Raw genomic sequence first — 53843 nt, forward strand, 5'->3', positions numbered from 1 at the left:
ACTCTTCCGCTTGGGCCGAAAGAACGGAAACCGCACCACCTACGCCCTTTTCAAGATCAGTAAATCGACGCAAACGACGCGCCAAAATGAAACAGTACAGTCCTGCCCCAAGCGCGCCTGCTACCAGCAGAATATCGGCAATCAGTTCCACCTTCGCCTCCTAATTCAATACAAATTCTGTCACCAGAACGTCGCGCACACGGCCGTCACCTACGACAATTCCTATACGTCGCAGCAGGTGCCCACGGATGCGCACCAAGGCGAGTGAATCTTCAAGGTCGTTCAACTCGACCGCGCGTAGATAACTGTTCAGAACATCCATGATTCGCGGCTGCATCTTTTCAACCTCGGCGGCGTAGCCCGCGTTCACCTCTAGTTGTGCATGGAACTTGAGATGCCGTGAATCGCCTGCATTGACCGAAACGATCACCGGCGGCAGATCAACAAAGCTCACGTCTGGCAACGCCGTCGCGGGCTTTACATTGCTTTTGCTATCTTCTTCTTTTGCTTCGGCACCGCTACCAATTGGCAGCAAGCCAGAGGCGGTTATGAAATAGCCACCAACACCGCCTGCCACGGCCATAATCATCCAAAGAATCAGGCCCTTTTTTCCTGATTTTTTAGGGGTTTCCACTTCGTTAGCTGTTGCGTCGGCCATGCCGTCCTCATGAATCTGTTCGGCAACTGTCATAACCCCGCAGGGACTAACCGATTGTTAAGGGCAATCGTCCAAACAGGGGTTGAGCCGAGCAGAATGTCGGTGAGTCGGAGGTGAGCGTGCAGCAGATCGGAACTGTCTGGGCAAGTTTGGACAAGCGCAAACAAATTATCGTGGCCGGTGCGGTAGTGCTGGTGTTTCTGGGCGTGCTTGCAATGTCACGGATTGCGACGGCACCGTCGATGACGCTGTTATATTCAGGTCTCGAAAGCGGTGCGGCGGGCGATATCGTGCGATCGCTGGATCAGCGCGGTGTTGCGTATGAAATCCGGGGCGGTTCGATCTATGTACCGGGCTCGCAACGGGATGAGTTACGCATGACGCTGGCCAGTGAAGGACTGCCAGCGAACGGCAACCGCGGATACGAGTTGCTGGACTCACTCAGTGGATTTGGCACGACGTCGCAGATGTTTGACGCTGCTTATTGGCGGGCAAAAGAGGGAGAGCTGGCGCGTACGATCGTCAGCAGCCCTCATGTCAGCCAGGCACGCGTACACATCGCCAACGGTTCCGCCAACCCGTTTCAGCGTAGTGTTGCGCCGACCGCTTCGGTTTATTTGGTGCCATCGGGTGCGCAGATCACAGGGGATCATGCCAAGGCGATCCGGTTTCTGGTGGCATCAGCTGTCAGCGGGCTTGCACCAGACAACGTCACCGTAATCGATTCGAATGGCGCTGTGATCGGAGCGCAGGAATCAATCGTGGCCGCTGATACTGCAGACGATAAAGCACGCCAGTTGCGGGAAAGAGTACTTCGACTTGTCGAAGCACGCGTCGGGGCAGGTAATGCCGTGGTCGAGGTCAGCGTGGATACGGTGACCGAAACCGAATCGATCCGTGAGCGCCGCTTCGATCCTAAAGGTCGCGTAGCGATCAGTACGGATGTTGAAGAACGGTCTGACAGTGCGCGAAATCAGTCTGCAGACGTGACCGTGGCGTCAAATCTGCCGGATGGGGATGGCGCTGGCGGAGACGAATCCAATTCAAATGCCACCCAGACCCGCGAGCGGGTGAATTACGAGGTTTCCGAGACCGAACTTGAGGTTCACCGAGCGCCGGGTGCCATCAAACGTCTGACCGTTGCGGTGCTGGTCAACGGTGCCCGAACGGTTGATGCAGAAGGTGTCGAACGATTTGAACCCATGCCGCAGCCAGAACTTGACGCGTTGGAGGAACTCGTTTCCTCAGCAGTAGGTTATGATGCCGAACGCGGTGACGTCATTACCCTGAAATCGCTTGATCTGCCCGTTGTTGAGCCGCAGGGTGCATTGGTGTCGTCGTCGGTCTGGCAGAGGAATCATCTTGATGCCATGTCGCTGGTTCAGATGTTCGTTTTGGCACTGGTATCCCTTGTTTTGGGTCTGTTTGTCATACGATCCATTTTGACAAAATCTGCTGCACCAGCGCTGCTGCCGGCAGGCAAACCGCCGGCGGCGGACCCGTCAACTTACCTGACGGGAGAGATCGCAAATGGTGATGCGCAAGAGTTCACATCACTTCCTGAGGCCGCTCAGACAAATGTTCCGGTAATAGCCAGCGCCCATGGTGAAGACCCCGTCGACCGATTGCGCGCCATGATCGGTGACAAACAGGAAGAGACGGTTGAGATCCTGCGAAGCTGGCTTGAAGAAGGTGAGGAGAAGGTGTGATGTCTATCGCTCATCTCCTTGAGGATTTCACCGCCCCAGCAGCAGGTGTCGCCGTTCATCTCTTGGATGAAGAGGCATTGGAAGAACAACGCCTTGCGGCCTTTGAGCAAGGCTATGGTGCCGGTTGGGAAGATGCGGTCGAGGCGCAGGAACAGGGTGGGGCGCAGCTCAGCTCTGACTTGTCTGCAGCGCTAGCAGACCTGTCGTTTACCTATCAGGAGGCGTTAACCCGGATGACATTGTCGCTGGAGCCGATGTTTCAGAGCCTGATACAGGTGGTTTTGCCCGAAACCGTCGAACGGGGCTTACCCGCCAGATTGACTGAACAGCTTTGTGAGATGGCCCGGGAACAGATCGGACAGCCGATGCTACTTACCGTTCCGGACGGTGCCGCCGATCAGGTTCAGGCGGTTCTCCCACAAGATCTTACGCCGTTGCCACAAGTCGTCGAGGATCCAACTCTGCAGCCGGGACAGGCCCGTTTGCAAGTGGGCACCGCCTATCGAGAGGTGGATTGTACCGCGTTGCTCGCGTCCATTGCCGCATCTTTCGACGCCTATCTATTTGAAGCAAAAGAGGCTCTGTCAAATGAGTGATCCCCAAGCTCCGAAATCCGAAAAGCCAAATCCGTTCGAAGCGGTTCCGATCGAAGTCACAGTTTCGGTTGGTCGGGCGCGACCTTTGATCCGTGATCTGCTGAACATGGGCGAAAACGCTGTTCTGACGCTGGACAAACGCATTGAAGACCCCGTCGACCTGTATGTCGGGGACCAATTGGTCGCGCGTGGGCTGCTGGAGGAAATGGAAGGAGATCAGGCCGGGCAACTGGCTGTACGGCTGACCGAAATCTCTGACCTGCAGAACGGGATCGGATGATGCGCCACCTGTTCTGGCTGTCGCTATTGCTGGTGATTCCCACCAGCGGCGCGGCGCAGGAATTGTCGCTATCGCTGGGTGAGGGCGGGTCGATCTCGGCCCGGACCATCCAGCTGATCCTACTGATCACGGTGCTCAGTCTGGCACCGGGACTGGCGATCATGATCACCTGTTTTCCGTTTTTGATCACTGTATTGGCGATACTGCGGCAAGGGATTGGGTTGCAGCAATCGCCGCCCAACATGTTGATTGTCAGTCTGGCGCTGTTTCTGACCTATTTCATCATGGAACCGGTTTTTACCGAATCGTGGGAAGTCGGCATCCAGCCATTGGTCGAGGAAACAATAGACGTGGAGCCCGCGCTGGAACGCGCGTTGGTGCCGTTTCGCAGCTTCATGGCGGCGCGTTTGGATGTCGATACGTTCCAGGCGATGGCAGCATTGCGACCAGATGGCGCGGATTTGCAGCCGTCATCCGAGGCACCGCTGTCCGTTCTGATGCCTTCATTCATGCTGTCGGAGATTGCACGGGCATTTCAGATCGGGTTTCTGATATTTTTACCGTTCCTGATCATCGATCTGGTTGTTGCGGCGGTCCTGATGTCGATGGGTATGATGATGGTGCCTCCGGCTACGGTTTCCCTGCCGTTCAAACTGGCATTTTTCGTGATTGCAGATGGTTGGGCTTTGATCGCAAGCGCGCTGGTACGCAGCTATTCGCCCTGATCTATTGCCGGGTGATCTGCAGGCAAGCGCGCAAGCCTTGGTCTCCTGCCTCAAAGCTCAGCGATCCGCCATGTTGCTCGGCAACGGTGCGTGCGATGGTCAGGCCAAGCCCAAAGCCATCTGACGAACCGATGTTTGACCCACGCTGGAACGGGGCCAGCAACGCCTCGATATCATCAACCGACAAATCGGTGCCTTTATCTTCGACAATAATCGTGGCGGATTGAGCATCGGTTTCCAGCTCAACCTCGGCCCGGCGCCCATATTTCAAGGCGTTGTCGATCAGATTTGACAGCGCCCGCCTCAACGAGATTGGTCGACCCATCACCAGAATGCGCCGTGTCTCAGGCAGCGATCCGTGCCCCCGGCGCGACATGAACAATGATGGCGCACCTTCGACAGCCACAGGTTCAATTGCTTTCAAAGATACCGGCAAGTTCATATCCTGATAGTCGGCGACCAGTGACTCGACCAGTGAGGTCAACGAGATCTGCCGCGGTTCTTCAACGCTGAGCTCGGACCTTGTATAGGTTAGTACACTTTCGATCATGCCGGTCATCTGATCCACGTCTGCTTCGAGCTTCTCGCGCAATTCGGCATCGTCGATCAGGGCGGCACGCAGCCGGACACGCGTTGCCGGCGTACCCAGATCGTGGCTAACACCCGACAGCACAATGGCGCGTTTCTCAAGCTGCGCGCGTTCAGCCTCAAGGTGATCATTCACTGCAGCCACGATATCGCGCAGCTCTTCCGGCCCGTCCGCATCATAACTTTGTGGCCCACCGCGACGTTTGCGGTCACCAAGTGCCTGTGCAAAGCGCGTGAAGCTGTCTGAGACATTCCCGACCGAGGTCAGCAACGCGGCCAGCGCGACTATTCCCAGCAATATCGCGGGCAGGCGCAGATCAATCGGCGCAGCTTTGCAGCCCCAGATTTCGGTGCCATCGACCTGCTGCCAAACCCCGCGCCCGAATTGCGCGATCAGGATGGGTTCGCTGCAATAGGTCGCAAGCAGGCGCGTCAGATTGCCCATCTTCTCGGGCCCGGTCTGATCGTTGCCCGACACGATATCCGAGACCGGATAGACCAGACGATCGGACAATACCGCTAGCGTCAGTTCGCGTCCACTCAGAGGGGCTGAACTGTCGGTCAGGATCGACAGATTGGTGACAAAGCGGCGATCCGAAAAGCCCGGCATTTGTTGGAATTCTCCCCTATCGGCAAGTGCGGCGGCCTTGGCCGGCAAGGGATTGATCAGCAAGCCGGGTGGCGGTGCCATCCCCGTCCGCAAATCCTCGTATACGGTGAATCCCGCAACAAATGCCTGAGTTTGGAAACGGTTCCAGGCCTGTGCAGAGGTGAACCACAATACGGTTGCCAACATCCCTGCAGCGAAGGCTGACAGCGTCCAGACCCAACCAAAACTGCGCAGGCGCAATGTCATGCGTCCTCATCTACCGAAATGTCGGCGGTAAATATGTACCCAACCCCACGCTCAGTGCGTAGCATCTGAGGCTCTTTCGGATTAGCCTCGATTTTAGAGCGTAGTCGCCCAACCAACATATCGATGGCGCGGCCTTGCGCCTCGGGCTTGTCAGCCTCGCCGGTGACATCAAGCGCGGTGGCGATCTCATCCCGGGTTAGCGGGATGTGCGGATTTGCTAGCAAGACTTTCAGCAGGGCGGTCTCGCGCTGTGAAAGCGAGACTAAATAGCCGTCGGGCGAATGTACCTCGTCCCGTTTGCCGTCAAAGACCCAGCCGTCAAAGTGAAATGTACGGGTACGGCGGCGATAAGCCAGCGAAGGGGTGCGTTGCGCGCGCTGCATCACAGCACGGACGCGGGCCAGCAGAAGCTGCGGGTTGAACGGCTTGGCAATGTAGTCATCCGCGCCAACTTCATATCCCGCCATTCGTTGGTGATCTGCCGACAGGGCCGAGACCAGAATGATCGGCACATCCTGTTCGGCCCTCAAGCGGGCACAGATCTCAACGCCGTTTTCATCGCCCAGCATCACGTCCAACAAGATCAGGTCGATCCGACCCGAGGTCAGGTGCGTGCGTATTTCACTTTCCGAACTGGCGGGCAGCGCTATATACCCGTTCTGCTGAAAGAACTGGGTCATCATCGAACGCATCTCAGAATCGTCGTCCACCACCAAGAGCCGGGGAATACCCACGCTAATCCTCCTCTCAAACTTCCTCCGCCGCCGCCAATTGTAACGAATGGAAACGGATTCAAGCCCAAAGTAACACGCGGTAACAAAAGCGGTGAAAATTTCCGCCTTGTCAGGATATTGCTCTGCATTCTGCGTTGCCATGCGACATTCTGTTAGCGCTATATCGGGCATCGCCGCCCATTGGGTGGCACCGAATTCTCAGGGAGGAGAACAAATATGAAGCGTTTTGCATTTGTCACTGTGTCGACCTTTGCCATTGCGGCCGGGTCGTCGGTAGTGGCCGAACCGCAGGCAGAAGTTCTGCACTGGTGGACATCCGGCGGTGAAGCGAAATCGGTCGCGGTTCTGCAGGAGGAGTTTGCCTCGAACGGTGGCACATGGACCGATATGCCGGTCGCAGGTGGCGGCGGTGATGCGGCCATGACTGCGCTTCGCGCACGTGTTCTGGCCGGTAACGCGCCGACAGCTGTTCAGCTGAAAGGCCCCGCCATTCAGGAATGGTATGAAGAAGGTGTTCTGGCAGACATCTCGGCCGTGGCCGAGGCAGAAGGCTGGGCTGATGTCCTGCCTGCGTCGATCGCGGGCCACATGAAGTGTGAAGGGACCTGGTGCGCGGCTCCGGTGAACGTTCACCGTGTTGACTGGATCTGGGCCAACGCGGACGTTCTGGCTGCAAACGGTATCGAAATGCCCAGCACTTGGGATGAATTCAATGCCGCTGCCGAAAAACTGCAAGCCGCCGGTGTGATCCCGCTGGCTCATGGCGGTCAGGCATGGCAGGACGCCACCGTATTCGAAGCAGTTGTGCTGGGTGTCGGTGGACCTGAATTCTACCAGAAAGCACTGGTCGACTTGGACCCCGAAGCGTTGACCTCGGACACCATGGTGCAGGCGTTTGATCAGATGCGTACCCTGCGCGGATACGTGGACGAGAACTTCTCGGGCCGCGACTGGAACCTCGCAACCGCGATGGTGATGAACGGCGAAGCCGCGTTCCAGATCATGGGTGACTGGGCCAAGGGTGAATTCCTGGCGGCTGGCAAAAAGCCCGGCGAAGATTTCCTGTGCGCCTCGACCCCCGGCGACGGGTATCTGTACAACGTCGACAGCTTTGCCATGTTTGACGTGGAAGGCGACGACAAGAAAGCCGGTCAGGACCTGCTCGCCAAGCTGATCGTTGCACCGAACTTCCAGAAAGTGTTCAACCTGAACAAAGGCTCGATCCCTGCGCGGACCGATGTTGGTCTGGAAGACTTTGACATCTGTGCCAATCTGTCGGCCGAAGACATGGGCTCGACATCTGCCGCAGGTTCGCTGCTGCCGTCTTACGCCCATGGCATGGCGCTGCGCGGGTCGCAGTCCGGTGCGATCACCGATGTTGTGACCGCACATTTCAACTCGGATATGTCCTCGGCTGACGCGGTTCAGCAACTGGCGGACGCGGTAGCAAACAGCTACTGATCCAATACGCTCTGCCCCCTATACTGAGGGGCAGAGCATTTTTCCCCGGAGGCTAAAATGTCCGAATGGCTGGAAAACCACCTGCCCAAGGTGGTGCTGGCACCGTCGTTCATCGCCGTATTGATCTTTGTCTACGGATTTATCGGATGGACCGCATGGGTGTCGCTGACCCGATCGAAACTACTGCCGAAATACGAGATCAAGGGCTTCATCCAGTATGAACGCCTCTTTGACTCGCCCCGTTGGGATACGGCGATCAACAACCTGTATATCTTTGGCGCGCTGTTCATCGTCATCGCGATGGTACTGGGCCTGTTGCTGGCCATCCTGCTGGATCAGAAAATCCGCGTCGAAGGAGCCATCCGCACGATCTACCTCTACCCGATGGCGCTGTCGATGATTGTGACCGGTACCGCGTGGAAGTGGATTCTGAACCCGGGCCTGGGCATCGAATCCATGGTGCAGGGTTGGGGCTTTCCGAATTTCGAATTCGATTGGTTGGTGAACCCCGACTACGCCATCTACACCATCGTGATTGCCGCGATCTGGCAGAGCTCGGGCTTCGTCATGGCGCTGTTTCTGGCCGGTCTGCGTTCGGTCGATGGCGAGATCATCAAGGCCGCTCAGGTCGATGGTATCCCTACATGGCGCATCTACACCGCGATCATCATTCCTTCGATGGCCCCGATCTTCCTGTCTGCTTTCATCGTTCTGGCGCACCTCGCGATCAAGAGCTTTGACCTTGTCATTGCCCTGACAGGCGGCGGTCCGGGCTATGCAACCGATCTGCCAGCCACCTACATGTACGCCATGGCGTTTTCACGCGGTGACATCGGTCAGGCGGCCTCGTCCGCAATGATCATGATGCTGGTCGTCTTTGCCATCGTGGTTCCCTATCTTTACTCAGAGCTGAGGGCGAAAAATGACTGATCTGTCGCTGCCCCAAACCCAAACCCGCACCCAAAGCGCCACTAGAAAGATTGCCCTGCGTTGGTTGCTTTACGTCCTGCTGTGCCTGTTCGCGCTGTATTACCTGATGCCGCTGTTCGTGATGTTGACCACATCGTTGAAAAGCCTTGAGGAAATCCGTACTGGCAGCCTGATTTCGCTGCCGCGAGAAGTCAGCTTCGACGCCTGGAAAATCGCATGGTCCGGCGCTTGTACCGGTATCCAGTGTGAAGGTCTGCGGCCTTACTTCTGGAACTCGGTCCTGATTGCGGTGCCTGCGGTGGCGATCTCGACCCTGCTGGGCGCGCTGAATGGCTATGTCGTGGCGCAGTGGCGGTTCAAAGGCGCCAACATCATTTTCTCGCTGATGCTGTTCGGTTGCTTCATCCCGTTTCAGGTTGTCCTTCTGCCGATGGCACGTCTGCTGGGTATGATGGGGATTGCGGGTACCATTCCGGGCCTGATCTTTGTCCATGTGATCTACGGGCTGGGCTTCACCACGCTGTTCTTCCGCAACTACTATGTCACCATTCCGGCTGAGCTGACCAAGGCGGCGCGTGTCGATGGGGCCGGGTTCTTGCGGATATTCTGGTCGATCTTCCTGCCGCTGTCGCTGCCCATCATCGTGGTGACTGTGATCTGGCAGTTCACGCAGATCTGGAACGACTTCCTGTTCGGCGTGTCGTTCAGCCAGGCGGGGACGCAACCCGTGACCGTGGCGCTCAACAACATCGTAAACTCCACCACCGGCGTCAAAGAATACAACGTCGACATGGCTGCCGCGATCATCGCGGGCCTGCCGACGCTGCTCGTTTATGTCGTTGCCGGTAAGTATTTCATCCGCGGTCTGACCGCTGGCTCAGTGAAGGGATAAGACCCATGGCTCCCATCCTTGATATCAACAAACTCTACAAGAATTACGGCCCTGTCGAAATTCTGAAAGACATCAACATCTCGATTGAACCTGGTGATTTCCTGGTGCTTGTCGGCCCCTCGGGCTGCGGTAAATCCACCCTGCTGAACTGCATTGCTGGGCTTGAGGAAATCACTGGCGGGACGCTCTCCATCGGCGGTAATGACATGACCCATGTCAGCCCCAAAGACCGTGACATCGCGATGGTGTTCCAGTCCTATGCTCTGTACCCGACCATGTCGGTGGCCAAGAACATCACTTTCGGCATGAAAGTGCGTGGGGTCGATCAGGCGACGCAGGATGCCAAGCTGAAAGAGGTCGCGTCGCTGCTGCAGATCGAACCGCTGCTCAACCGCCGCCCAAGCCAATTGTCGGGCGGTCAGCGTCAACGGGTCGCAATGGGCCGGGCGCTGGTGCGTGATCCTAAGCTGTTCCTGTTTGACGAACCCCTGTCGAACCTTGATGCCAAGCTGCGGGTCGAGATGCGGACCGAGATCAAGAAGCTACACCAGACGCTGGACGCTTCGATCGTTTACGTGACCCACGACCAAATCGAAGCGATGACGCTGGCGACCAAGATCGTCGTGCTTAAAGGCGGGATCGTGCAGCAGATCGGAACACCGGCCGAGATCTACAACAACCCAGCCAACCTTTTCGTTGCGGATTTCATGGGCTCTCCGGCGATGAACCTGATCCCAGCACAGGCATCGAACAATGGTTCGGGGACGCAGATTTCGATCACGCGAGAAACCGGCGATACGCTGGTCTTAACCGATGCGCGCGCGCCGGAACTGCCGCAGGATGTCATCCTCGGTCTACGCCCGGAAGACATTGCCGAGGCCGGTTTCCGCGCCGGGGCAGGCGTGCAAGAGGCGGCCTGCATGGTCGATATGGTCGAACCTGCCGGGGCCGACACCTATGTGGTCTCGGAACTGGGGGGCAAGCAGGTCACAGCTCGCCTGCATGCCGAAACCAGCGCGCAGGCGGGCCAGATGTTGAATCTGGCTTTCGACATGAGCAAGGTGTCGTATTTCGCCAAGGAAACGGGCGAACGACTGAATTGATTCCGTGGATTCAGGCAACGGATCGCCACTGTGCCGCCGGTGTTAATCGGCGGCACGCTCGTTTTCGGATATCAGGATCAGCCGGTGTTTTTCAGGTCCTTGATCAGGCGATTCAGATCACCGCCACGCGCATCCAGCATCGCGCCGATTTCAGTGCGTTCGGTCAGCAGCAGGTTCACGCCTTCGATGAACATGTTGTAGAACTTGCCGCGACCCGATTTGTCCGACACCAGGAAGGTCACCTCGAACGGAGATGAGCCGCGTAGTTTGACCGAGGTTCTGACCTCGTATCCGGTTTTGATCTTACGCGCATTGCGTACGGTGACCTCACCGCCGATGAACTCGCGGAACCGGCGACCGTATTTTCGCGAGATATAGCCCTCAAACGCCTTGGTGAACTGGCGCAGTTGTGCGGAGGAGGCTGTGCGTGCATCTGCCCCCAACGCATAGCGGGCCATGATCGGCACATCACCGTATTGAACGAAAATCTTCTGAAAATCGCGCAACATGGCGTTCTCGGATTTACCCGAGTCGATGATACGCGTGATATCGGCCACCACGCTGTTGACCAGTTGCTTGGCCTGCGCTTCGGTCAGCGCAAACGCGGGCAGAGGCAATGCGGCAACTGTCATCCCGGTAAGGACAGCGGCTACAAATCGGCGTCTGTTCAACAGGTTATTCGGCATAGGGGTCCTCATACGGGTCAAGATAGGGGTCTCTGACAGGGTCGGTCCCGGTGTTGGCGTAGGGATCGTCATACAGACCCAGATAGGCGTCTTCATCATCCCTTGCCAGTTCAAAGCGGCGATTTTGCAAATAGATCGTACGTGCCTGCGCGTAACTATCGGCACTGTCATAAAGAATTGAATCGACCGTATCCGAGAACCGTCCACGATCCCCCATGCGCCGCACAACCTCGGCATAGACACCAATGTTGTCGACCGGACGCACCGGAGAGAAGTTAATTGGGTTCGAGAAAAGATTGAATACGACGCCGACTGCATCTCGCGCGGTCGACGGGCCATAGAAAGGAAGTTCAACGTAGGCGCCCTCGCTGACACCCCAAACATGCAAGGTTTCTCCGAAATCGGTGTCGACGGGCGGCAGGTTCAATTCATCCGCCGGAGCGGACAGGCCAAATCCACCCACGGTCGAGTTGATCAGAAAGCGCAGCAACGCGTTGCCTGATTGTTTCAGATTGCCTTGCAACAGATAATCCAGAGCCTGCCCTGGCATGGTCAGGTTTTCAGCAAAGTGATTGAAGCTGGTGACCATCGGATCGGGCACGATCTTCACATAGCCTTTTGAGGCTGGACGGAACAGGAACCGGTCAACGCCCAGATTGAACTTGTGAATGCCACGGTTGGCACCTTCGTAAGGGTCGAAAATCTCACCTCGCGCGGCAGCGTCCTGTGGCTGCGTTGCGCATGCCGACAGAACCGTCATGATGGCGAATATGAATAGGTGCTTCAGGCGAATATAGCTTGGCACTGTCTTCTTTACTCCAAAAATACCCGGTGGTGTGCCGGGCCTTCAATCAATACGGCCATTGCGCTCATGGTGCGCAATTCGTCTCACATAGAGGTTTCGCGCGGAATATGAAACAACGACTCGCGTTTACCTCAGTAGGTGGGAGGTCGTAAAGTGACACGAATTCAACACTTCCTGAACAGGAGAACACCCGCGCAGTTCGCAGGCCTTAAGAAAATTACCGCTTTCCCGCTTTCCGAAACCTGCGTTCCCGGTTAGCGTCCGCGCGGAATCACTGTGAGATGAGGATCAACCACATGAGTATTGCAGCAAAACTGGACAGCTTGGGTGTCAATTTACCGGACGCGCCCGCGCCCGCAGCAAACTACGTTCCGTTCGTGCGCATCCGCAACATCGTCTATGTGTCGGGCCAAATCTCCAAGGCGGACGATCTGATCACAGGCAAGCTGGGCGATGACATGGATATTGAGGCAGGTGCGGCTGCGGCCAAGGTCTGCGCCATCAATCTGCTGGCTCAGGTAAAAGCGGCGTGCGACGGCGATATCGACAAACTGGTGCGGGTGATCAAACTGACTGGTTTCGTGAACTCGACTGCTGATTTCACCGCGCAACCGCAGGTGATCAATGGCGCGTCCGATTTTCTGGTTGAGGCGCTGGGTGAGGCTGGTCGTCACTCGCGCTCAGCCGTCAGCGCGGCGTCGCTGCCGCTAGGCGTCGCGGTCGAAATCGAAGGCATCTTCGAGGTTCAATGACACCTTCGCTGCCCCTTGAGTTTCTGAAGCGCCCGATTGCACATCGGGCGCTGCATGACGTTGCAGACCAGCGGCCCGAGAACAGCCGGTCCGCCATTCGTGCTGCGATCGACGCGGGATATGGCATTGAAATTGATCTGCAGCGCACGCGCGATAACCGTGCGATGGTGTTTCATGACTATGACATGACTCGCCTGACCGGACGCGCGGGACCTATTCAGCAAATCACTGCGGCGCAGGCTCAGGCGCAGCCTCTGCTGCATTCCGACGGTGAGAGTATCCCGTCATTCGAAGAGGTGTTGAACATGGTTGCCGGTCGGGTGCCTCTTCTGATTGAGCTTAAGGATCAGGATGGGGCAATGGGACCTGATATCGGTGCGTTGGAAGCGGATGTAGTAAGTGCGCTGAAAGGCTATGTCGGACTGGTCGCACTAATGTCATTCAACCCACACGCGGTTGCCGAACTCGCGCGCCTTGCGCCACACCTACCGCGCGGTCTCGTTACCGGCTCTTACGACCCAAAGGCCGAGCTTTTGCAGCAATCCATTTGCGACCATCTGCGCAATATCCCGGATTTTGACCGTGTTGGGGCCAGTTTCATCAGCCATGAAGCTTCTGATCTTGACCGACCCCGGGTCGCCGAGCTGAAGGAGCAAGGTGTGCCGATCCTGTGCTGGACGGTGCGCTCGCCTGAACAAGAGGCCGAGGCGCGCAGGGTTGCCGATAATGTGACCTTCGAAGGCTATCTGGCCGAATATCCCGCTTGATCCTGCCGCGCGCGATCACAGATAAAGGTGCAGCGCGGAGGGGACATGGATCAGGCACAGATAGAGGTTCGGGTTCTGACATCGCTATCGCAGATAACAGCGGGCGATTGGGACAGTTGCGCCTGTCCTGAGGTTGCTGATGGCGGGCGACCGCATGATCCGTTCACCACACACCGATTTTTGCTGGCTTTGGAAAAAAGCGGTTCAGTCGGACGCGGCACAGGCTGGCAGCCGCAATATCTGACGGCTTATCTAGATGGAATGCTGATCGGTGCGGCACCGATGTATGCCAAGTCGCATTCGCAGGGTGAGTACATCTTCGATCACAGCTGGGCCCATGCTTATGAAAGTGCAGGCGGGCGATACTATCCGAAACTGCAGATTGCTGCGCCATTTACACCCGCAACAGGCCGACGTTTTCTGGTACGGCCCGGCTATGATGCGGTGGGCATGTCAGCGCTGGTGCAAGGCGCGGTGCAGCTAGCCGCCGAAAATCGCATCTCCTCACTGCACGCCACCTTCTGCACCGAGGCCGAGGCGCTGGCTGGTGAACAGATGGGCCTGATGGTCCGGCATTCGCAGCAGTTTCACTGGCTCAATGATGGATACACCGATTTCGATGGGTTTCTGGCAGCGCTATCTTCGCGCAAACGCAAAAATATCCGGAAAGAACGCGAGCAGGCCTGTGACTTCGGCGGGCAGATTCGTACGATCACAGGCGATGATCTGCGGCCGGAGCACTGGGATGCCTTCTGGCGATTCTACCAGGATACCGGCGCGCGCAAATGGGGATCACCCTACCTGACGCGGCAATTCTTTGATATCGCTCAGGAAACGATGACAGATGACATCGCTCTGGTGCTGGCCGAGCGCAACGGATACCCGGTAGCCGGGGCCTTGAATTTCATCGGCCGGGAAACGCTCTATGGCCGCTATTGGGGCTGCGTGGAACACCATCCCTGCCTGCATTTCGAACTGTGCTATTATAGGGCGATCGACTTTGCCATTGCCGAAGGGCTGGCCCGGGTTGAGGCAGGTGCCCAGGGCGAGCACAAGCTGGCGCGCGGTTATATGCCGACCCGCACGCATAGCTTGCACTGGGTCGGTGATCCGGGTTTTGCTGATGCAGTTCAGAAATATCTGGACGCCGAAGCCCACGCAGTGGGAGAAGAGATCGAGATTCTGACGGATTATGGCCCGTTCAGGAAATCGAACCCGGAGGAACAGCAATGACCGAACTTCTGTCAACCGAGACCCGCGGCCCGCTGCTGGACCCGCTGTTCAGAAATGGCTGGACTATGGTTGAGGACCGCGATGCGATCACAAAGACCTTCATCTTCGATAATTTTGTCGCCGCTTTCGGCTGGATGACGCAGGTGGCGATCTGGGCCGAGAAATGGAACCACCACCCCGAATGGTCAAATGTCTACCGCACAGTCGAGGTGGTGCTGTCCACCCATGATGTTGGCGGCCTGTCCGCACAAGACGCCAAGCTGGCGCGCAAGATGGATAGCCTTCTATCGGTCGCCAGCTGACCCTGCACCACCTGCCAGCAACGCAGCGGTTCCTAGTTGTTTGAAATCATCTGGAGAAATGGTTCCTCCGCTGATATCGATTTTGGCCGGGATTCTGATCGTGCGGCTGCCGACCGAGCGGACGCTGCGGGTCGACGGGTTGATGTCGAGGCACCGTGTCTCATAACAGGTCAAACCGGCGGTATTGATCTGAATGCGGGTCTGTCCGTCTGGGCCGGTAACAACAGGTGATTGCGGTACATCACAAGCCGCGAGCACCAGAAGCGCGCCGAGGCTGATCCATCTCGTCATCTTACGCCTCCTGATTGATTGAGCACTAGTTTAATTGCCCATTGCCATCCAGATCAGCCGAGGTGAAATCGCTGTCCATCTGGGCGTCGTACTCTGGCCGTGAGATAGTGTTATCTCCATCGCGGTCAACATTCTGAAACTGCTTGATGTCTAGGAACGGTTTAGCTTCATCCAGGCCAAGTGTGCCGTTCTTGTCTTCGTCCATCGCTTGAAATGCATAGTCCGAGAAGGCGTTGAATTCGTCCTGGGACAGAAACCCATCATTGTTCTTGTCGATATTGTTCAGCTCGGCCTCATGCAATTCCGCGACAGTCTCGGCGTTGGCAACGCTGGCCATTATGAGGGCGGCTGCGATAATCAATACTCGGTTCATATCCAGTCTCCTCAACATGCGTAGCGTTCGCCAGACAGCCCACCCGCAGCAGCGCCCGCCGCGGTCAGAATGGTCTTGCCGGAACCGCCGCCAAATTGATTACCGATCACCCCACCGATTAGTGCACCGCCTATGGTTCCGCTCAGGCAGGCAATCTCGTGCTGTCGCGCCGCTTGCTGCTGGGGGGTGGGTGCGGGGCCGCACGCTGCTAAGGCGCCGGCGCCACCAAGAATCAAAGTGATTAATTTCAGTCGCATCAATGAACTCCCGGGTTGTATGGCCGAGTATTGGCACATCGGGTCGTTGCATCAAGTTAAATGCGTTTTATGTGGCCCCGGTTATGCCGGGGCCAACCGGGATCAGAAGGTTTCAAGCAGACCTTCGCCAGCCGAAATCTCGCAAACGCCCGGATTCTCTTCGATGTTCAAGGCGATTACCTTGCCGTCATCGACCAACATGGCATAGCGCTTGGACCGTGCCAGCAAACCAACCGGTGGCGCGTCGAAATCCATGCCTACCGCCTTGGTGAATTCCGATGCGGCGTCGGCCAGCATGGTCAATCCTGCGGCAGTTGCTCCGGTGCTTTCACCCCAGGCGCCCATCACGAAGGGATCGTTGACCGAAATACAGATGATCTCATCAACTCCTTTTGCGTCGAATTGGCCTTTTGTCCGCATGAAGCTTGGGACATGCGCGGTCGTGCAGGTCCCGGTAAATGCGCCGGGCACAGCAAAGATCACCACCTTGCGCCCTTTGGTTTTTTCTGAAATCCGCACCTCTCCAGGGCCATCGGCTCCCATCTGAATCAGCGTCGCGTCGGGCAGCATGTCACCTGTTGAAATCATTTATTAAGCTCCTGTCATTTGGATTTGCAGAGTCGGGCTTTGTCGCAATATAGGTTGTCGAAAGAAAGAGACCATCGGAATTCTGCAGGGGAGCACAACATGAGCCATATCGTCGTGATCGGGGCAGGGCAGGCTGGTGCTTCACTCGTGGCGCGGTTGCGCAAGGACGGCTTTGAAGGCGACATCACCCTGATTGGTGCCGAGCCGCACCTGCCCTACCAGCGCCCGCCATTATCCAAAGGCTACCTGTTGGGCGAGATGGAGTTGGAACGCCTGTTCCTGCGGCCCGATAGCTTCTATGCGGAAAACAATATCACCCTCCGACTGGGGCAGCGCGTGACCGGAATTGACCCAAAGGCCAAAACGGTAACCATAGGTGATGACGTGATCGCCTATGATGAGTTGGCTCTGACCACAGGCTCTGATCCGCGTCGTCTGCCCGCAGCCATTGGTGGCGATCTTGAAGGCGTCCATGTGGTGCGCGATCTTGCGCATATCGACGAGATGGAGCCTCGGGTAACCGATGGTGCACGTGCTCTGATCGTCGGTGGCGGCTATATCGGGCTCGAGGCCGCCGCGGTTTGTGCCAAGCGTGGGGTCAAAGTCACGCTGATCGAGATGGCAGACCGCATTCTGCAGCGTGTCGCCGCGAAAGAGACCAGCGACTATTTCCGTACGCTTCATACGGAATACGGAGCCGACATTTGCGAAGGCGTTGGGCTGGATCGTTTGGTTGGTGAAGATGGCAAGGTGACGGGTGCTATTCTGTCCGATGGCACCGAATTAAAGGTGGATTTCGTCGTGGTGGGGGTCGGCATCGCACCCTCAACGCAACTGGCTGAAATGGCGGGATTGGAGCTGGACAACGGCATCAAAACCGATGCCCATGGCCGCACGTCGGACCCGTCAATCTGGGCGGCGGGTGATTGTGCCTCGTTCCCGCATGGTGAGGGCCGCATTCGTCTGGAAAGCGTACCCAACGCCATCGATCAGGCCGAGATCGTGGCCCAGAACATGCTGGGTGCTGCCAAGGATTATACCGCGACGCCGTGGTTCTGGTCGGATCAGTACGACGTCAAGCTGCAGATTGCGGGCCTAAATACAGGCTATGATCGCGTCGTGACCCGCAAGGGTGAAGGCGCGACGGTGTCCTTCTGGTACTATAAAGGCGATCAGCTGATTGCGGTCGACGCGATGAACGACCCGCGCGCTTATATGGTAGGCAAACGCCTGATCGATGCGGGTAAAACAGCTGATCCGAGGGTGGTGGCTGACCCAGAAGCGGACTTGAAACCGCTGCTCAAAGCGTGAGGATTATCGCCGGTAACTTCCGGGGCCGGGCATTGGCCTCGGTCGGTAAAGGCGATGCGGGGGCCCATCTGCGCCCCACTACCGATCGGGTGCGGGAAAGCCTTTTCAACGTCCTGAACCATCAGATCGACATTGATGGTCTGCACGTGTTGGACCTGTTTGCAGGTACTGGTGCGTTGGGGCTTGAAGCGCTGTCGCGCGGAGCGGCCCATGTTACGTTTGTCGATGATGGGCGAATTGCGCAGGGTCTGATACGCAAGAATATCGATCTGACCGGAAGTCGGGACCAGACCACTCTGATCAGACGTGACGCAACGCGGTTGGTGGAAAACGCAGGCGACGCATGCGATCTGGTCTTTCTTGATCCGCCTTATGGCAAAGACCTGGGTCAAAAGGCGCTGGCGGCGGCCACCAAAGGTGGCTGGCTGGCCCAGGACGCCCTGATCGTGTGGGAGGAAAACGCCCCCATGATTGCTCCAAATGGGTTCGCTCTGCATGACGCGCGGAAATATGGCGACACGTGCATTTCGCTGATGTGGCGAACTGGGGGCTGATATGCATGATCTGGTCATTTTCGATTGCGACGGGGTTCTGGTTGATAGCGAGGTTCTGTCCAATCAGGTCATGATCGACAATCTGGCCCAATATGGTCTGCACCTGACCCTTGCAGAGTGCATGTCTCTTTTCGTCGGTGGTACGATGACTGGTGTCCGAGACAAGGCGCGCGATCTCGGTGCGGATCTGCCTGACGACTGGACCGATCAAATCTACTCGGAAATCTATGAGAGGCTGCGAGCGGGCACTCCTTTGGTTGAAGGCATCCCAGAATTGCTGACGCAATTGGATGCAGCCACCATTCCTTATTGTGTCGCCTCAAATGGCAGGCCAGAGAAAATGCAGATTACTCTGGGTCAGAACGGTCTGTGGGAGCGGTTCAGCACGGTCATGTTTTCGGCCCATGTGCTGGGCTCAGGTAAACCTGACCCCACCCTGTTCCTGACAGCGGCGCAGCAATTTGGCGCCAAATCGCCGGTCGTGATCGAAGACAGTGAGAACGGCGTCACCGCCGCCATCCGTGCCAATATGCGCTGCCTCGCCTATGCAGCCCACGACGACGGCGCGCGGCTGGCTGCGCTGGGGGCCGAGGTCTTCACGGATATGTCACATGTGCCGGGGCTTTTGGGACTCTGACCGAGAAATATGCTAAGGTCGGCCCATGGACCGCGCCATCACACCTCCGTTTTGGGGCTTTTTGACAGACAGCGACGCCACCACCGGGCCGCCGACCAAACCGATGCGCGCGCCGGTGTTTATCAACGACGCGGTGATCCCCTGGCGCGATGAGACGTTGTTGCTGAAACTTTTACGCGATCAGGCGACTGATCAGGACGAATAAGTCGGGTGATATTTGCCACCCGGTGACAGGGTGAAAATCTCAACCCCATCGGCCGTCACACCCACCGAATGCTCAAACTGCGCCGACAGAGATTTGTCGCGAGTCACGGCAGTCCAGTCATCGGCAAGTGTTTTGGTTTCGGGGCGGCCCAGATTGACCATCGGTTCGATGGTGAAGAACATGCCTTCTTCCAACACGGCGCCAGTTCCGGGGCGGCCGTAGTGCAGAACGTTTGGTGGTGCGTGGAAAACACGGCCCAGCCCATGTCCGCAGAAATCGCGGACAACGCTCATCCGGTGCGCCTCGACATAGGCCTGAATGGCATGGCCTATATCCCCGAAGGTATTACCCGGCTTGACCATATCGATGCCCTTGAACAGCGCATCATGGGTCACCTGAATCAGCCGCTCGGCTTTACGCGGAAGCTTACCAGCCACGTACATACGCGAGGTGTCACCAAACCAGCCATCGACGATCACAGTGACGTCGATATTCAGGATATCGCCATCCTTCAGCTTCTTCTCGCCGGGTATGCCGTGACAGACTACATGGTTCACGCTAATACAACTTGCGTGCTGATAACCTTTATAGCCAATGGTCGCTGATTCTGCGCCCGCGTCCTCGACCATCTGCGTGATCAGCCCGTCAATCGCACCCGTGGTCTGACCGACAAAAACATGATCAGCAATATCGTCCAATATCTGCGCAGCCAGCACCCCTGCCGCATGCATTCCGGCAAAGTCACTTTGTTCGTAGATACGGATGCCATCCTTGGTCAGACGGCCACGATGTTCTTTCATCGGTGCGAGACTCCAAATATTTCACGCAGCACTTCTTTTACGCTGCTTGTGCAGAAAGTACCAGAGGGTGTGCGGTCGTGGATGTTTTTCAGTTAATTTGATTTAATACAGAGACTGATAAGGGCTCTTGGTGATCAAGGTAGACGAAAGTGAGTTGGAAATACGCCGACACTGCTTCCGGGGCCAACAAGAATAATCTTCCTTCCGGTTCGCAAACGTCTGCGAATACTGTTCGGGACATCACAAACGACGTTAACGGCACGCGCCGTGTCTTTCAGAGCGATTGGCCTAGGGCACCTCCGATAATCTCCCATATTGGGATCACTAACAACAAATGTTATTTCTACCGTGCGAAAAGAGGGAAGAGAAATAACCATAGGGATCGTCGCCGCCACTACAAGAAACCCCGCAAACGCACCTGCCAAAGGCATGAACAATATAGACAATGTTGTTTTTATTGGCTCTGAGAATAGGATGCCTTCCGATAAGCTAAGATGAACCGCCCAAAGTGCTGTTGCTCCTGAAATTGCTCCCACTATGCATGCAGGCCAAAATGCCAAGGAAAGCCAAACTGGAGAGGGGATAAACCCTACACCAAAAAATCTTGCCAATACAGGTACGCCACCCAAAATCATTAGAGTCAGTGAGATTGTTCGAATACGTTTTTTTAAGCGGGTGTTCTCAGTCTTCGATGGGGCAGTCATTCAGTTGTCCTTTGAGAAACCTAGGCAAATTCGATAGAAATAGTCGGATTCATCTGAGTTTTCTCTCAACAATTGATTGACGAGTTACCAAAATACCCATTGGCGAAATCTGCGTCCCGTAAACCAACTTCTCCACCCCCTGTGCCCGCGCTGCTTCAAACGCCGCCGCATAGGTCGGATCAATATCCGCCGCCAGCGCAAACCGGTCGCAATCGGTCCGCTGCACCAGATACAGCATCACCGCCCGATGCCCTTGTGCCGCCATAGCCGCCAGTTCGCCCAGATGTTTAGTGCCGCGTGCGGTGACACTGTCGGGGAATTCAGCCAGCCCGGGTTGGCGTGAGAGGGTGACGCTTTTGACCTCGACATAAGCATCTGGCAGGCCGGGCTGGGTCAGCAGGAAATCGATGCGGCTGTTTTCACCGTATTTGACCTCAGGGCGGACGGTTTCATAGGCCGCCAGTTCGGGGATTTCGCGTGCCTCAAGCGCCGCCCGAAGCGCCTTGTTTGGGACGGATGTGTCGACTCCTGTGAAATGCCCGTTCTCATGATCAACAAGCCGCCAGCCGTATTTCAGCTTTTTCTTCGGATCATCATTCGGCTCCAGCCAGATTTTCTCACCCGGCTCCGCCAGCCCCATCATCGAGCCGGGATTGGCGCAATGGGCTGTTACTTCGCGCCCGTCTTCCAACCTGCAATCTGCCAGAAAGCGCTTGTAACGTCGGATCAGGCGGGCGGGGACAAGGGGGGTTTCAAATCGCATGGCCTAGGGCCTATACCTGCCCTAACGGTCGATCAAGAGGGAGGGCGCGCCATGGCCAATCCAACCGCTGCAATGTTGGTGATCGGGGATGAGATCCTCTCGGGCCGCACCCGCGATGCCAATATGCATTATCTGGCTGGAGAGCTGGCCAAACACGGCATCGATCTGAAAGAGGTGCGCATTGTCAGTGATGATGCGCCCGCGATTGAGGCGGCAGTCAGGGCGCTGTCCCAGGCCCATGACCACGTGTTTACTAGTGGCGGCATCGGCCCGACCCATGACGATATCACCGCCGATTGCATCGCTCGAGCTTTTGGCGCGCATATCGATGTTCGCCACGACGCGCGGGCGCTGCTTGAAGCGCATTACGAGAAGTCTGGGCTGGAGCTGAACGACGCTCGCCTGCGTATGGCGCGTATCCCGGACGGGGCGGAATTGATCGACAACCCGGTCTCGACCGCGCCCGGCTTTACGATTGCAAACGTCCATGTCATGGCCGGAGTACCGTTGGTTTTTCAGGCGATGGTGGCGAGTGTTTTACCTTTGCTTACCGGAGGCAACCCGCTGTTGTCGCAGACTCTGCGTGTGGACAGAGGTGAGGGCGATATAGCGTCGACCTTGGCCGCGCTCGCGAAAGATTTCGGCGACCTCTCGATCGGATGTTATCCGTTTCAGACAAATGGCGTGTTCGGGGCGAATGTGGTTGTGCGCGGCACCGATGGCGGGCGCATTGATGCCGCCATGACCCGCCTCGCGAAAGAGATCGAGCTTTGAGCACCGATTGGGCTGCAGTTGTAGACGGCACATGGCCTGCTGCGGGCTATCAATCGCATGGCCCTTTTCGGCTGCGACAAGGGCAGGGCGGAGGGTCACGCGTATCCGCCGCCAGTCGGATTGGGGACGTAACCAACGCCGATATCGACGCGGCTGAAGGCGCCATGCAGGCGATGGGCCAGAAACGCATCTTCTGCCTGCGTCCGGGGGATGAAGTGCTGGATGCGCAGCTTGCCGAACGCGGATATGACATTCTTGATCCGGTCAATATCTATTCCTGCCCGGCGCAGCAATTGACCGATATCCCGATCCCGCGCGTGACTGTTTTCAACATCTGGGAACCGCTGGCCATCATGCGCGAGATCTGGGCGCAGGGCGGTATCGGCCCCGAGCGGATTGCCATCATGTACCGGGCACCGGGCCCAAAGACCGGCCTTTTGTTGCGCCACAGCGATCAACCCGCAGGAACGGGTTTTGTGGCGATCCACGACGGTATCGCGATGGTGCATGCGTTGGAAATCCTGCCGGATCATCGCCGCAAGGGGTTGGGCAACTGGGCAATGCGAGCCGCGGCTTTTTGGGCGCTGGACAATGGCGCCGAGACGCTTAGCGTGATTTGTACCAAGGCGAATGCAGGGGCCAATGGCCTCTACCACTCGCTTGGGATGAAGATCGACGGAGAATACCACTATCGCCAGCGCGTCTAAGGAGAGCGAATTGACCAAACAGGACATGCCCACTGCCCTGGATCTGCCAATGGTGGACCCTCTACCGCCAGAGACGCAGAAATACTTCGATATCTGTGTCGAGAAACTGGGAATGGTGCCGAATGTCCTGCGCGCCTATGCCTTCGATATCGACAAGCTGAACGCCTTCACTTCGATGTATAATGATCTGATGCTGGCCGACAGCGGGCTGTCCAAACTGGAGCGCGAGATGATCGCGGTCGTGGTGTCTTCGATCAACAAATGCTTCTATTGCCTCGTGGCCCATGGCGCGGCAGTGCGGCAGCTTTCGGGTGACCCGCAACTGGGCGAGATGTTGGTGATGAACTACCGCGTCACCAAACTGGATGCGCGCCAACGTGCGATGCTGGATTTCGCCGCCAAGATGACCACTGCCAGTACCACAATCGAAGAGCCCGACCGCCAGTTATTGCGCGATGCTGGATTCTCGGATCGCGATATCTGGGACATCGCCAATGTCACCGGTTTCTTCAACATGACCAACCGCGTGGCCAGTGCCACTGCGATGGTCCCGAACCCTGAGTATCACGCCCAGTTCCGATGATCCGAACCCTGTTCATCTGTATTGCTTTGCTGGCCGCGCCTGCCTTGGCGCAGGAGTTGAACTTTCCTGCGGGCGCCCGGCAGATATCTGACCGCACCAGCGCGCTTGACAGTTACGACCTGCCAACCGGCGTGTTTGCCGACGGCGCAATTCCGTCCCGCAATGTCGAGGGGCGTGTTGAGCGGCTGACATGGCGGCTTCAGGCGGGGTCCAACACAACGCTGCAAATCCTTGCACCTCTGCGGGATCAGCTTCAGGCGCAGGGTTTCGAGATCGCGTTTGAATGTGAGGCACGCAATTGTGGCGGGTTCGATTTCCGCTTTGGCACCGAGGTAGTGCCGACACCCGACATGTATGTGGCGATCCACGATTACCGCTTTCTGTCCGCGACCCGCGGCGACGAGGTGCTGAGCCTGCTGGTCAGCCGTAACCCGCCAGATGGCTATGTGCAGACGATCCGGGTGACTCCGCTGGGCACGCAACCCGCGCCGCCATTGGTGATCGAAGATACCGTTGAAGGCTCGGCCGGGTTGCTCAGCGATCTCAGCGGCACCGGTCACGTCATTCTCGATGATCTGCACTTTCGCACCGGCGAAGTCGCGCTGGGCGAAGGGCCATTTACCTCGCTAGCGCTGCTTGCGGGCTATCTGGCCGACAATCCATCGACCCGCTTGGCGCTGGTCGGACACACGGATGATACCGGCGCCCTGTCGGCCAATATTGCGGTCAGTACCAAACGGGCCGAAGCTGTGCGCGCGCGTCTGATCGAAGCACACGGCGTTGCTGCCGACCGGATCGAAGCGCAGGGCGTAGGCTATCTTGCGCCCATCACCTCGAACGCCGCGCCCGAGGGCCGGGATATCAATCGCCGGGTCGAGGCGGTGTTGCTGGTCAACTGACGGGCGCAGGCATCGCACCCGCCCTGTGCACCTCTTGCCCTGATGCCACACCCTGATGCACACTTGCAGATAAACGGGACCTCTGTCTTGCTGTCGGACCTGTTGGCAGGCAGTCCCATCCGCCACCAAGCTTAGGGAGGAGTGCGTCATGGCATCCAGGACCGACGATTCCACACCGCCGGATAACATGGCCCCACAACAAGCCATGCCCGAGGTCAACAGGCTGACAGCGGCAGATATCACCGCGTCGCTCAAGGCCGGGTTTTCCGACTTCCTTGCGCGCCCGGTCATGAGCGGATTTTTCGGCCTGTTCTATGCGGTTTTCGGCATCCTGTTCGTCTGGTGCCTGGTTTGGCTTGGCAAGATCTGGATGATCATTCCTGCGGCGGTAGGCTTTCCGCTGGTCGCGCCCTTCGCAGCCGCGGGGCTCTATGAGATGTCCCGTCGCTTGCAAAAAGGGGAAAACTTCGGGTGGTCCGAAATCCTCACCGTCATGGCCAATCAACGCAAACGCGAGCTGGGCTGGATGGCCTTCGTCACCCTGTTTATATTCTGGGTCTGGACCTATCAAATCCGCCTTTGGCTGGCGATCACTCTGCAAAAAGCGTCATTTTCCGATTTTGAGGGGTTCTTGAACATCGTGCTTTTCACGCCGCAGGGCTGGACCTTCCTTGCGATTGGCACCTGCGTCGGGGCGTTTCTGTCGGCTGTGCTGTTCTCGGTAACCGTTATCGCCATGCCGATGCTGCTGGATCGTGAAACCAATTTCGTCTCTGCCATGCTTACCTCGGTTCGCGCCGTCTCCGAGAATCCGGTGGTGATGCTCGGCTGGGCTGCGATCATTTCGGTCACCATGCTGATATCACTGGCACCCGCGTTTTTGGGACTTGTCTTTACACTGCCGATCCTGGGTCACACCACATGGCACCTGTATCAGCGGGCTGTATCACCTGCTGAGGTTTGACCGGCAGATTCAGATCGAACGAGCGACAAAAAAGACCCGCACTGATCAGCGCGGGTCATTTAGGTTCCACAGGGAGAATTCTACCAATCCATCGGACCTTTTTCAGCGAAGGATGCGACCAGAAAATCGATGAAAGCACGCACCTTGGGCTGGGTGAACCGGCCCGGCGGATAAACTGCGTAAACGCCTTGCACCTCGTCCGGAAGCGAAGGCATCGCATCCACCACCTCGCCCGATTTCAGCGCGTCGGCATAGAGATAGCTGGGCAGATGTGCGATCCCAAGGCCCGAGATTGCGGCGTTTAACAGCGACTGTCCGTCATTTACGCTTAACCAACCAGCGGTGCGCACCTGACGTTTCTCGCCCGACGGCGCGGTCAATTTCCAAACGCTGCCCGAGGACTGACTCGAATAGTGCAGTAGCTTGTGTTCATTCAGGTCGTCGATCTTTTGCGGGCGCCCAAACTGCTCGATATAGCTGGGCGCTACGACCATGCGTTTTACGGTTTCGGTCAGTTTGCGGGCGCGCAAGGTGCTGTCTTCCAGTTCCCCAATGCGCACGGCCACGTCAAAGCCTTCCGAGATCAGTTCGACGTAACGGTTGTTCAGCACCATGTTCACGGTGATATCGGGATAGGCAGACAGGAATTCCGAAAGCACAGGTGACAGGTGATTGACACCGAAATCCGTCGCCACACTGATCCGCAGAAGACCAGAAGGGTCGGATTGCATCGAGGTTACAAGCGCATCTGCCTCGCCCGCGTCGTTGAGCACGCGCCGGGCGCGATCATAATAGGCCAGTCCAATCTCGGTCGGTGAAACCCGGCGTGTGGTGCGGTTTAGCAGTCGCGCACCCAGCCGCGCCTCAAGGCTCGACACGTGTTTGGACACGGCTGATTTGGAGATACCCATTTTTTTGGCCGCGTCGGTGAAACCACCCTGGTCCACCACGTTGGAAAAGGCCTCCATTTCGGTCAGTCGATCCATTCTCGTTCCCCAGGTCTTCTGTTCGTTGTCTCTTTATTGCGATCAATCTGGGCGAGAACTGGGCAGACATGAGATAATATCAGGGTTTTGATAGGGATCGTTTGCGACTGGGAAACGCCGAAGTTGCCGTGCTGTAATTCCAAACACCCAACACAAATAACCGATATCTGGACTTTTTCTCTATCGTGCTATGATGAGAATGGCATTTTTGTGACCATGGAGGAGATCATGAAAGCCCTATTTGCTGCTGCCGCCCTGTGCCTGTCCGCAACTCTCGCGTCGGCCGGGGGAGAAACGCCGTCAAACCCTGATGCCAGGGTTTATTTCGCAAATCTGACTGACGGAGACACCGTACAATCACCCGTCACGATCGTGTTTGGCCTAAGTGGGATGGGTGTTGCTCCTGCCGGAACCGAAAAGGAGAACACGGGCCACCATCACCTTCTGGTTGATCGTCCTCCGTTGGGGCAGGGTGAAGACGGCGCGGATGAACTGGCCTATGGGCTGCCCGCAGATGACAACCACATCCACTTTGGCGGCGGCCAGACCGAGGTCACGCTGGAATTGAGCCCGGGGGAACACGCTTTGCAGCTTGTGTTGGGTGATGCGGGTCATGTACCCCACGCGACGCCAATCGTTTCAGAGGTGATTACAATCACTGTAGAGTAGTGGTTAAGCGCTGAATTGTCCGTCGAACTCAGTTTCTCCTGTTCGGGTAAAGCGGATGATGCGGCTGTCAGGTATACGCACAAGCCAGCCGATCTCTTCCATGCGGGTCAGCATGGCGCGGCCGAGTTTGCCGGCCAAATGCGTTTCCCGTTCGCTCCAGTCTAGACAGGGGCGGCAAAGCGGTGCGCGGCTGCGGCTGAGTCCTTCCAGATCGATGCCAAAGCCGGTGCAGAATTGAGTGCCCTCTTCGGTCAGGTGAACCGCGTCTTCCGTTGTCTCAAGATACCCTTGTTTCTGCATGGCGGAGAACATCTGCACCCCACGGCTGCCCGCAAGATGGTTGTAGCAAACCCGTGCTGACCGCATTTCCGCATCTTTTGGTCCGGTCTGCGTCCGCAGATGGCCGCGTCCTGCAGCCAGCCCCATAAGGTTTTCCAGCACATGCGCCACATCTTCTCCGGACAGTCCGTAATATTTGTGCCGTCCCTGTCCACGCACACGGACCAGGCTGCCTGCAAGCAGCTTTTTCAGGTGTGAGCTTGCGGTTTGGGGGCTGATCCCGGCCTCACGCGCCAGTTCGCCAGCCGTCAGCGCTTTGCCCGACATCAGTGCTGTTAGCATATTGGCACGCGCAGGATCGCCAATCAGCGCCGCGATCTGTGCAATATCCGGTCCGTCTCGCATGCTTCGACCATAGTCGAAACATAAGCCGCATCCAAGAGGTTATTCTTTGCCAATCATCAACTGGAGGCATCTATGCTCACTTGTATAATCCAATACCAGATTGATCCGACGAAAAAAGAGCAGTTTCAGACCTATGCGCGCAATTGGGGACAGGCGATTCCGCGATGCGGGGCTGATCTGATCGGATATTTCGCACCGTACGAGGGGTCATCGACACTGGCTTATGGGATTTACAACATTCCTAACCTTGCTGAATACGAAGCCTACCGCGCGCGTTTGTCAGCCGATCCACTGGGGCAAGAGAATTATGCCTTTGCGCAAAAAGAACGCTTCATCACGCGCGAGGATCGGACCTGGCTCAGATGCGTCTCAACCCCGCATGGGGATGGCGCATGATTGCCGTAATTTTCGATGTCGAACCCGCCGATGCCGAAACCCAGACCTATCTGGACATCGCTGCCGACCTGCGCCCGCTGCTGGACCAGATCGAAGGCTTTATCTCGGTCGAGCGGTTTGAAAGCCTGTCAACACCGGGCAAATACTTGTCGCTGTCGTTCTGGCGGGATGAACAGGCCGTTGCCATCTGGCGCCAAACTGTCCGGCACCGGGCTGCACAAGGTCAAGGTCGCACCGGGTTGTTCAAGGATTATCGTCTGCGTGTGGCGTCCGTGATCCGAGATTACAGTTTGAATGATCGCGAACAAGCACCGCGTTCAAGCGGCAGTGGGTAGAAGGAAAATACCACGCGCCAGATCAGAGTTCAGCCTGTCATCTGCATACAAGCGCTCAAGAGCGTTCTTTGACATCAGCTCAGGATAGTCAGCGATAAAAGCCTCAAAACTATGGTTCGGACCTTGGGCCATACGTTCGGCAATCAGACTCATGAACGCGTACGTGATTGTCAGGTTGAATTTCCCTGGTGCACCGGCATTTGTCGCCAACGTGCGAATACCTTTGGCATAGATCGCAGCCGCGTCGATGAAATCGTATTTCCTCAGCAGGTCAAAGGCCACTTGCACATGCTGGGCATGCCCGAATTTCGTATTGTCGATCGTATGAGCTTCGAACGCCACGGTGATGTCAGATACTTGGATTGTTTTGGTCATTCCTTGGCCTCCGCGAATTTATGGCTGTGCTCCGCGGTCCAGTCCAGATCGTAGACCTCTTTCAACTGACGGATCTTTTTCAGTGTCTGAGGCGTGAAAGGCGGCTTGTTCTCAAAACTGTGCAAGGCGATGCCCTCGATCAAGTCACCAACGGACATGTCCAGAGATTCCGCCAACCCTTTAAGGACTTTCAGCAGGCGTTTTTCGATTCGTATTCCGGTCTGGATGCGTTCGGGTTTTTCAATCATGGCGTACATATGTACCAAGGTACCATACAAGTCAATATGGCCAAAAAAAAAGACCACCTCCAACGAAGCGGCCTGTTGGGGTCTGATTTGACAACCCTGCAGGTTGAAAATGCTCGCGCAACCGCTGGTCAGAGCTCTGCCGCCAGCCGCGTCCCCTGATTGATCGCGCGCTTTGCGTCCAGCTCGGCGGCCACATCTGCGCCGCCGATCACATGAGGTGTTATCCCGCGTTCAATTAGCTCATCTGCCAGTGAACGGTCCGAGACCTGACCCGCGCACAGTACGATCGTATCCGCCGGGATCACAGTCGGGTCTTCGTGGGCTTCGCCAAAGCTCACATGCAGGCCGTCATCATCGATGCGCTCGTAATTCACGCCGCCTACGAAATTAACGTCTTTCATCTTTAGGGTCGCACGATGAATCCAACCCGTTGTCTTGCCGAGCCCCTTGCCGTGACGCTGTGCTTTGCGTTGCAGCAACGTGACCTGCCGCGCGGGCGCCTCAGGCTGCGGACCTTCGGGTGCCAGTCCCGAGCGATGTTCGGCCGGGTCAGTGACGCCCCATTCCTTCATCCAAAGAGGCAGGTCCGTGGTCGGGCTGTGGCCGTCTTCCAGCAAGAATTCGGAGACGTCGAACCCGATGCCGCCAGCCCCGATCACAGCAACCGATTTGCCGATCTCGGCCTTGTCGCGCAGCACGTCGATATAGCTGAGCACATTGTCTTGCTCTTGTCCGGGGATCTGCGGATCGCGCGGGGTGACACCGGTGGCGATGACCACTTCATCGTAACTGGTGAGATCATCCGCGCTGACCTCGCGGTTCAGTTCGACCGTCACACCCAGATCGTCCATCATGGTGCGGTACCAGTCGACCAGTCCCCAGAACTCCTCCTTCCCCGGCACCTGTTTGGCCATGTTCAACTGCCCACCGATCTCAGCGGCGCGATCAAACAAGGTTACCTCATGGCCGCGCTGTGCGGCGGTCATCGCGGTGGAAAGGCCTGCCGGTCCCGCGCCCACAATGGCGACCGTTTTGCGCGTCTCAGCCTCGCCGATCACTAGTTCGGTTTCATGACAGGCACGCGGATTGACCAGGCACGAGGTCAGCTTGCCGCTGAAGGTATGATCCAGGCAAGCTTGATTGCAGGCGATGCACGGGGCGATTTTCGCTGCCTCACCGGCGATTGCTTTGTTCACGAAATCCGCATCGGCCAACATCGGACGGGCCATAGACACCATGTCAGCGCAGCCGGTCGCTAAAACCTCTTCGGCCACTTCAGGCGTATTGATCCGGTTCGAGGTGATCACCGGGATGCCAACTTTGCCCATCAGTTTCTTTGTGACCCAAGCAAAGGCCGCACGGGGTACGCTGGTGGCAATCGTTGGAATCCGCGCCTCGTGCCAGCCGATCCCAGTGTTGATGATTGTGGCCCCGGCCTGCTCAATCCGCTGCGCAAGTTCAACGACTTCGTCATGGGTCGACCCATTGGGCACCAGATCAATCATCGACAGGCGATAGATGATGATGAAATCGGTCCCCACGGCTTCGCGCGTGCGGCGTACCACTTCGATGGGCAGACGCATCCGATTTTCATAGGACCCACCCCAGCGGTCGGTGCGCTTGTTGGTGTGGGTCACGAGGAACTGGTTCAGGAAATACCCCTCGGACCCCATGATCTCGACCCCGTCATAGCCCGCCTTCTGGGCCAGAACAGCGGCGTTGACGATATCGCTGATCTGCTTTTCGATGCCCTCTTCGTCCAGTTCATGCGGCGGAAACGGAGAAATCGGAGATTTCACCGGGCTGGGGGCGACACATTTCGGCCCATAGGCGTACCGCCCCGCATGCAGAATCTGCATTGCGATCTTGCCACCCGCCTCATGCACGTGTTTGGTCACGATGGAATGGTTTGCCACTTCTGTCTCATTGGTCATCATCGAGGCCCCGGGCAGGACCGAGCCCTCGAGGTTCGGGCCAATTCCACCCGTCACCATCAAGGCCACACCGCCACGCGCGCGATCCGCGTAAAACTCGGCGACACGGTTCCAGTCGCCAGTCTCTTCCAGCCCGGTATGCATCGAGCCCATCAGCACGCGGTTCTTCAGCGTGGTGAAGCCCAGATCCAGCGGGGCCAGCATGTTTGGGTACGCAGTCATGGCAAACTCTCCCTCCCGACTTTGTCCGTCAGATTGACCTTCGCGTCACCGTTGTCACGCGAAACCTAACGTCATTCCCTTTGCGTTTTGCGCAGTGCTTGCTACAGACGCTTAAAAGCATGTTCATGAGGCCGCATATGACCCCCGACCAGATAGCAAAACTTCCTTATCGCCCCTGTGTCGGGCTGATGCTAATGAATGTCGAGGGATCGATTTTTGTCGGTCAGCGTAACGACCGCCACAAAGACGCCTGGCAGATGCCTCAGGGCGGTGTGGACAAGGGCGAAGACCCGCTCGATGCCGCCCTGCGCGAGCTTTGGGAAGAAACCGGCGTGACCGCAGATCTGGTCGAAATCATCGCCGAGACCGACGGCTGGCTGCCCTATGACTTGCCGCATGACATTGTGCCCAAAATCTGGAAGGGCCGGTATCGCGGGCAGGAGCAGAAATGGTACCTGATGCGGTTTCTGGGGCGGGATGATCAGATCAACATCGCAACTGAGCACCCGGAATTCACCCACTGGAAGTGGCAGACACCGTCACGGCTTGTTGATGAAATCGTACCCTTCAAACGAGACGTGTATGCGCGTGTGGTCGAGGTCTTTCGAGGACATTTGCCTGAGATTTGACCACAGTTCACTTCATTGAGTGCGTGTCGGTTTGCAGACAGTCAATCTCTGACGACGGAGCGGCAGCGGAAGGTCTGAATATTGGCCGCTATACGGACAATGTGGACCTTCGCTCTGTAGCAAGTAACGTCCGAAAGTCGTAGCGAGGACGACGAGTTCTTCGATTAACCACTATGTGGCAAGTAATCTAACCAACGCTTCAGGTGGTTTTTCTGCGTGTCGCGCCTCATGGATCATTTCGACTTCGGAAAAGATGATCTCCACGGTGACATCATTAAACGATATCGTCCAAAAGCGCGGCGAGAGAGCTTTCCATCTTGTTGTTCGGTCGCTGTCGTAAATCTCCGTAAAATCCCATGCTTTCGTAGGATACTTTGCGTCACGCAAACCCTCTACATTGACCGGATTCTTTTCGAAATGAATCACACTCGAGAACTTTAGGACAGCAATTCCGCCTCCCGCTACGGGAGCTATATCGTAGCTAAGCAGCAGATCAGAGCCATCGAAAAACATTGCTGGGTTCTCAATGGTGCCAATAGCCGGAAAGTCCTCCTTTGGGGTTTTGCTTTCCACAGTTTCCTCTTGAAAGTGGGCCTCAATCTACAAAGCCGACCTTGGTACAGCATGCAGCATTGGTCAACATGGGCTCAAACCAGCCCGGCCTCACGCAACAGCTCGACCATATTCGCCTCCGGCCTTGGCCCGATATGGCTGATCACCTCGCGCGCGCAGACATTGCCGATCTTCGCACATGTCTCGTAATCACGGCCTGTGGCCATACCGTACAGGAACCCGGCAGCAAACTGATCGCCTGCGCCGGTCGCGTCCACCGGGATAACCTTTTCGACCGGTACGTCGATTCGCGCGTCGCCGTTCAATACGGTTACCCCGTCGCCAGACCGGGTGCAGACGACCAGAGGGCAAATCTCGGCTGTCTTGGCCAACGCCTCTTCCAGATCGTCGGTTTCGAACAGCGATTTGATCTCGGCCTCGTTGCCGATCACAAAATCCAGTTCGTTCTCGATCAGCAGCAGGAAATCGACGCGGTGCCGTTCCACGCAGAACGGATCAGAAATGGCGATGCCTGCCTTACCGCCGCCTTTGTGGCAGTTGCGCGCAGCTTCCAAAAACGCCGCCTTGCCCTTTTCCTTGTCGAACAAATAGCCTTCGAGGAACATGATCTGGCTGTTGCCTGCGACATCTTCCGAGACATCCTCAGAAGACAGTTCAGAGGAGATACCCAGATAAGTATTCATCGACCGCTCACCATCCGGCGAGACAAAGATCATTGAGCGCGAGGTTGGCAGCTCTCCACCCGGCACCGGCGGGTTCACGAAATCAACCCCATCTTCGTTCATCGCATCCGCATAGAACCGGCCCAGTGCGTCATCATGTACGCGTCCGATGAAAGCGGAATCCAGGCCCAATGCACCCGCCCCGGCGATGGTATTTGCAACCGAACCGCCCGGTGTCTGCACCCGACCTTCCATCGAGGCGTACAGCACTTCGCCGCGTTCCTGCTCGATCAGCTGCATGATGCCCTTTTCGATACCCATCAGCTCAAGGAAACTGTCATCGGCCTGGGAAATCACGTCCACAACGGCGTTTCCGATGCCCGTCAGTTGGTAGGTCTTCATAGAGTCTTGTCCTCAAATTCGCAGAGATCGCGGATGATACAGGTCGGGCACTGCGGTTTGCGTGCCTTGCAGTGATAGCGGCCATGCAGAATCAACCAATGATGTGCATGCAACTGGAAATCGGTCGGGATGTTATCTTCGATAGCGCGCTCAACCGCGTCCACATTCTTGCCCGGGCAAATACCGGTGCGGTTGCCAACGCGGAAGATGTGCGTGTCTACTGCCTGCGCCGGATACCGCCACCACATGTTCAGTACGACATTAGCGGTCTTGCGCCCCACACCCGGCAGCGATTGCAGCGCGGCGCGGGAGTTCGGCACCTCGCCTCCATAGTCCTCGACCAGAATGCGGCTCAGCTTGATCACATTCTTGGCTTTCTGACGGAACAGACCGATGGTCTTGATATGTTCGATCAGACCCTCCTCGCCCAGATCCAGCATCTTTTGCGGGGTATCGGCGATCTTGAACAACTCACGCGTGGCCTTGTTGACGCCCGCATCGGTCGCCTGCGCCGACAGCGCGACGGCCACGACCAGCGTATAGACGTTCACATGCTCCAACTCGCCCTTGGGTTCAGGGTCGGCGTCGTGAAAACGCGTAAAGATCTCGCGGATCTTGTGGTATCCAAGTTGCTTGGCCATCCGAGCCTTAATGCCCTGCCAGACAAGCGGTCGCAATTGAAAAGGTGCGTTTTGGTTTTGCTCAAGTGCGGGTCTTGGTCGATTTGTCCCTGTGCCTTACGTCTGCGGTCGGAAATCTACGCCCGCCGTTGCAAGTTGATTCCTGATCCCGTGCCATCGGCTCGGGTCAGCCACCAGAACGGCTGCCGGATCGATCTGAACCCGGTATCCTCGATTGAGCGCGCCCTGCGCGGTCTTGTTCACGCAATGACACCCGTCCAACCCTGTCAGAACCAGCGTTCCGATCTGTTTTTCTTCCAGGAACTGCTCAAAAACCGACGAAGAAAAGGCGTCACCCACAGACTTTACAAACTCGGCATCCGGATTCAGCGCGAGACGCGGATCCAATCCGATCCCGTCTGATTCTGCATTGCCACGCCCCTGATTGAACCAACCATTCAGCATGTTCGCCAGCCTCCCTTCGAATTCATGCCGAATGACGATCACAGGCCTACGAGACTGATGGGCGCTATCCGTCATCGACCGGATCGCCGATAAGGCGCCCTCGATCTGCGCGTCATCCCATGCGGACATCGAGGTAAAATCTGTTTGCATATCGATCACCAGCAGTGCCGTTTCAGGCCGCGATGCAAGGTTTATTTTGGGCCCGGTGGTCGGAGTTCCAATCTTTCGGATTTCCAGGAGTATATATAAAACGGCGATCACTATCCCGGTCGCTATGATCCAAAGGACGGACATGTCAGGTATCCTTGGCGAGGTCTGCAAAGTACCGGGTCAGGGCAAGTTGAACCTTGTGGTAAGCGGCAAGCTCTGACGCAGAAAAATCCTGTGCAAAGCGTGACAGCTTTGTCATCTCATCCGCTCTGATTGCCGTGATCGTCGCATCGCCCGAAGGGCTCAGTCGGTAGCAATGGGTGCCTGCACGTCTGGAATTGGGTTGGCTTTCGATCAGCTGTTCGCTCATCAGCTCTTTTAAGATGCGCGAGACATATTGCCGTTTCAGCTGCAGCTTGGCGCACAGCACCGGGGCGGTCGCGCCTGGAAATAGCGATAGACCTTCCAGAAGGGCACGTTGTCCGACGGTCACGCCTTTGCGCTGGCTGCCCTGCTCAACGGCTGCCGTGATGTTCCGAAGCAATGGCCGGGCGGCCTGCACTGCCTGATAAAGCTGATCCAACCTGTGTTCCATACCTGAATAGTAGGGGCACACAGATTGATTCGTCAACTCAGTTGACAAGATAAAGCGCAGGTTCCGGGTCGCAAGATCGCCGGGGGCAAGTTACTGTTCCTGTAACTGATGAGGTGACCGATGAACATCCAGACAGCAGAAAGCGGATATCATTACAACGTCATGCGGCGCGCGATCGAATTGATCGATCAGGGTGGAGAGAAACTCAGCCTTGATGAGCTGGCCCGCCAAATGGATATGAGCCCAGCCCATTTCCAGCGCCTGTTCTCGCGCTGGACTGGGGTGTCACCTAAGCGATATCAGCAATACCTGACTTTGGGCCATGCCAAGGCACTGCTACGCGAACGTTTTACCACGCTGGAGACCGCGCATAACGTCGGATTATCCGGTAGCGGGCGGTTACACGATCTGTTCCTGAAATGGGAATCCATGAGCCCCGGCGAATACGCGCGTAAAGGCGCGGGTCTGACGATCTATTGGGGTTGGTTTGAAAGCCCGTTTGGCCCAGCTCTGGTCATGGGGACCGACAAGGGGATCTGCGGCATCGCCTTTGGCGCTGAAACAGGTGAAGAAGAGGCGATGGAAGACATGCTGTCGCGCTGGCCTCAGGCCGAGTTCGTCGAAGACCCGATGCGCCTGCGCCCATGGGTTCTCAGTGCCTTTGGCGCCGAAAGTGACCGCTTACAGCCGACCCCGCTCTATCTGATTGGCTCGCCGCTGCAGATCAAAGTGTGGGAGGCGTTGATGCACATCCCATCTGGACAGGTCACTACCTATTCAGAAATCGCGCAGCGGGTTGGCTCGCCACAAGCGGTGCGTGCGGTGGGCACGGCGGTGGGCCGGAACCCGGTCAGCTGGCTGATCCCGTGCCACCGTGCCTTACGCAAATCGGGCGGTTTGGGTGGTTACCACTGGGGGCTGCCGGTCAAACGCGCCATGCTGGCCTTTGAGGCTGCGCAGGCGGACGCCTGATTGACAGGTCGACCCGAGGCTGCCAAAAGGCGCGGCAGGTTCGGGTCCCCTGCCGTTCGCAGCCTTTGGCTTTGGTGAAACCCGGTTGAATCACATCTGTTGCCCTTTCCAGGCGCGCGGATGGCAATGCGAGCCCCGTCCAGATTTCGCGCCCGTTCAAGGAAACGAGGCACATCATGACACAAACTCAAAACATCGCTCCGGTTGCGGAGCTGAAAGAGCAGGCAAAACGCCTGCGCAAACGCCTGCAAGATACAGGTGTTACGCTATCGCATAGTGAGGCGTTGGAATCGCTGGCACATCAGCATGGTGTGCGCGATTGGAACACCCTGCACGCCTTGGCCGGTAACCGAATGCAACTACGCATTGGTGACCGGGTTGAGGGCCGATATTTGGGTCAGCCCTTTACTGCGGAAATCCGTGGCCTGACAATCTTGGGTGATGGATCACATCGGCGGGTGACCCTGCAGTTCGACGCGCCTGTAGATGTGGTACAGTTCGATAGTTTTTCGGCTTATCGGCAGCGTGTCACCGGCGAGATTGGCTGGGATGGTCGATCCACCCGGCACACGTCGAATGGAGAGCCTCAACTGACCATTCGACCGGTTTGATAGCGAGCTCCTGCCCGGCGATTGCAGGGCAGGAGCATTCCTATTCTATCCGCAGCACCCGCTCCCGGTGGATTTTGCAGGCGCGCTGGGTGCTTCATTCAGGTTTGCGCCTCGCCCAAGCCATGTGCGTTCGGCCAAATAAAAATCCGAGAACTTCTGATCGAAATCCGCGGGTACGGATTTCGCCGGAATTCCCGTTTGCAGCACAGCCTGCTGCCATGCCTTCACTTTGGGATAACCCGCAAGCATGTCATAACCGCTTTGTTTTTCGACAATAGCCGCGCGGTGCAGCAGCGGCAGCCATGCGATATCAACATTGCCGAGTTCTTCGCCGGCAAAAAATGAGCCCTCGCCCAGTTGTTTCTCTACCCTGGCAAACGACGCATCCAGTTTGCGGATGCGATCATCCAGCGTCGCCTTGTCGGCGCTCTGCATCGTACTGCATTGGACCAGATAGTGTTTCGTCGCCTGATAGCTCCAAGCGCGATTAACTGCGCGTTGCTCGGGCGAAATGTTTGTCTGCAATGGCGCTGTGACATCGTCGATATATTCTACGATCGCGTCGGATTCGAACAGCACGGTACCGTTCTCGGTTACCAGGACAGGCACTTGGCCCGTCGGTGAAATTTCCAAAAACCAGTCTGGTTTGTCGCTTAGGCTGATGTATTCAACGTCATAGGCTACGTTTTTTGCTTCCAGCATAGCGGTGACACGCTGCACGAACGGGCAGATTTTGAAGCTAATAATTTTGATCATCGTTTTATCCTTTTGATACGTTCACCTGTAAGACGGCGCCCGCATCAAAAAGACGAAGATTGGCTCAACATTTTTTGCAGTTATCAGATTTTAAATGATATTCCGCGATATTTCCGCGTATATCGATGGTCCAGTTACAGCAATCGTCAAATGCTTTACGCAGGTCGTCGCGACCCTTTTGAACTCTGGATTTCAATGTCGAATAAGATAGTCCGTGAGCCTTGGCATATTCTTTTTGGGACATGCCATTGATGTCGATGTCCATAAGCAACTTTGCCGTCTCGGCGGGTAAGCCGCGGATAAATGGCTCGACGCAATTTTCCAGTTCCTGACGGATGCCTGGATCGTCACTGGAATACCAAAGATCTTCAGGATCAACGGTCTTTGCCCGCGCGCTTTTTCTGTAGAAATCGATGATTGTGCGGTCAGCAGTCTGGAACAGCCAGGCTTGCAATTTGGAAGGGTCGCTGAGTGCCGGCAGCCCTGTGAAAACCTTGATCGATATTTCCTGCAAAAGATCGTCTACATCCGCCGGGTTTGCCACCTTGGAATGCAGGAACGCCTTGATACGTGCGCGGTAGTTTGGCCAGACTTCTTCTATTTGCATAACAGGCAGGTATGGTCACCCAGAAGGCTTTTTTCAAGTTTGCCCAGTTCCGAGACGTTGGGATGCGTTTCCAAATGAAAGCGGAGCGCGCCTGCGAAGCGCACTCCCCCAAAGTCAAATGCGATGGATGCTTACTCCGCAGCCCAGCCGCCTACGGCCTTCACTTCCAGGAAGTCTTCCAACCCCCAAACGCCGCCTTCACGTCCGTTCCCGGATTGCTTCATACCCCCAAACGGTGACCCTGCACTGCGAGACTGGCCATTCATCTCAACCATGCCGGATCGCAACACGCGGGCCATTCGATTGGCGCGGTCGCCATCTTGGGTCTGCACATAATTGGTTAGCCCATAAGGCGTGTCATTGGCGATCTCGATGGCCTCATCCTCGGTATCAAACGGGATCATGGTCAGGACGGGGCCAAAGATTTCTTCGCGGGCGATAGTCATCTGATTGTTTGCATCAGCAAATACTGTTGGGCGTACATAATAGCCCTTGTTCAATCCCTCGGGCCGACCGGTGCCACCAGCGACCAGGCGCGCCCCTTCGTCGATACCCTGCTGGATCAGGTCCTGAATCTTGGTCCACTGAACCTCATTCACCACCGGTCCGATATGGCGACCTTCTTCAGCAGCGCTGCCCACGGTAATCTTGTTGGCCACCTCGGCGGCGGTCTCAACCGCCTGGTCATAGATCGGACGCTGCACCAGCATCCGGCTGGGCGCGTTGCAGCTTTGGCCGGTGTTGTTCATCATGTGCAGCACGCCGCGTTTGACGGCTTTCTCATCGGCATCCGCAAAGACCACATTTGCGCCTTTGCCACCCAGTTCCAGATGTACCTTTTTCAAGGTATCGGCAGCGTTTTTGGAAATCGCAGTACCTGCGCGGGTCGAGCCGGTGAAGCTGACCATATCCACATCCGGATGCCCCGATAGCTGCGAGCCGACGCCGACTCCATCGCCGTTCACCAGATTGAAGACGCCTGCTGGGAAACCAGCTTCATCCATCATCTCGGCAAAAATCATCGCGTTCAGCGGGCTCTGTTCCGAGGGTTTTATCACCATCGTGCAGCCCGCAATCGCGGCGGCGCCCACCTTGAGCGTGACCTGATTCATCGGCCAATTCCAGGGCGTGATCAGGGCAGCGACACCTACCGCCTCATAGATGATCCGGTCATTCGGCGCGTGATCACCCAGCGGACGTTCGAACTGAAACGCCTTGGCGGCACGGATAAAGTTTTTCAGGTGATAGATGCCCGCACCGGATTGCTGGGTACGCGCCATGTCAATTGGCGCACCCATTTCCATGGACATCGCCTGCGCCAGATCCTCCGAACGCGTAGCATAGATGTCGATCAGCTTTTCCACCAAGCCGATGCGCTCTTCGACGGGTGTGGCCATCCAGCCGGGCAGGGCGGCTTTGGCCGCAGCGACCGCCGCATTCGTGTCGGTCTCAGATCCCAGCGAGATCACCGCGCAGGGCTCTTCGGTCGAGGGGTCGATGACTTTGAAATCATTCGGTTCTGATGGGGCAACCCATTTGCCGTCGATATAGAACTCGCGCTTTTCGATCATGGCTCATCCTCCGGAGCAAAAATAAATCGACCGTCCGGTCGGTTTTCATGTGCACTCTGTCACCTGACTTGGTGCAAGGCAAGTGAGAATCATAATTTGATCAAATTATGTATCTACCGAATTTCCTGACAGGGCAACATGAATGGTTTAACCTTTGCGGTAAGTGATTAGATTGGCTGCAACCGACTCACGATTTTCACAGTAGAGGAGTTTTCCAATGGGTTTGCGTATCAATGACACCGTCCCGAATTTCACAGCAGAAACCGATCAAGGCACCGTCCAATTCCATGACTGGATCGGCGACAGCTGGGCAATCCTGTTCTCGCATCCTAAGGATTTCACCCCTGTCTGCACGACCGAGTTCTCGGCCGTTGCGCAGCTGAACGATGAATGGGCGGCGCGGAACACCAAGGTGATGGGCGTGTCGGTCGATGGTGTCGAAGACCACAAGAAGTGGAAGAAAGACATTGAAGCATATGGCAACGCCAACCCCGGCTTCCCGATCATTGCTGATGATGGGCTGGCCGTATCCAAAGCCTTCGACATGCTGCCGGCAGAGGCGTATCTGCCAGACGGTCGCACTCCTGCCGACAGTGCCACCGTACGTTCGGTCTTTATCATTGGTCCGGACAAACAATTGAAGCTGTCGATGACCTACCCAATGACCGTGGGCCGGAACTTTGCGGAAATCCTGCGTGCACTGGACGGGCTGCAAATGAGCGCCAAGGGCGTGGCAACTCCCGCCAACTGGGTGCCGGGTGAGGATGTGATCATCCCGCCTGCGGTATCGAATGATGAGGCGAAAGAAAAGTTCGGCGAGTTCGAGACGATCTTCCCTTATCTGCGCAAGACCAAAGCGCCGTCCTAAACGGATAGACGGGCAGGGGGCAAAAGCCCCCTGCTTTTTTCAATGCACAAAAGCTGGTGTGGTCCCGGAAGGGGCGCACAAACCCGAGCGCAAAATCTGCACTTCGAATGATCTCAGCACCGGCAACACGGTATCACCATAGCCGCGTGCACCCGACTGCAGTTCGGGAAACAGACCGAACAGCTCTTCCTTCACCGCAACACTCATCACGTCGAGTGTATGGTCGCCGGGGTAAAATGATTCCGACCACAACCCTTCAACATTCACCAACTCATGCTGGTCGAACAGGATGTGAATATACTCGACACCTCCTCCCGGCGGCAGCTGTTTGATGGTCTTGCCGTTGACCAGAGATTTAGCAGTCGCCAGCATCATCGAGTGATTATGATGAAGTTCCATTGCCGGTGACGAAACGACCACCCGATGCTGCGGCGACAGCAGCAGATCTCGCGACGGCGTTTGCGGTCCAAGACTGCCTGCATTGATCCGGATCGGGCAATACTTTGGGGTTTGCTTCAAATTCGTCTCACTCAGCCGTCGTCTACCCACCCAGCGCACGGCCCGGCTGGTGCCATCCGCGACGATCACCTGATCCCCGACTTTGATCTCTTCAATCAAACGGCGACCGGACGGAGTTAGGATGTAGGACCCCGATGTGAAGCAGACAAAGCTAGGCAGGCTGTCATAGGCCACCGGCGGCGCGGGGTTCTGCGCCAGCGTGTTGCCTGTCAGAACATCGCCGACTTCAACATCGCCAGAGGTCACGACGATGTATTGCGTCCCTGAAAAATTAATCAGAGTATAGGTAACTGGCGCCCCGCTTACAGTGGCCGTGTAACCTTCGAAAATCTGGAGGTTGCCCGAGTTGTCCAGGTTAGGAAGCGTACTGGTGTTAAACTGCTGGCCGCCGTTTCCATCCGGATCCTCAAGAAGGCCGTCATCATCGGTGATTTCGACCTGATACCCTTCGGTGATGGTCACGCTTGGATTGCCAAACGGGTCGCCGCTGATTTCATAGATGGTGATCGAGGCCAAAGCGGAGCGATTTCCCGGATATCGTATATTCCTTAACTTTGAGCTAACTCAACTTATAAGTGTTAAGAATTGGTTTACCGAACCAGCACCTGAGTGCGGCTAAGGACGGTGTGAGCGGAACCCGAGGCCCCGTGGGAGTCCCCTTTCTAATGAAGCGCGCATAGGGTCTCACAGCTTTATTGACCGGCCAAATCAGGATCAGAATCCAAGGCAGATTGACTAAGTATCATGTGCACCCCACACTTGCCGCTTTTGAACACTTGGGGGTTTTGACATGGGCAATTTTGAAGAATCTCTGGATCCGGAAGACTGGACCCTATCGCGCAATCTTGCACATCAGATGGTTGACGATGCGATCGGGCATTTGTCCCAGGTCCGTGATCGGCATGTCTGGCAGGAAATGCCGGATACGGTTCGAAACTTCTTCAAATCCCCTGCACCCATGACGCCGCAGCCGCTTGATGCCGTCTATGCCGACCTGCGCGAAAACCTGTTCCCGTATTCCATGGGCAACATCCATCCACGGTTCTGGGGATGGTATATGGGTTCGTCCAATTTCACCGGTGCACTGGGCGATTTTATTGCTGCGGTTGACGGTTCGAACCTTGGTGGCGGCAACACGGCTGCGGCGATGATCGACAATCAGGTGGTTGACTGGTTCAAGGAATTGATGGGCTTTCCCGAGGACGCTAGTGGAACTCTGACCAGCGGTGGCTCGATGGCCAATATGGTGGCTCTGAATGTGGCGCGAAACGCACTTGCCGGCGTTGACGTTCGCGCCGAAGGCATATTGGGCATGCCGCAACCCCTCAGGTTTTACTCTTCAGACCAAGTACATAGCTGCCATCAGAAAGCACTCGAGACGATGGGCCATGGCGCAAAGTCGCTGACAGAGGTTGCAAGCGATGACCACAATCGAATGCGCATCCCTGCGTTGGAAAACGCCATCGCAGCAGACCGGGCCAATGGCATCAAACCGGCCTGCGTGATCGCGACTGCAGGGACGACGAATACCGGTGCAATGGATGATCTCACTGCAGTCGCGGAAATCTGTCGTCGCGAAGGGATGTGGTTCCATGTTGACGGCTGTATTGGTGCTTTCCTGCGTCTGGCGCCCGCCAACAAACATTTGGTTGATGGAATAGAGTTGGCCGACTCCATCGCCTTGGACCCGCATAAATGGCTGCACACCCCTTTCGAAGCTGGCTGCGTTCTGGTCCGGGACGCGAAGCGCCATTTCGATACGTTTGAGATGCACGGCGACTATCTGCAAATTCAGGAACGCGGGCTGATCGCTGGCAAGTTTTTGGCCGACTATAGTTTTGAACTTAGCCGGGGGTTTAAAGCACTCAAGATCTGGATGTCACTGAAAGAGAACGGGGTCGAAAAGTTTGGCCGTCTGATCGATCAGAACATCGAACAGGCGCGATATCTGCAGCAATTGGTGAGTGCCGAACAGCGGCTTGAACTCGTCGCGCCCGTGGATCTGAACATCGTGTGCTTTCGCTATACCAATGGGATCGCGGATGAAGATCGGCTAAGGGAAATCAACACAGAAATCATGTTGCGGGTTCAGGAATCCGGCATCGCGGTTCCCTCTGATACCACCCTGGACGGGAAGCATTGCTTGCGCGTGGCGATCAACAATCACCGCACGCAGCGGCAAGATCTGGAGCTATTTATCGACACTGTTCTGCAAATCGGAGCGGATTTGGAATGAGAGTTCCGCGCCAACACATAGGTTCGAAGCGGGCAGTACTTGCTTCTGTTTATGCGGGGATCATAAAGACAAAAAGACCCCGGCCTGAACCGGGGTCTCTCGCATCCAGACAGTAAAGGCAGATTACTCTGCGCTTTCCTCTTTCTTTTCTTTCTTCTCGGGCACGATCTCTTCGCCGGTTTCCTGATCGACGACTTTCATCGACAAGCGCACCTTGCCGCGATCGTCAAAGCCCAGCAGCTTGACCTTTACTTCCTGACCTTCCTTCAGAACGTCTGAGGGATGGTTCAGGCGGCGGTTTTCGATCTGGGACACGTGTACCAGACCGTCGCGCTTGCCAAAGAAGTTCACGAAGGCACCGAAGTCGACGATCTTGACCACTTTACCGGTGTAGATTTGACCCTCTTCCGGCTCGGCAACGATCGAGTGGATCATCTCATAGGCCTTCTTGATCGATTCACCGTCGGGTGAGGCAATCTTGATGACGCCATCGTCATTGATGTCGACCTTGGCACCCGAAACCTCGACGATCTCGCGGATGACCTTACCGCCCGAACCGATCACTTCACGGATCTTGTCGGTCGGGATGTTCATGGTCTCAATACGCGGGGCGTGGACCGAGAATTCGTTGGTCTCGGACAGGGCTTTGCCCATCTCACCCAGAATGTGCATCCGGCCGTCCTTGGCTTGCGCCAGGGCTTTTTCCATGATCTCGGGCGTGATGCCTGCGACCTTGATGTCCATCTGCAGCGAGGTGATGCCGTTTTCGGTACCGGCGACTTTGAAGTCCATGTCGCCCAGGTGGTCTTCGTCACCCAAGATGTCAGACAAGATGGCGTATTCGCCGTCATCTTCCAGGATCAGACCCATGGCCACACCGGCAACCGGTGCTTTCAGCGGAACACCCGCATCCATCATCGACAGCGAACCGCCGCAGACCGACGCCATCGAGGACGAGCCGTTGGATTCGGTGATCTCCGACACGATGCGGATCGTGTAGGGGAAGTCGGTCGCCGCAGGCAGAACCGCCTGCAGGGCGCGCCATGCCAGCTTGCCGTGGCCGATCTCACGACGGCCCGGGCCACCCACGCGGCCAACTTCACCAACCGAATAGGGCGGGAAGTTGTAGTGCAGCAGGAAGTTCGATTTGAAGTTGCCATGCAGTGCATCGATGAACTGTTCATCGTCACCAGTGCCCAGCGTGGTCACGGCCAGCGCCTGTGTTTCACCACGGGTGAACAGGGCGGAACCATGGGTCCGGGGCAGCATCGAGGTTTCTGCAACAATCGAACGGATATCGGTGGTCGAACGACCGTCGATCCGCTTGCCGCCTTTGACGACGTCGCCGCGCAGAATGCCAGCTTCCAGCTTTTTCATCGCGGAACCGAGATTGCCGTCTTCCAGCTGCTCTTCGGTCAGCGCTTCCTTGATCGCTTCACGGGCAGCGGCAACAGCGGCGGTGCGCTCTTGCTTGTCGGTGATCGCGAAGGCGGCGCGCATCTGCTCTTCACCGGCGGCCTTAACGGCAGCATAAAGCTCCGAGTAATCCGGCGCCTGGAAATCGAACGGCTCTTTTGCGGCTTCTTCGGCCAGCGAGATGATCAGGTCGATCACCGGCTGGATCTGCTCATGCGCAAAGTTCACCGCGCCCAGCATTTCCGCTTCGGACAGCTCATAGGCTTCCGATTCAACCATCATCACGGCGTCTTTGGTGCCGGCAACAACCAGATCCAGACGCTGTTCGGGGTTCAGGCGCAGGTCCTGCATGTCGTCGACGGTCGGGTTCAGAACGTATTCACCGTCCTCGAAACCAACACGGGCACCGGCGATCGGGCCCATGAACGGCGCGCCGGAAATGGTCAGTGCGGCGGATGCGGCGATCATCGCAACGATGTCGGGATCATTGACCAGATCGTGGCTCAGCACGGTGCACATCACCAGCACTTCGTTCTTGAAGCCGTCAACGAACAGCGGGCGGATCGGACGGTCGATCAGGCGCGCGGTCAGCGTCTCTTTCTCGGTCGGGCGCGCCTCGCGCTTGAAAAAGCCACCCGGAACCTTACCGGCGGCATAGTATTTCTCTTGGTAGTGTACGGTCAGCGGGAAAAAGTCCTGACCAGGTTTTTGAGCCCGAGCAAAGGTCACGTTCGCCATGACGCTGGTTTCGCCCAGCGTGGCAATTACGCTGCCGTCCGCCTGACGGGCAACTTTGCCGGTTTCCAGTGTGAGCGTCTCTTCGCCCCACTGCATAGATTTCTTCGTTACATCAAACATATGCGTATCCTAGAACGGAGCACTCCCGCCCCTGCGGGTCTCCGGTTTGCATGGCGGCCCCATTGCCGCCGACCCCACTTTATCTTCCATTCGAGTGCCGGGGTCAGGGCACAACGTCTCAGATGACTGGCCCATACATCAGTTTGCAAGCTTTGGAAAGTCGGGAGTTTTTAAGGGGCAGGGGATTGCCTAACCCCTGCCCAAGCCGGGCAGGGGCCGATATATCAAAGGATCGCGTGCGCCAGGATCATCACCACGCCGCAGCCAAACGCATATCCAGTATCGACCGCGATGGCGAAGCCGCTTTTCTGCGCCCATGCCCCGACCGAAGCCGTCTGCGCTACGACTGCAAGGATGGCGAGTACCGCAACCCCAAGGCTGTTGGTCGTCTCAGTTATGGCAATCACTGAGGCCAGCAGGATCAAAAACACGATCTGGGCTGCCATTTGCGGCAGAGGTGGAGAAGCGGGTGGGGTGGGATCGATCCGCGTGCCTTCGGCCCAGCGTTTCTGAAATCCGATGGGGCCGTAGACCAGCCACCCCAACAGAAAGGCGGCGATTACGCCCGCGCCCAGGGCAAGCCAGTTGATCACAGCGCACCCTCCAGCGATTCAAGGATTCGGGTCCAGCCGCCTTCATGATTGTCGCGGCTTTCCTGTGACGGAAAGCGGATGTGGTGCAGGCGCAGTTTGGTGCCCTTTTCAGTGGGTGTGAAATCCAGCGTCACGGTGGAATCGTCCTGGCTGTAGGGAGAGTTCCAAGTGAATTGCAGCCGGTTGGGCCGGTCGATGACCTTATATTCGCCCTCATGCGGGAGGTCTCCGGCCTCGGGTGCGCGCATGATGATCTTGAACCGGCCACCGACCTGGGCGTCGGATTGTGCCTCGGGCACGGTCATGTTGGGGCCAGGCAGCATGAATTTAGCCAGCATTTCCGGGTTCAGCCACGCGTCAAACACCTTTTCAGGCGGGTGCGGGATGGCGCGCGTTATTTCAAGGGACAGTTCCGTCATCTTCTGGGTCCTCCAAAGCAGTTTCCAAGGCGTCCAGCCGAAGCGCCCAAATTGAACGCAGCCCGGCAAACCATTCATCCACGGCTGACAAGGGATCCATCTGAACCTCGATCAGATGTTCGCGCCATTCTGTCCGACGCTGCACCAACCCGGCATTTTCCAGCACCTTGATGTGCTTGGATACCGAATTGAGGCTCATCTCGAAGCGTCGCGCGATATCCGTCACCCGCAAGGGACCCTGCTGCGCAAGCATTGTCAGAATCGCTCGGCGTGTCGGGTCGGACGCGGCCTTCAATATTGCGCCCAGGTCATAGCGACTCTCTCGTTCAACCATTTGGATGAATTACACCCCTTTCATGTTTCAGTCAACCATTTGGGTGAATAATGCATCACCCAGGGTTTTGACCAGCCAGTTCCTCAAGCTGTTTCCACAGGGCTTCGGTGGCAGGCTGACCCGGTCCTGCCTTTCGTGCAGCGCATATGTTCCAGGTAATCGGCGGCGTGGTCTCGATCAGCTTGACCGATCCGTCCGCGACCAGTTCGGCGAAGGTTTCAGGCATCCCGCCGACAACAAACTCGGGGCCCGTCAGCAGCGACGTCAGAAAGGCATAATCATCACTTTCCACCTGAGGCAACGCTCTGACTTTTTCAACCGCATCGTCGCTGCCGCCCAATGCCCGCGTGATCGCCGCACGCCAATGCTTATGCAGATGCGGCGAGGCGAAAGGATACGAGAATAGCGCATTCAAGGTTACAGGGGCGGTTTCATGCAATGGATGTGAAACATGGGCAGCAAACACCACCGCACGCTTTTCGAACATCATCAGCTCGATATTATCGGTCTCTGACGTATGGGTCAGATCGCCCAGATAGATGTCGATTTCACCATTCTCGAGCATCTCGATCGGTGCCTGCCGCGCGCTGACATCCACCCTGAAACGGAATGCGGGGGATTGCTGCAAGGCGGCCTGAATCGCGGGCCGCACCAGCGTACGCGGCGTCAAAGGGCCACAGCCGATCCGCACGGTTTGACCGGTATCCAGACGGATACGCTCCACTTGATCAGCGCAGCGATTCAAATCCGCCTGCAGAGTTTTTGCCACCGGCAGGAATGTTTGCCCCTCACGCGTCAGTCCGCTGTTGCCGCGTTTGCGGTGAAACAGCGGAAAGCCGACTTGTTCCTCGGCCATCGAAACATAGCGCGACAGCGACGCGTTCGAGACGCCCAGACGTTTGGCCGCTTCCTGAAAGTTGCCCGTCTCGGCAAGGTGCAGAAAGGCGGAAAGAGTCTTTTCAGTTAACACGAAGGCCCTCAAGTTTCAGTTACTGAACATTAAGTTTCAGATCCTGCAAAAAAGTAAACCCGCGTTTGCGGAGCGAATGGTCCACCCGCTAGGACATACCGCATATCGGCCCACTCGGCCAATCCGATTGAACGCAGGAGTCGAACCGAATGTTTCGAATAAAATCAGTAACTACCAGCCTCGCTGCGGCTTTGTGGGCGGTTGCCACGACGGCCGTTGCACAGTCCGACAAGCCCAATATTCTGGTGATCATGGCTGACGATGTCGGATGGGCCAGCCTTGGCAGCTATCATCAAGGTGTCAAAAGCATCCAGACTCCGAATCTGGATCAGCTTGCCGCCGAGGGCGCCCGGTTGACCGACTATTATGCGCAACCCAGCTGCACCGCAGGGCGTTCCGCCTTTATCACCGGTCAGTTCCCGGTACGTACCGGCATGCACACGGTGGGCCTTCCGGGCGATCCGGTCGGGCTTAGCGACGAAGACCCGACGTTGGCAAATATCCTCAAATCCATGGGCTATACCACGGGGCAGTTCGGTAAGAACCATCTGGGCGATCTGAACAAGTTCCTGCCAACGGCCAAGGGTTTTGATGAATATTGGGGCTGGCTCTACCACCTCAACGCTATGGAATACACGACCGACCCCGACTGGCCGGATGATCCGGAATTTGCCGCTCAGTTCGGTCCGCGCAACATTATCCACTCGTTTGCCACGGATACCGTTGACGAAACCGTCGACCCCCGCTGGGGGCCGGTGGGCAAACAGCGCATCATTGATGACGGTCCAGCCCCGCCCGAACGTCAGAAAACACTGGATGATGAGGTCACGGCCCACACCATCGATTTCATCAACCGCGCAGTTGACGGCGAAACCCCGTTCTTTGTCTGGATGGCGCCTGCGCGGGCGCATGTCTGGACCCATCTCAGCCCGGAATACGAGGCGATGCTGGGCGACGGGCGCGGCCTGCAGGATGTGGTCATGAAAGAGCTTGACGATAATGTCGGCAAGGTGACCGCGCATCTGGAAGAGCTTGGTATCGCCGACAACACCATCGTTATCTTCACCTCGGACAATGGCCCGGAAACGATGACATGGCCCGATGGTGGCACCACGCCATTCCACGGCGAAAAAGGCACCACTTGGGAGGGCGGTTTCCGCGTTCCCGCGATCATCCGTTGGCCCGGCAAAGTTGCCGAAGGCCAGGTGCTGAACGGTATCTTCGATGGTATGGATTGGATGCCCACTCTGGTCGCGGCAGCAGGCGGATCGCAGAACCTTCCTGCCGATCTGCTTGAAGGGTTCGAAGGCTATCAGGTGCATCTGGACGGGTACAATCAGCTTTCATATCTGACCGGCGACACACCCAGTAACCGCAAAGAGATTGTCTATTACGAAGGCACCGATCTGCAGGCGATCCGCTATAACGACTGGAAGGCGCATTTCACCATTCAGGAAAAGGGCTGGGCCGGGCCCAAAGAGGAACTGAACGCGCCATTGCTGTTCAACCTGCGCCGCGATCCTTATGAGAAAGCGGCCGAGGAATCCGGCATGTATACGCGCTGGATGGGCAACAAGATGTGGGCCTTTGGTCCCGCCGCTCGTCTTGTTCAGGCGCATCTGGCGACCTTTGCGGATTTCCCGCCACGTGGTGCGACCGTGGGCAATGAGACCCACGTTCAGGAACAGGTCAGCAGCGAAGGTGGCATGTCGCAATAGCAGCCCGAGTTCACCTGACCCCCATTAAACGCCCGCCGAGTTGCGGGCGTTTTCAATAGTGCGCAGTGCTTCGATATTTGGCACTGGAAACCCGATGACAGAGGCCGGATGTGATGACATTGGCGCGCTATTGTATTGGGTCTTCGTGCGCGCGCGGTTTCGCCGGATTCAGCTGTTCCTCTCTGAGAATTCCTCGGAGAACAGCGGCGGTTTCGACCCTCGATATTGGTTTTCGCGTTCCGTCTGGGCTGGAAGGCACCACCGATGATTTAACAACATCAGCCGTTCGAATTGTTTTAATCGAAAACATTCTGTCCAGACCAGCTTTCAATGGCATCGTTCACCTCCCAACAACTTAATCCGCCCAGATGCTTGTCGCTGCGGGTCAGATCTGAGCCTCGAGGGAGAAGCTCAAAGATCATATGCCGTGAGTGGTAACCCGCAGCGACACGGCGCATGTATGAAAAATTTGACTTTGAGAAAGGGGGAAGGATTCCACGTTTCGCATCATTTTTGATCAAGTGGTAAAAATATAGCTGTATTACTTACGCTTACGTCAACCTTCGGAGCTATCGCCATTCGGTCGCGACGCCACGTCACAATTAGACCCTTGATTGATTATGGGTCTTCTCGTCTTCCGGAGCACGAACTTCTTCCTGGATTTGATGCAAATCGGCTGAGAATCGCTCGCATTCCGGGTGATCAAGGTAACAAAAGGGCGCGCCTGTCAAAGGCGCGCCCAGTAAATATAGGGAGGACTATGAAAACCTGACGCCCGAAACAAAAGAAGCGCCTACTCACTAACAATGTCAGCATGGCGCATTCTTTTGGTCTGGTCAGTGAAGTGGTTCACATGGAGCAAAAAAAATTTGTTCAAAGTGTAACTGCACATTTTAATGCCACTCTTGAACGTGGGTTGGCCTATAGTTCTCGGCCATGCTTCATGCACGATGCCATAGCTGATTCAGTGTTACACAATACAAATACGCCCGCCTATTGGCGAGCGTACTAGATGTACAAAAAGGGGTAGTCAGTGCCCGCAACGCACGAACAAAGCGTGATTAGCGGCGGATGCCCAGCTTTTTGATCAGGTCCTGATAGCGCGCTTCTTCTTTGCCCTTCAGGTAGTCCAGCAGCTTGCGGCGCTGGGCGACCATTTTCAGCAGACCGCGACGACCGTGGTTGTCTTTCTTGTGGGTCTTGAAGTGCTCGGTCAGGGTGGTGATGCGCGAGGTCAGGATGGCAACCTGGACTTCTGGCGAACCGGTGTCGCCGTCCTTGGTTGCGAATTCTTTCATGACGCGTGCTTTTTCAGCGGCAGTAATCGACATCGGGGTCTCCTTTAAAGGTTAGAGTTGATGGCGCAGGCCGGGATGTCGTCCAGCACAGGCCCATGGAGAAAACCGCACCGATTCCAATGCGGATGGGCGCGTATAGGCGCTTTTGTTGCGAATGGCAAAGGGATTCTGCGGGTTCAACCAGTGAAAGCGTACTGTGCCAATTGGGCTTCGGTCACAAACAGAATATCATCTGCGGCTAGACCATCTGCACCAAAAATCTGCGCAACGTTCTCGCCGTTGACCCTAACATGGGTAAGTTCATTGTTTTCGCTGTCTGGCTCGATGGTCAGCTCAGGGTCTTCTGGGCCGTCCCAGGTTACTAGCAGCTTGTCGTGACCAATCTGGAAATCCATGATTGTTGCGGCTTCCTGATCAGGTTCCGGCTGCACGATTATTTCGTCGTCGCCGTCTCCACTGGTGACGATATCTCCGTCTTTGGCCAGTATGATATCATCGCCAGCGCCGCCGTTCAGAAAGTCAGGGGAAGTCTCCTCCGGACCATCATTTCCGTTCAGAATGTCATCGCCGTCTCCGCCGAACAGGGCATCTTGTCCTGGACCGCCTGTCAGATAGTCATCGCCGTCGCCACCTTGCAATTGATCGTCGCCGTCATCGCCCCTCAAGATATCATCGTCCTGACCGCCGAAAAGCCGGTCATCGCCGTCGCCACCTTCCAACTCATCCATTCCGAAATGACCATACAGGTCGTCATTGCCTGACATTCCGGCCAAATTGTCGTCGCCATACCCGCCATGGAGCACATCGTTCCCGACGTTTCCGATCAGCGTGTCCTCTCCAGAACCACCGTAGATGATGTCATTTCCGTCCCCCCCGTCGATGAGGTCGCCGCCTTCGTACCCATTAATCTGATCATTACCCTCTTGTCCGGTCAGAACATTTGCATCCTCATCGCCCGCGATGACCAGATTTCCCTCATGCTCAGAGATGATTTCACTTGTGTTGGCATCTTCGGATGAATCGGGCTCTTCAACATCTTCATCCAGTTCGAGGAGGCTGCCTTCGGTTAATTCATGCTCAACCATGTCATCAATTTGCTCACCATCCTCCTCGGTTGTTTCGTCGGGTACGAGAACGTCGCTTATCGCATAGGCGGCCCCTCCCAATGCAGCCATCCCGAATAAACCGATCAGAAACATGATTACCCTCCGCAAGCACACTTGCCCCGAGTGTAAAACATCTCATGCAATCAAGAGGTTGGTCAAAGCCAAGTTGCAGGCGTGGTTAACCCTTCGTCACCACAACTGAGGCTGTTGCGCGTAAGCGATGTAGAGCGGGTGCTTTGGATGGCCGTCTTTGGTGAGCCCCAGATGATACATCGGTTGACCAGTGGCGCGCAGCAGTGCTTCGACAGATCGACCGCGATCAAGATGCGCGCCATGTGTGCCCCATCCAGCAATAACCTGATCGGCCCAACCAACACCTTCCAGAATGGCTTGGTCGTTCTGCGGTCCAACAGGATCCGCGGCTGCGCGCATTTTGCGCGGGTCGGTATCGCGCCACGCAAAAATGTTGGTAACCTGAAATGCGCCGAAGCCCAATGTTCGCGCCCGCCGTTCACAGCGTTCCACCGTGGGATCGTTCTGTACCTCGGTTGCGGTCGATGGGTTAAGCATCACAAACAGCGCCTTGCGCCCCGCCGGATCCCAGATGCGGGTCAGGCTATAGCGATACTTTTCGCAGTTGGAGTAGATGGCGGTCGAGGGCGCGTCGCCCTTGGTATGAGAACGGGTGATCATGCCCTTCGCCTAACACGTGGTTCAAACGACGAACACCCGGCTGGGATGCAATTCACCGGATTTGTATATCCCGACGGCCACAGCCTTGCCATCCAGCGAAGCCCAGGCCTCGTCGCCGTATTCGACGTCGGATGCCAGCACCATTCCCGGATTGCCATTGCGCAGTCGGGTTGCCCCTTCCGGGGTGCATTTCAACTCGGGCAGATCAGACAGGCCGGTTTCCAACGGGTGCAGGTATTCATCCAATGCTGTGCTTTTGGCCATCTCGTCGATCTGTTCGATGGACAGGCCGTCTTCGGCCTCGAACGGACCCGACCAGATGCGACGGAGTTCTTTGACGTGGCCGTAGCAGCCCAGCGCTTCGCCCAGATCGCGCGCGATCGAACGGACATACCCGCCTTTGCCGCAGGTCATTTCCAACACCACATGATCGGTGTCGGGTCGGTCGACAAGGATCAACTCTTCAACCCACAGGGGGCGTGCGGACAGTTCCACATCTTCGCCATCGCGGGCCAGTTTGTACGCGCGCTGACCGTCGATCTTCACAGCTGAAAACTTGGGCGGCACCTGCATGATGTCCCCGAGGAACGGTGAGAGCGCCTGTTTGATATCTTCATCCGTCGGACGCGCAGAGCTTTCCGAGATAACTTCGCCTTCGGCATCGTCGGTATTGGTGGCCTGTCCTAATCGCACAGTGAATGTGTAGGCTTTCAGCGCATCGGTGATGTAGGGAACAGTCTTGGTCGCCTCGCCCAAAGCTACCGCCAGAACGCCAGTTGCTTCGGGGTCCAGCGTGCCTGCATGGCCTGCTTTCTTGGCGTCCATCGCCCAACGCACCTTGTTGACCACAGCGGTCGAAGTCATGC

General features: G+C 56.7%; 66 protein-coding genes (2 of these 66 cut by a window edge). 30 read left to right on the forward strand and 36 right to left on the reverse strand.

Annotation, left to right across the window (positions count from 1 at the left end):
* Positions 1-151, reverse strand: partial view of a hypothetical protein gene (locus ACR0DU_RS06590; RefSeq protein ID WP_170780274.1) — the beginning only. 311 nt of this gene lie to the left of the window's left edge; only the first 151 of its 462 coding nucleotides appear in the window; its start codon is at positions 149-151; its stop codon lies beyond the left edge, outside the window.
* Between the two features lie 9 nt (positions 152-160).
* Complete coding sequence (locus ACR0DU_RS06595) at positions 161-658, reverse strand: flagellar basal body-associated FliL family protein (protein ID WP_480873173.1); 498 nt, start codon at positions 656-658, stop codon at positions 161-163.
* A 119-nt stretch (positions 659-777) separates the two neighbouring features.
* On the opposite strand from ACR0DU_RS06595, the gene fliF reads away from it, so the two are divergent.
* From fliF to fliP, 4 genes are read left to right on the forward strand one after another with little or no spacing between them, the layout of a single operon-like run.
* On the forward strand, positions 778-2367 hold the full coding sequence (fliF, locus tag ACR0DU_RS06600; RefSeq protein WP_480873175.1) for a flagellar basal-body MS-ring/collar protein FliF: 1590 nt from the start codon (positions 778-780) through the stop codon (positions 2365-2367).
* Positions 2367-2963, forward strand: coding sequence for a FliH/SctL family protein (locus ACR0DU_RS06605; protein WP_010438502.1), 597 nt, complete (start codon positions 2367-2369; stop codon positions 2961-2963). The genes fliF and ACR0DU_RS06605 overlap by 1 nt, the downstream gene beginning before the upstream one ends.
* Positions 2956-3243, forward strand: coding sequence for a FliM/FliN family flagellar motor switch protein (locus ACR0DU_RS06610; RefSeq protein ID WP_010438505.1), 288 nt, complete (start codon positions 2956-2958; stop codon positions 3241-3243). Before ACR0DU_RS06605 ends, ACR0DU_RS06610 begins: the two co-directional genes overlap by 8 nt.
* On the forward strand, positions 3240-3968 hold the full coding sequence (gene fliP / locus ACR0DU_RS06615) for a flagellar type III secretion system pore protein FliP (protein WP_010438508.1): 729 nt from the start codon (positions 3240-3242) through the stop codon (positions 3966-3968). The genes ACR0DU_RS06610 and fliP overlap by 4 nt, the downstream gene beginning before the upstream one ends.
* A gap of 1 nt (position 3969) precedes the next feature.
* On the opposite strand, the gene ACR0DU_RS06620 is transcribed toward fliP, so the two are convergent.
* Both ACR0DU_RS06620 and ACR0DU_RS06625 read right to left on the reverse strand, forming a co-directional pair.
* The gene (locus ACR0DU_RS06620; protein ID WP_010438509.1) at positions 3970-5412 is read right to left on the reverse strand and encodes a sensor histidine kinase; all 1443 of its coding nucleotides are present in this window, start codon (positions 5410-5412) and stop codon (positions 3970-3972) included.
* Complete coding sequence (locus ACR0DU_RS06625) at positions 5409-6146, reverse strand: response regulator transcription factor (protein ID WP_010438510.1); 738 nt, start codon at positions 6144-6146, stop codon at positions 5409-5411. Before ACR0DU_RS06625 ends, ACR0DU_RS06620 begins: the two co-directional genes overlap by 4 nt.
* A gap of 216 nt (positions 6147-6362) precedes the next feature.
* Between ACR0DU_RS06625 and ACR0DU_RS06630 the strand changes: the two genes are divergently transcribed.
* The 4 genes from ACR0DU_RS06630 to ACR0DU_RS06645 are packed head-to-tail and all read left to right on the forward strand — an operon-like array spanning position 6363 to position 10532.
* Entirely contained in the window at positions 6363-7607 is a 1245-nt protein-coding gene (locus ACR0DU_RS06630; RefSeq protein WP_010438511.1) for an ABC transporter substrate-binding protein, read from the forward strand.
* 57 nt (positions 7608-7664) lie between these two features.
* Entirely contained in the window at positions 7665-8537 is an 873-nt protein-coding gene (locus ACR0DU_RS06635) for a carbohydrate ABC transporter permease (protein WP_039543053.1), read from the forward strand.
* A complete protein-coding gene (locus ACR0DU_RS06640) occupies positions 8530-9429 on the forward strand; it encodes a carbohydrate ABC transporter permease (RefSeq protein WP_480873177.1) in 900 nt (299 codons plus the stop codon). Before ACR0DU_RS06635 ends, ACR0DU_RS06640 begins: the two co-directional genes overlap by 8 nt.
* Positions 9430-9434: 5 nt before the next feature.
* On the forward strand, positions 9435-10532 hold the full coding sequence (locus ACR0DU_RS06645; protein WP_010438520.1) for an ABC transporter ATP-binding protein: 1098 nt from the start codon (positions 9435-9437) through the stop codon (positions 10530-10532).
* A gap of 77 nt (positions 10533-10609) precedes the next feature.
* Here the strand turns inward: ACR0DU_RS06645 and ACR0DU_RS06650 are convergent, their stop codons facing one another.
* Positions 10610-11218 (reverse strand): MlaC/ttg2D family ABC transporter substrate-binding protein, encoded by a 609-nt coding sequence (locus ACR0DU_RS06650; protein ID WP_480873179.1) that lies wholly within the window; start codon positions 11216-11218, stop codon positions 10610-10612.
* Positions 11208-12023 carry an MlaA family lipoprotein gene (locus ACR0DU_RS06655; protein WP_010438526.1) on the reverse strand — a complete coding sequence of 272 codons (816 nt, stop codon included), beginning with the start codon at positions 12021-12023 and terminating at the stop codon, positions 11208-11210. Before ACR0DU_RS06655 ends, ACR0DU_RS06650 begins: the two co-directional genes overlap by 11 nt.
* A 296-nt stretch (positions 12024-12319) precedes the next feature.
* Between ACR0DU_RS06655 and ACR0DU_RS06660 the strand changes: the two genes are divergently transcribed.
* The 4 genes from ACR0DU_RS06660 to ACR0DU_RS06675 are packed head-to-tail and all read left to right on the forward strand — an operon-like array spanning position 12320 to position 15077.
* Positions 12320-12775, forward strand: a complete 456-nt coding sequence (locus ACR0DU_RS06660; protein WP_480873180.1) for a RidA family protein — start codon at positions 12320-12322, stop codon at positions 12773-12775.
* The gene (locus ACR0DU_RS06665; RefSeq protein ID WP_480873182.1) at positions 12772-13542 is read left to right on the forward strand and encodes a glycerophosphodiester phosphodiesterase family protein; all 771 of its coding nucleotides are present in this window, start codon (positions 12772-12774) and stop codon (positions 13540-13542) included. The genes ACR0DU_RS06660 and ACR0DU_RS06665 overlap by 4 nt, the downstream gene beginning before the upstream one ends.
* A 45-nt stretch (positions 13543-13587) precedes the next feature.
* Entirely contained in the window at positions 13588-14775 is a 1188-nt protein-coding gene (locus ACR0DU_RS06670; protein WP_480455880.1) for a GNAT family N-acetyltransferase, read from the forward strand.
* Positions 14772-15077 (forward strand): 4a-hydroxytetrahydrobiopterin dehydratase, encoded by a 306-nt coding sequence (locus ACR0DU_RS06675; protein ID WP_170471617.1) that lies wholly within the window; start codon positions 14772-14774, stop codon positions 15075-15077. Before ACR0DU_RS06670 ends, ACR0DU_RS06675 begins: the two co-directional genes overlap by 4 nt.
* On the opposite strand, the gene ACR0DU_RS06680 is transcribed toward ACR0DU_RS06675, so the two are convergent.
* The 4 genes from ACR0DU_RS06680 to ACR0DU_RS06695 all read right to left on the reverse strand — a co-directional run bounded on the left by ACR0DU_RS06680 (position 15060) and on the right by ACR0DU_RS06695 (position 16586).
* Positions 15060-15368: a hypothetical protein gene (locus ACR0DU_RS06680; RefSeq protein WP_480873183.1), complete on the reverse strand. Its 309-nt coding sequence runs from the start codon at positions 15366-15368 to the stop codon at positions 15060-15062. The genes ACR0DU_RS06675 and ACR0DU_RS06680 overlap by 18 nt on opposite strands.
* A gap of 25 nt (positions 15369-15393) precedes the next feature.
* Positions 15394-15741, reverse strand: coding sequence for an EF-hand domain-containing protein (locus ACR0DU_RS06685; protein WP_480873185.1), 348 nt, complete (start codon positions 15739-15741; stop codon positions 15394-15396).
* A gap of 11 nt (positions 15742-15752) precedes the next feature.
* Positions 15753-15998 carry a glycine zipper 2TM domain-containing protein gene (locus ACR0DU_RS06690; protein ID WP_010438542.1) on the reverse strand — a complete coding sequence of 82 codons (246 nt, stop codon included), beginning with the start codon at positions 15996-15998 and terminating at the stop codon, positions 15753-15755.
* A gap of 102 nt (positions 15999-16100) precedes the next feature.
* On the reverse strand, positions 16101-16586 hold the full coding sequence (locus tag ACR0DU_RS06695) for a peroxiredoxin (RefSeq protein WP_010438545.1): 486 nt from the start codon (positions 16584-16586) through the stop codon (positions 16101-16103).
* A gap of 99 nt (positions 16587-16685) precedes the next feature.
* On the opposite strand from ACR0DU_RS06695, the gene ACR0DU_RS06700 reads away from it, so the two are divergent.
* Genes ACR0DU_RS06700 through ACR0DU_RS06715 form a run of 4 tightly spaced genes read left to right on the forward strand, consistent with a single transcriptional unit; the run spans position 16686 to position 19293 of the window.
* On the forward strand, positions 16686-17897 hold the full coding sequence (locus ACR0DU_RS06700) for an FAD-dependent oxidoreductase (RefSeq protein WP_170780286.1): 1212 nt from the start codon (positions 16686-16688) through the stop codon (positions 17895-17897).
* Positions 17894-18451: a 16S rRNA (guanine(966)-N(2))-methyltransferase RsmD gene (gene rsmD / locus ACR0DU_RS06705; RefSeq protein ID WP_480873187.1), complete on the forward strand. Its 558-nt coding sequence runs from the start codon at positions 17894-17896 to the stop codon at positions 18449-18451. Before ACR0DU_RS06700 ends, rsmD begins: the two co-directional genes overlap by 4 nt.
* Before the next feature lies 1 nt (position 18452).
* On the forward strand, positions 18453-19088 hold the full coding sequence (locus tag ACR0DU_RS06710) for an HAD family hydrolase (RefSeq protein WP_480873189.1): 636 nt from the start codon (positions 18453-18455) through the stop codon (positions 19086-19088).
* A gap of 25 nt (positions 19089-19113) precedes the next feature.
* On the forward strand, positions 19114-19293 hold the full coding sequence (locus tag ACR0DU_RS06715; protein WP_010438555.1) for a hypothetical protein: 180 nt from the start codon (positions 19114-19116) through the stop codon (positions 19291-19293).
* Here ACR0DU_RS06715 and map read toward each other — a convergent pair.
* The 3 genes from map to sfsA form a co-directional block, all read right to left on the reverse strand.
* The gene (gene map, locus ACR0DU_RS06720) at positions 19281-20093 is read right to left on the reverse strand and encodes a type I methionyl aminopeptidase (protein WP_170780289.1); all 813 of its coding nucleotides are present in this window, start codon (positions 20091-20093) and stop codon (positions 19281-19283) included. The genes ACR0DU_RS06715 and map overlap by 13 nt on opposite strands.
* A 134-nt stretch (positions 20094-20227) precedes the next feature.
* Positions 20228-20797, reverse strand: coding sequence for a hypothetical protein (locus ACR0DU_RS06725; protein WP_480873191.1), 570 nt, complete (start codon positions 20795-20797; stop codon positions 20228-20230).
* Positions 20798-20846: 49 nt separating this feature from the next.
* On the reverse strand, positions 20847-21560 hold the full coding sequence (gene sfsA / locus ACR0DU_RS06730; RefSeq protein ID WP_480873193.1) for a DNA/RNA nuclease SfsA: 714 nt from the start codon (positions 21558-21560) through the stop codon (positions 20847-20849).
* A gap of 51 nt (positions 21561-21611) precedes the next feature.
* Here sfsA and ACR0DU_RS06735 point away from each other — a divergent pair, with 51 nt between their 5' ends.
* From ACR0DU_RS06735 to ACR0DU_RS06755, 5 genes are all read left to right on the forward strand, one after another.
* Positions 21612-22334: a competence/damage-inducible protein A gene (locus ACR0DU_RS06735; RefSeq protein ID WP_480873195.1), complete on the forward strand. Its 723-nt coding sequence runs from the start codon at positions 21612-21614 to the stop codon at positions 22332-22334.
* Positions 22331-23041 (forward strand): GNAT family N-acetyltransferase, encoded by a 711-nt coding sequence (locus ACR0DU_RS06740; RefSeq protein ID WP_480873196.1) that lies wholly within the window; start codon positions 22331-22333, stop codon positions 23039-23041. Before ACR0DU_RS06735 ends, ACR0DU_RS06740 begins: the two co-directional genes overlap by 4 nt.
* Before the next feature lie 10 nt (positions 23042-23051).
* Positions 23052-23624, forward strand: coding sequence for a peroxidase-related enzyme (locus ACR0DU_RS06745; protein WP_480873198.1), 573 nt, complete (start codon positions 23052-23054; stop codon positions 23622-23624).
* A complete protein-coding gene (locus tag ACR0DU_RS06750; RefSeq protein WP_480873200.1) occupies positions 23621-24523 on the forward strand; it encodes an OmpA family protein in 903 nt (300 codons plus the stop codon). The genes ACR0DU_RS06745 and ACR0DU_RS06750 overlap by 4 nt, the downstream gene beginning before the upstream one ends.
* A gap of 148 nt (positions 24524-24671) precedes the next feature.
* A complete protein-coding gene (locus ACR0DU_RS06755) occupies positions 24672-25487 on the forward strand; it encodes a DUF2189 domain-containing protein (protein ID WP_480873201.1) in 816 nt (271 codons plus the stop codon).
* Positions 25488-25567: 80 nt separating this feature from the next.
* Here the strand turns inward: ACR0DU_RS06755 and ACR0DU_RS06760 are convergent, their stop codons facing one another.
* Positions 25568-26473 (reverse strand): LysR family transcriptional regulator, encoded by a 906-nt coding sequence (locus ACR0DU_RS06760; protein WP_010438570.1) that lies wholly within the window; start codon positions 26471-26473, stop codon positions 25568-25570.
* Positions 26474-26701: 228 nt separating this feature from the next.
* On the opposite strand from ACR0DU_RS06760, the gene ACR0DU_RS06765 reads away from it, so the two are divergent.
* Positions 26702-27142, forward strand: coding sequence for a DUF4399 domain-containing protein (locus ACR0DU_RS06765; RefSeq protein WP_480873204.1), 441 nt, complete (start codon positions 26702-26704; stop codon positions 27140-27142).
* Positions 27143-27145: 3 nt separating this feature from the next.
* Here ACR0DU_RS06765 and ACR0DU_RS06770 read toward each other — a convergent pair whose 3' ends face one another.
* Positions 27146-27826 carry an ArsR/SmtB family transcription factor gene (locus ACR0DU_RS06770; RefSeq protein ID WP_480873206.1) on the reverse strand — a complete coding sequence of 227 codons (681 nt, stop codon included), beginning with the start codon at positions 27824-27826 and terminating at the stop codon, positions 27146-27148.
* 72 nt (positions 27827-27898) lie between these two features.
* Between ACR0DU_RS06770 and ACR0DU_RS06775 the strand changes: the two genes are divergently transcribed.
* Together ACR0DU_RS06775 and ACR0DU_RS06780 are read left to right on the forward strand one after the other, a co-directional pair.
* On the forward strand, positions 27899-28222 hold the full coding sequence (locus ACR0DU_RS06775) for an NIPSNAP family protein (protein WP_010438573.1): 324 nt from the start codon (positions 27899-27901) through the stop codon (positions 28220-28222).
* Complete coding sequence (locus ACR0DU_RS06780) at positions 28219-28557, forward strand: antibiotic biosynthesis monooxygenase family protein (protein ID WP_010438576.1); 339 nt, start codon at positions 28219-28221, stop codon at positions 28555-28557. Before ACR0DU_RS06775 ends, ACR0DU_RS06780 begins: the two co-directional genes overlap by 4 nt.
* Here the strand turns inward: ACR0DU_RS06780 and ACR0DU_RS06785 are convergent.
* The 3 genes from ACR0DU_RS06785 to ACR0DU_RS06795 form a co-directional block, all read right to left on the reverse strand.
* The gene (locus ACR0DU_RS06785) at positions 28540-28932 is read right to left on the reverse strand and encodes a hypothetical protein (RefSeq protein ID WP_010438577.1); all 393 of its coding nucleotides are present in this window, start codon (positions 28930-28932) and stop codon (positions 28540-28542) included. The genes ACR0DU_RS06780 and ACR0DU_RS06785 overlap by 18 nt on opposite strands.
* On the reverse strand, positions 28929-29180 hold the full coding sequence (locus tag ACR0DU_RS06790) for a hypothetical protein (RefSeq protein ID WP_029621703.1): 252 nt from the start codon (positions 29178-29180) through the stop codon (positions 28929-28931). Before ACR0DU_RS06790 ends, ACR0DU_RS06785 begins: the two co-directional genes overlap by 4 nt.
* A 128-nt stretch (positions 29181-29308) precedes the next feature.
* Positions 29309-31336 (reverse strand): 2,4-dienoyl-CoA reductase FMN-binding domain-containing protein, encoded by a 2028-nt coding sequence (locus tag ACR0DU_RS06795; protein WP_480873209.1) that lies wholly within the window; start codon positions 31334-31336, stop codon positions 29309-29311.
* 137 nt (positions 31337-31473) lie between these two features.
* Here ACR0DU_RS06795 and ACR0DU_RS06800 point away from each other — a divergent pair, with 137 nt between their 5' ends.
* Complete coding sequence (locus ACR0DU_RS06800; RefSeq protein ID WP_480873211.1) at positions 31474-31965, forward strand: RNA pyrophosphohydrolase; 492 nt, start codon at positions 31474-31476, stop codon at positions 31963-31965.
* A gap of 171 nt (positions 31966-32136) precedes the next feature.
* Here the strand turns inward: ACR0DU_RS06800 and ACR0DU_RS06805 are convergent, their stop codons facing one another.
* From ACR0DU_RS06805 to ACR0DU_RS06825, 5 genes are all read right to left on the reverse strand, one after another.
* Positions 32137-32538 carry a hypothetical protein gene (locus ACR0DU_RS06805; protein WP_480873213.1) on the reverse strand — a complete coding sequence of 134 codons (402 nt, stop codon included), beginning with the start codon at positions 32536-32538 and terminating at the stop codon, positions 32137-32139.
* A gap of 74 nt (positions 32539-32612) precedes the next feature.
* Positions 32613-33602 carry an adenosine kinase gene (locus ACR0DU_RS06810; protein ID WP_480873215.1) on the reverse strand — a complete coding sequence of 330 codons (990 nt, stop codon included), beginning with the start codon at positions 33600-33602 and terminating at the stop codon, positions 32613-32615.
* A complete protein-coding gene (gene nth / locus ACR0DU_RS06815; RefSeq protein WP_480873217.1) occupies positions 33599-34243 on the reverse strand; it encodes an endonuclease III in 645 nt (214 codons plus the stop codon). Before nth ends, ACR0DU_RS06810 begins: the two co-directional genes overlap by 4 nt.
* Before the next feature lie 96 nt (positions 34244-34339).
* Complete coding sequence (locus ACR0DU_RS06820) at positions 34340-34981, reverse strand: cysteine hydrolase family protein (RefSeq protein ID WP_010438592.1); 642 nt, start codon at positions 34979-34981, stop codon at positions 34340-34342.
* 1 nt (position 34982) lies between these two features.
* Entirely contained in the window at positions 34983-35432 is a 450-nt protein-coding gene (locus ACR0DU_RS06825; protein WP_480434965.1) for a MarR family transcriptional regulator, read from the reverse strand.
* 120 nt (positions 35433-35552) lie between these two features.
* Between ACR0DU_RS06825 and ACR0DU_RS06830 the strand changes: the two genes are divergently transcribed.
* Both ACR0DU_RS06830 and ACR0DU_RS06835 read left to right on the forward strand, forming a co-directional pair.
* Positions 35553-36404 carry a methylated-DNA--[protein]-cysteine S-methyltransferase gene (locus ACR0DU_RS06830; protein ID WP_480873219.1) on the forward strand — a complete coding sequence of 284 codons (852 nt, stop codon included), beginning with the start codon at positions 35553-35555 and terminating at the stop codon, positions 36402-36404.
* Positions 36405-36580: 176 nt separating this feature from the next.
* The gene (locus ACR0DU_RS06835) at positions 36581-37015 is read left to right on the forward strand and encodes a glyoxalase superfamily protein (protein WP_480873221.1); all 435 of its coding nucleotides are present in this window, start codon (positions 36581-36583) and stop codon (positions 37013-37015) included.
* Between the two features lie 45 nt (positions 37016-37060).
* Here ACR0DU_RS06835 and ACR0DU_RS06840 read toward each other — a convergent pair whose 3' ends face one another.
* The 3 genes from ACR0DU_RS06840 to ACR0DU_RS06850 all read right to left on the reverse strand — a co-directional run bounded on the left by ACR0DU_RS06840 (position 37061) and on the right by ACR0DU_RS06850 (position 39949).
* Positions 37061-37771 (reverse strand): glutathione S-transferase family protein, encoded by a 711-nt coding sequence (locus ACR0DU_RS06840; RefSeq protein ID WP_480873223.1) that lies wholly within the window; start codon positions 37769-37771, stop codon positions 37061-37063.
* A gap of 64 nt (positions 37772-37835) precedes the next feature.
* Complete coding sequence (sigZ, locus tag ACR0DU_RS06845) at positions 37836-38378, reverse strand: RNA polymerase sigma factor SigZ (protein ID WP_480873225.1); 543 nt, start codon at positions 38376-38378, stop codon at positions 37836-37838.
* Between the two features lie 131 nt (positions 38379-38509).
* Entirely contained in the window at positions 38510-39949 is a 1440-nt protein-coding gene (locus ACR0DU_RS06850) for an aldehyde dehydrogenase family protein (RefSeq protein ID WP_480873227.1), read from the reverse strand.
* Positions 39950-40166: 217 nt separating this feature from the next.
* On the opposite strand from ACR0DU_RS06850, the gene ACR0DU_RS06855 reads away from it, so the two are divergent.
* Entirely contained in the window at positions 40167-40817 is a 651-nt protein-coding gene (locus ACR0DU_RS06855; RefSeq protein ID WP_058274981.1) for a peroxiredoxin, read from the forward strand.
* Positions 40818-40856: 39 nt separating this feature from the next.
* Here the strand turns inward: ACR0DU_RS06855 and ACR0DU_RS06860 are convergent, their stop codons facing one another.
* Positions 40857-41852 (reverse strand): Hint domain-containing protein, encoded by a 996-nt coding sequence (locus ACR0DU_RS06860; protein WP_480873228.1) that lies wholly within the window; start codon positions 41850-41852, stop codon positions 40857-40859.
* Between the two features lie 274 nt (positions 41853-42126).
* On the opposite strand from ACR0DU_RS06860, the gene ACR0DU_RS06865 reads away from it, so the two are divergent.
* The gene (locus ACR0DU_RS06865) at positions 42127-43572 is read left to right on the forward strand and encodes a pyridoxal phosphate-dependent decarboxylase family protein (protein WP_480873230.1); all 1446 of its coding nucleotides are present in this window, start codon (positions 42127-42129) and stop codon (positions 43570-43572) included.
* Positions 43573-43695: 123 nt separating this feature from the next.
* Here ACR0DU_RS06865 and pnp read toward each other — a convergent pair whose 3' ends face one another.
* The 5 genes from pnp to ACR0DU_RS06890 all read right to left on the reverse strand — a co-directional run bounded on the left by pnp (position 43696) and on the right by ACR0DU_RS06890 (position 48162).
* The gene (gene pnp, locus ACR0DU_RS06870; RefSeq protein WP_480577975.1) at positions 43696-45846 is read right to left on the reverse strand and encodes a polyribonucleotide nucleotidyltransferase; all 2151 of its coding nucleotides are present in this window, start codon (positions 45844-45846) and stop codon (positions 43696-43698) included.
* A gap of 224 nt (positions 45847-46070) precedes the next feature.
* Positions 46071-46439: a DUF1761 family protein gene (locus tag ACR0DU_RS06875; protein ID WP_480873231.1), complete on the reverse strand. Its 369-nt coding sequence runs from the start codon at positions 46437-46439 to the stop codon at positions 46071-46073.
* The gene (locus ACR0DU_RS06880; protein ID WP_170776024.1) at positions 46436-46858 is read right to left on the reverse strand and encodes an SRPBCC family protein; all 423 of its coding nucleotides are present in this window, start codon (positions 46856-46858) and stop codon (positions 46436-46438) included. The genes ACR0DU_RS06875 and ACR0DU_RS06880 overlap by 4 nt, the downstream gene beginning before the upstream one ends.
* Positions 46839-47192 (reverse strand): ArsR/SmtB family transcription factor, encoded by a 354-nt coding sequence (locus tag ACR0DU_RS06885; protein ID WP_010438614.1) that lies wholly within the window; start codon positions 47190-47192, stop codon positions 46839-46841. Before ACR0DU_RS06885 ends, ACR0DU_RS06880 begins: the two co-directional genes overlap by 20 nt.
* A gap of 55 nt (positions 47193-47247) precedes the next feature.
* Positions 47248-48162 (reverse strand): LysR family transcriptional regulator, encoded by a 915-nt coding sequence (locus ACR0DU_RS06890; protein WP_170780312.1) that lies wholly within the window; start codon positions 48160-48162, stop codon positions 47248-47250.
* Positions 48163-48311: 149 nt separating this feature from the next.
* Between ACR0DU_RS06890 and ACR0DU_RS06895 the strand changes: the two genes are divergently transcribed.
* Positions 48312-49880, forward strand: coding sequence for an arylsulfatase (locus tag ACR0DU_RS06895; RefSeq protein WP_480873232.1), 1569 nt, complete (start codon positions 48312-48314; stop codon positions 49878-49880).
* A gap of 1061 nt (positions 49881-50941) precedes the next feature.
* Here ACR0DU_RS06895 and rpsO read toward each other — a convergent pair.
* From rpsO to truB, 4 genes are all read right to left on the reverse strand, one after another.
* The gene (rpsO, locus tag ACR0DU_RS06900) at positions 50942-51211 is read right to left on the reverse strand and encodes a 30S ribosomal protein S15 (RefSeq protein WP_008757925.1); all 270 of its coding nucleotides are present in this window, start codon (positions 51209-51211) and stop codon (positions 50942-50944) included.
* A gap of 143 nt (positions 51212-51354) precedes the next feature.
* Entirely contained in the window at positions 51355-52377 is a 1023-nt protein-coding gene (locus ACR0DU_RS06905; RefSeq protein WP_480873234.1) for a calcium-binding protein, read from the reverse strand.
* A 96-nt stretch (positions 52378-52473) separates the two neighbouring features.
* On the reverse strand, positions 52474-52977 hold the full coding sequence (locus tag ACR0DU_RS06910) for a DUF1643 domain-containing protein (RefSeq protein ID WP_170780315.1): 504 nt from the start codon (positions 52975-52977) through the stop codon (positions 52474-52476).
* Between the two features lie 21 nt (positions 52978-52998).
* Positions 52999-53843, reverse strand: partial view of a tRNA pseudouridine(55) synthase TruB gene (truB, locus tag ACR0DU_RS06915; RefSeq protein ID WP_170776029.1) — the 3' portion only. Its footprint extends 61 nt past the window's final position; 845 of the gene's 906 nt are visible here — the last part of the coding sequence; its start codon lies off the right edge, out of view; it ends in the stop codon at positions 52999-53001.

It is taken from the genome of Ruegeria sp. G2, from assembly GCF_056533505.1.

Bases quoted from the DNA above. Each gene is read 5' to 3' on its own strand.
- ACR0DU_RS06595 (WP_480873173.1), bottom strand. From the start codon at position 658: ATGGCCGACGCAACAGCTAACGAAGTGGAAACCCCTAAAAAATCAGGA.
- ACR0DU_RS06605 (WP_010438502.1), top strand. From the start codon at position 2,367: ATGTCTATCGCTCATCTCCTTGAGGATTTCACCGCCCCAGCAGCAGGT.
- ACR0DU_RS06610 (WP_010438505.1), top strand. From the start codon at position 2,956: ATGAGTGATCCCCAAGCTCCGAAATCCGAAAAGCCAAATCCGTTCGAA.
- fliP (WP_010438508.1), top strand. From the start codon at position 3,240: ATGATGCGCCACCTGTTCTGGCTGTCGCTATTGCTGGTGATTCCCACC.
- ACR0DU_RS06620 (WP_010438509.1), bottom strand. From the start codon at position 5,412: ATGACATTGCGCCTGCGCAGTTTTGGTTGGGTCTGGACGCTGTCAGCC.
- ACR0DU_RS06630 (WP_010438511.1), top strand. From the start codon at position 6,363: ATGAAGCGTTTTGCATTTGTCACTGTGTCGACCTTTGCCATTGCGGCC.
- ACR0DU_RS06635 (WP_039543053.1), top strand. From the start codon at position 7,665: ATGTCCGAATGGCTGGAAAACCACCTGCCCAAGGTGGTGCTGGCACCG.
- ACR0DU_RS06640 (WP_480873177.1), top strand. From the start codon at position 8,530: ATGACTGATCTGTCGCTGCCCCAAACCCAAACCCGCACCCAAAGCGCC.
- ACR0DU_RS06645 (WP_010438520.1), top strand. From the start codon at position 9,435: ATGGCTCCCATCCTTGATATCAACAAACTCTACAAGAATTACGGCCCT.
- ACR0DU_RS06650 (WP_480873179.1), bottom strand. From the start codon at position 11,218: ATGCCGAATAACCTGTTGAACAGACGCCGATTTGTAGCCGCTGTCCTT.
- ACR0DU_RS06660 (WP_480873180.1), top strand. From the start codon at position 12,320: ATGAGTATTGCAGCAAAACTGGACAGCTTGGGTGTCAATTTACCGGAC.
- ACR0DU_RS06665 (WP_480873182.1), top strand. From the start codon at position 12,772: ATGACACCTTCGCTGCCCCTTGAGTTTCTGAAGCGCCCGATTGCACAT.
- ACR0DU_RS06670 (WP_480455880.1), top strand. From the start codon at position 13,588: ATGGATCAGGCACAGATAGAGGTTCGGGTTCTGACATCGCTATCGCAG.
- ACR0DU_RS06675 (WP_170471617.1), top strand. From the start codon at position 14,772: ATGACCGAACTTCTGTCAACCGAGACCCGCGGCCCGCTGCTGGACCCG.
- ACR0DU_RS06680 (WP_480873183.1), bottom strand. From the start codon at position 15,368: ATGACGAGATGGATCAGCCTCGGCGCGCTTCTGGTGCTCGCGGCTTGT.
- ACR0DU_RS06685 (WP_480873185.1), bottom strand. From the start codon at position 15,741: ATGAACCGAGTATTGATTATCGCAGCCGCCCTCATAATGGCCAGCGTT.
- ACR0DU_RS06690 (WP_010438542.1), bottom strand. From the start codon at position 15,998: ATGCGACTGAAATTAATCACTTTGATTCTTGGTGGCGCCGGCGCCTTA.
- ACR0DU_RS06695 (WP_010438545.1), bottom strand. From the start codon at position 16,586: ATGATTTCAACAGGTGACATGCTGCCCGACGCGACGCTGATTCAGATG.
- ACR0DU_RS06700 (WP_170780286.1), top strand. From the start codon at position 16,686: ATGAGCCATATCGTCGTGATCGGGGCAGGGCAGGCTGGTGCTTCACTC.
- ACR0DU_RS06710 (WP_480873189.1), top strand. From the start codon at position 18,453: ATGCATGATCTGGTCATTTTCGATTGCGACGGGGTTCTGGTTGATAGC.
- ACR0DU_RS06715 (WP_010438555.1), top strand. From the start codon at position 19,114: ATGGACCGCGCCATCACACCTCCGTTTTGGGGCTTTTTGACAGACAGC.
- map (WP_170780289.1), bottom strand. From the start codon at position 20,093: ATGAAAGAACATCGTGGCCGTCTGACCAAGGATGGCATCCGTATCTAC.
- ACR0DU_RS06725 (WP_480873191.1), bottom strand. From the start codon at position 20,797: ATGACTGCCCCATCGAAGACTGAGAACACCCGCTTAAAAAAACGTATT.
- sfsA (WP_480873193.1), bottom strand. From the start codon at position 21,560: ATGCGATTTGAAACCCCCCTTGTCCCCGCCCGCCTGATCCGACGTTAC.
- ACR0DU_RS06735 (WP_480873195.1), top strand. From the start codon at position 21,612: ATGGCCAATCCAACCGCTGCAATGTTGGTGATCGGGGATGAGATCCTC.
- ACR0DU_RS06750 (WP_480873200.1), top strand. From the start codon at position 23,621: ATGATCCGAACCCTGTTCATCTGTATTGCTTTGCTGGCCGCGCCTGCC.
- ACR0DU_RS06755 (WP_480873201.1), top strand. From the start codon at position 24,672: ATGGCATCCAGGACCGACGATTCCACACCGCCGGATAACATGGCCCCA.
- ACR0DU_RS06760 (WP_010438570.1), bottom strand. From the start codon at position 26,473: ATGGATCGACTGACCGAAATGGAGGCCTTTTCCAACGTGGTGGACCAG.
- ACR0DU_RS06765 (WP_480873204.1), top strand. From the start codon at position 26,702: ATGAAAGCCCTATTTGCTGCTGCCGCCCTGTGCCTGTCCGCAACTCTC.
- ACR0DU_RS06770 (WP_480873206.1), bottom strand. From the start codon at position 27,826: ATGCGAGACGGACCGGATATTGCACAGATCGCGGCGCTGATTGGCGAT.
- ACR0DU_RS06775 (WP_010438573.1), top strand. From the start codon at position 27,899: ATGCTCACTTGTATAATCCAATACCAGATTGATCCGACGAAAAAAGAG.
- ACR0DU_RS06780 (WP_010438576.1), top strand. From the start codon at position 28,219: ATGATTGCCGTAATTTTCGATGTCGAACCCGCCGATGCCGAAACCCAG.
- ACR0DU_RS06785 (WP_010438577.1), bottom strand. From the start codon at position 28,932: ATGACCAAAACAATCCAAGTATCTGACATCACCGTGGCGTTCGAAGCT.
- ACR0DU_RS06790 (WP_029621703.1), bottom strand. From the start codon at position 29,180: ATGATTGAAAAACCCGAACGCATCCAGACCGGAATACGAATCGAAAAA.
- ACR0DU_RS06795 (WP_480873209.1), bottom strand. From the start codon at position 31,336: ATGACTGCGTACCCAAACATGCTGGCCCCGCTGGATCTGGGCTTCACC.
- ACR0DU_RS06800 (WP_480873211.1), top strand. From the start codon at position 31,474: ATGACCCCCGACCAGATAGCAAAACTTCCTTATCGCCCCTGTGTCGGG.
- ACR0DU_RS06810 (WP_480873215.1), bottom strand. From the start codon at position 33,602: ATGAAGACCTACCAACTGACGGGCATCGGAAACGCCGTTGTGGACGTG.
- nth (WP_480873217.1), bottom strand. From the start codon at position 34,243: ATGGCCAAGCAACTTGGATACCACAAGATCCGCGAGATCTTTACGCGT.
- ACR0DU_RS06820 (WP_010438592.1), bottom strand. From the start codon at position 34,981: ATGTCCGTCCTTTGGATCATAGCGACCGGGATAGTGATCGCCGTTTTA.
- ACR0DU_RS06825 (WP_480434965.1), bottom strand. From the start codon at position 35,432: ATGGAACACAGGTTGGATCAGCTTTATCAGGCAGTGCAGGCCGCCCGG.
- ACR0DU_RS06830 (WP_480873219.1), top strand. From the start codon at position 35,553: ATGAACATCCAGACAGCAGAAAGCGGATATCATTACAACGTCATGCGG.
- ACR0DU_RS06835 (WP_480873221.1), top strand. From the start codon at position 36,581: ATGACACAAACTCAAAACATCGCTCCGGTTGCGGAGCTGAAAGAGCAG.
- ACR0DU_RS06840 (WP_480873223.1), bottom strand. From the start codon at position 37,771: ATGATCAAAATTATTAGCTTCAAAATCTGCCCGTTCGTGCAGCGTGTC.
- sigZ (WP_480873225.1), bottom strand. From the start codon at position 38,378: ATGCAAATAGAAGAAGTCTGGCCAAACTACCGCGCACGTATCAAGGCG.
- ACR0DU_RS06850 (WP_480873227.1), bottom strand. From the start codon at position 39,949: ATGATCGAAAAGCGCGAGTTCTATATCGACGGCAAATGGGTTGCCCCA.
- ACR0DU_RS06855 (WP_058274981.1), top strand. From the start codon at position 40,167: ATGGGTTTGCGTATCAATGACACCGTCCCGAATTTCACAGCAGAAACC.
- ACR0DU_RS06865 (WP_480873230.1), top strand. From the start codon at position 42,127: ATGGGCAATTTTGAAGAATCTCTGGATCCGGAAGACTGGACCCTATCG.
- pnp (WP_480577975.1), bottom strand. From the start codon at position 45,846: ATGTTTGATGTAACGAAGAAATCTATGCAGTGGGGCGAAGAGACGCTC.
- ACR0DU_RS06880 (WP_170776024.1), bottom strand. From the start codon at position 46,858: ATGACGGAACTGTCCCTTGAAATAACGCGCGCCATCCCGCACCCGCCT.
- ACR0DU_RS06885 (WP_010438614.1), bottom strand. From the start codon at position 47,192: ATGGTTGAACGAGAGAGTCGCTATGACCTGGGCGCAATATTGAAGGCC.
- ACR0DU_RS06895 (WP_480873232.1), top strand. From the start codon at position 48,312: ATGTTTCGAATAAAATCAGTAACTACCAGCCTCGCTGCGGCTTTGTGG.
- rpsO (WP_008757925.1), bottom strand. From the start codon at position 51,211: ATGTCGATTACTGCCGCTGAAAAAGCACGCGTCATGAAAGAATTCGCA.
- ACR0DU_RS06905 (WP_480873234.1), bottom strand. From the start codon at position 52,377: ATGTTTCTGATCGGTTTATTCGGGATGGCTGCATTGGGAGGGGCCGCC.
- ACR0DU_RS06910 (WP_170780315.1), bottom strand. From the start codon at position 52,977: ATGATCACCCGTTCTCATACCAAGGGCGACGCGCCCTCGACCGCCATC.